55 protein-coding genes (1 of these 55 running past the window's edge) are annotated in these 57,671 nt (G+C 44.6%); 14 read left to right on the top strand and 41 right to left on the bottom strand.

Annotated features, from left to right (window positions below; genetic code table 11):
• Positions 1-488: the 5' portion of a YqgE/AlgH family protein gene (locus AC59JT_RS10600; RefSeq protein ID WP_497398548.1), read on the bottom strand. 76 nt of this gene lie to the left of the window's left edge; 488 of the gene's 564 nt are visible here — the first part of the coding sequence; it begins with the start codon at positions 486-488; its stop codon lies beyond the left edge, outside the window.
• A gap of 118 nt (positions 489-606) precedes the next feature.
• Here AC59JT_RS10600 and pdxH point away from each other — a divergent pair, with 118 nt between their 5' ends.
• The 3 genes from pdxH to AC59JT_RS10615 all read left to right on the top strand — a co-directional run bounded on the left by pdxH (position 607) and on the right by AC59JT_RS10615 (position 3,052).
• Complete coding sequence (gene pdxH, locus AC59JT_RS10605; RefSeq protein WP_497398550.1) at positions 607-1,254, top strand: pyridoxamine 5'-phosphate oxidase; 648 nt, start codon at positions 607-609, stop codon at positions 1,252-1,254.
• A complete protein-coding gene (locus AC59JT_RS10610) occupies positions 1,251-1,751 on the top strand; it encodes an NADH-quinone oxidoreductase subunit C (protein WP_497398552.1) in 501 nt (166 codons plus the stop codon). The genes pdxH and AC59JT_RS10610 overlap by 4 nt, the downstream gene beginning before the upstream one ends.
• 173 nt (positions 1,752-1,924) lie before the next feature.
• A complete protein-coding gene (locus AC59JT_RS10615) occupies positions 1,925-3,052 on the top strand; it encodes an NADH-quinone oxidoreductase subunit D (RefSeq protein WP_497399354.1) in 1,128 nt (375 codons plus the stop codon).
• 420 nt (positions 3,053-3,472) lie between these two features.
• On the opposite strand, the gene AC59JT_RS10620 is transcribed toward AC59JT_RS10615, so the two are convergent.
• Positions 3,473-4,570 (bottom strand): S1 family peptidase, encoded by a 1,098-nt coding sequence (locus AC59JT_RS10620; protein ID WP_497398554.1) that lies wholly within the window; start codon positions 4,568-4,570, stop codon positions 3,473-3,475.
• A gap of 17 nt (positions 4,571-4,587) precedes the next feature.
• Positions 4,588-5,160 carry an RNA polymerase sigma factor gene (locus tag AC59JT_RS10625; RefSeq protein WP_497398556.1) on the bottom strand — a complete coding sequence of 191 codons (573 nt, stop codon included), beginning with the start codon at positions 5,158-5,160 and terminating at the stop codon, positions 4,588-4,590.
• Between the two features lie 191 nt (positions 5,161-5,351).
• Here AC59JT_RS10625 and AC59JT_RS10630 point away from each other — a divergent pair, with 191 nt between their 5' ends.
• Positions 5,352-5,537 (top strand): hypothetical protein, encoded by a 186-nt coding sequence (locus AC59JT_RS10630; protein ID WP_497398558.1) that lies wholly within the window; start codon positions 5,352-5,354, stop codon positions 5,535-5,537.
• 132 nt (positions 5,538-5,669) lie between these two features.
• A complete protein-coding gene (locus AC59JT_RS10635; protein WP_497398560.1) occupies positions 5,670-5,855 on the top strand; it encodes a hypothetical protein in 186 nt (61 codons plus the stop codon).
• A gap of 68 nt (positions 5,856-5,923) precedes the next feature.
• Here AC59JT_RS10635 and AC59JT_RS10640 read toward each other — a convergent pair whose 3' ends face one another.
• Positions 5,924-6,382 carry a PA2169 family four-helix-bundle protein gene (locus AC59JT_RS10640; protein WP_497398562.1) on the bottom strand — a complete coding sequence of 153 codons (459 nt, stop codon included), beginning with the start codon at positions 6,380-6,382 and terminating at the stop codon, positions 5,924-5,926.
• A gap of 97 nt (positions 6,383-6,479) precedes the next feature.
• Positions 6,480-6,641, bottom strand: a complete 162-nt coding sequence (locus AC59JT_RS10645) for a hypothetical protein (RefSeq protein WP_497398563.1) — start codon at positions 6,639-6,641, stop codon at positions 6,480-6,482.
• Positions 6,642-6,780: 139 nt separating this feature from the next.
• On the opposite strand from AC59JT_RS10645, the gene AC59JT_RS10650 reads away from it, so the two are divergent.
• Entirely contained in the window at positions 6,781-8,286 is a 1,506-nt protein-coding gene (locus tag AC59JT_RS10650) for an ATP-binding cassette domain-containing protein (RefSeq protein WP_497398565.1), read from the top strand.
• A 168-nt stretch (positions 8,287-8,454) separates the two neighbouring features.
• A complete protein-coding gene (mqnC, locus tag AC59JT_RS10655) occupies positions 8,455-9,579 on the top strand; it encodes a cyclic dehypoxanthinyl futalosine synthase (protein ID WP_497398567.1) in 1,125 nt (374 codons plus the stop codon).
• Positions 9,580-9,639: 60 nt separating this feature from the next.
• Here the strand turns inward: mqnC and AC59JT_RS10660 are convergent, their stop codons facing one another.
• Positions 9,640-10,506: a ferritin-like domain-containing protein gene (locus tag AC59JT_RS10660; protein WP_497398569.1), complete on the bottom strand. Its 867-nt coding sequence runs from the start codon at positions 10,504-10,506 to the stop codon at positions 9,640-9,642.
• A 12-nt stretch (positions 10,507-10,518) separates the two neighbouring features.
• Complete coding sequence (locus AC59JT_RS10665; protein WP_497398571.1) at positions 10,519-11,217, bottom strand: ferritin-like domain-containing protein; 699 nt, start codon at positions 11,215-11,217, stop codon at positions 10,519-10,521.
• Between the two features lie 225 nt (positions 11,218-11,442).
• Between AC59JT_RS10665 and scpB the strand changes: the two genes are divergently transcribed.
• From scpB to AC59JT_RS10680, 3 genes are all read left to right on the top strand, one after another.
• Positions 11,443-12,003 (top strand): SMC-Scp complex subunit ScpB, encoded by a 561-nt coding sequence (gene scpB, locus AC59JT_RS10670; RefSeq protein WP_497398573.1) that lies wholly within the window; start codon positions 11,443-11,445, stop codon positions 12,001-12,003.
• 130 nt (positions 12,004-12,133) lie between these two features.
• Positions 12,134-12,319, top strand: coding sequence for a hypothetical protein (locus tag AC59JT_RS10675; protein WP_497398575.1), 186 nt, complete (start codon positions 12,134-12,136; stop codon positions 12,317-12,319).
• A gap of 86 nt (positions 12,320-12,405) precedes the next feature.
• Positions 12,406-13,524 carry a GNAT family N-acetyltransferase gene (locus AC59JT_RS10680; protein ID WP_497398577.1) on the top strand — a complete coding sequence of 373 codons (1,119 nt, stop codon included), beginning with the start codon at positions 12,406-12,408 and terminating at the stop codon, positions 13,522-13,524.
• 101 nt (positions 13,525-13,625) lie between these two features.
• Here AC59JT_RS10680 and AC59JT_RS10685 read toward each other — a convergent pair whose 3' ends face one another.
• From AC59JT_RS10685 to AC59JT_RS10745, 13 genes are all read right to left on the bottom strand, one after another.
• Positions 13,626-13,967 carry a helix-turn-helix domain-containing protein gene (locus AC59JT_RS10685; RefSeq protein ID WP_497398579.1) on the bottom strand — a complete coding sequence of 114 codons (342 nt, stop codon included), beginning with the start codon at positions 13,965-13,967 and terminating at the stop codon, positions 13,626-13,628.
• A 73-nt stretch (positions 13,968-14,040) separates the two neighbouring features.
• Positions 14,041-15,399: a UDP-N-acetylmuramate--L-alanine ligase gene (locus tag AC59JT_RS10690; protein WP_497398581.1), complete on the bottom strand. Its 1,359-nt coding sequence runs from the start codon at positions 15,397-15,399 to the stop codon at positions 14,041-14,043.
• 1 nt (position 15,400) lies between these two features.
• Positions 15,401-16,237, bottom strand: a complete 837-nt coding sequence (gene prmA, locus AC59JT_RS10695; protein WP_497398582.1) for a 50S ribosomal protein L11 methyltransferase — start codon at positions 16,235-16,237, stop codon at positions 15,401-15,403.
• A gap of 3 nt (positions 16,238-16,240) precedes the next feature.
• Positions 16,241-16,729, bottom strand: coding sequence for a hypothetical protein (locus AC59JT_RS10700; RefSeq protein ID WP_497398584.1), 489 nt, complete (start codon positions 16,727-16,729; stop codon positions 16,241-16,243).
• 18 nt (positions 16,730-16,747) lie between these two features.
• Complete coding sequence (locus tag AC59JT_RS10705; protein WP_497398586.1) at positions 16,748-17,122, bottom strand: hypothetical protein; 375 nt, start codon at positions 17,120-17,122, stop codon at positions 16,748-16,750.
• A gap of 19 nt (positions 17,123-17,141) precedes the next feature.
• Positions 17,142-17,906 (bottom strand): triose-phosphate isomerase, encoded by a 765-nt coding sequence (tpiA, locus tag AC59JT_RS10710; protein ID WP_497398587.1) that lies wholly within the window; start codon positions 17,904-17,906, stop codon positions 17,142-17,144.
• A 101-nt stretch (positions 17,907-18,007) separates the two neighbouring features.
• Positions 18,008-19,156, bottom strand: coding sequence for a GlmU family protein (locus AC59JT_RS10715; protein ID WP_497398589.1), 1,149 nt, complete (start codon positions 19,154-19,156; stop codon positions 18,008-18,010).
• Between the two features lie 68 nt (positions 19,157-19,224).
• A complete protein-coding gene (locus AC59JT_RS10720; protein WP_497398591.1) occupies positions 19,225-19,473 on the bottom strand; it encodes a type B 50S ribosomal protein L31 in 249 nt (82 codons plus the stop codon).
• Positions 19,474-19,798: 325 nt separating this feature from the next.
• Positions 19,799-21,847: a T9SS type B sorting domain-containing protein gene (locus tag AC59JT_RS10725; protein WP_497398593.1), complete on the bottom strand. Its 2,049-nt coding sequence runs from the start codon at positions 21,845-21,847 to the stop codon at positions 19,799-19,801.
• Positions 21,848-21,984: 137 nt separating this feature from the next.
• Positions 21,985-22,500 (bottom strand): hypothetical protein, encoded by a 516-nt coding sequence (locus AC59JT_RS10730; protein WP_497398595.1) that lies wholly within the window; start codon positions 22,498-22,500, stop codon positions 21,985-21,987.
• On the bottom strand, positions 22,497-22,904 hold the full coding sequence (gene mce / locus AC59JT_RS10735) for a methylmalonyl-CoA epimerase (RefSeq protein WP_497398597.1): 408 nt from the start codon (positions 22,902-22,904) through the stop codon (positions 22,497-22,499). Before mce ends, AC59JT_RS10730 begins: the two co-directional genes overlap by 4 nt.
• Positions 22,905-23,015: 111 nt before the next feature.
• A complete protein-coding gene (locus tag AC59JT_RS10740) occupies positions 23,016-24,041 on the bottom strand; it encodes a serine hydrolase domain-containing protein (RefSeq protein WP_497398599.1) in 1,026 nt (341 codons plus the stop codon).
• A 274-nt stretch (positions 24,042-24,315) separates the two neighbouring features.
• Complete coding sequence (locus AC59JT_RS10745; RefSeq protein WP_497398601.1) at positions 24,316-25,797, bottom strand: TonB-dependent receptor; 1,482 nt, start codon at positions 25,795-25,797, stop codon at positions 24,316-24,318.
• A 257-nt stretch (positions 25,798-26,054) separates the two neighbouring features.
• On the opposite strand from AC59JT_RS10745, the gene AC59JT_RS10750 reads away from it, so the two are divergent.
• The 3 genes from AC59JT_RS10750 to AC59JT_RS10760 all read left to right on the top strand — a co-directional run bounded on the left by AC59JT_RS10750 (position 26,055) and on the right by AC59JT_RS10760 (position 28,283).
• Positions 26,055-27,266, top strand: a complete 1,212-nt coding sequence (locus AC59JT_RS10750) for an IscS subfamily cysteine desulfurase (RefSeq protein WP_497398603.1) — start codon at positions 26,055-26,057, stop codon at positions 27,264-27,266.
• A gap of 145 nt (positions 27,267-27,411) precedes the next feature.
• Positions 27,412-27,825, top strand: coding sequence for a Fe-S cluster assembly scaffold IscU (gene iscU / locus AC59JT_RS10755; protein ID WP_497398605.1), 414 nt, complete (start codon positions 27,412-27,414; stop codon positions 27,823-27,825).
• A gap of 131 nt (positions 27,826-27,956) precedes the next feature.
• Complete coding sequence (locus AC59JT_RS10760; protein ID WP_299358601.1) at positions 27,957-28,283, top strand: HesB/IscA family protein; 327 nt, start codon at positions 27,957-27,959, stop codon at positions 28,281-28,283.
• Positions 28,284-28,592: 309 nt separating this feature from the next.
• On the opposite strand, the gene AC59JT_RS10765 is transcribed toward AC59JT_RS10760, so the two are convergent.
• The 16 genes from AC59JT_RS10765 to fucP all read right to left on the bottom strand — a co-directional run bounded on the left by AC59JT_RS10765 (position 28,593) and on the right by fucP (position 49,501).
• Positions 28,593-29,186 carry a LutC/YkgG family protein gene (locus tag AC59JT_RS10765; protein ID WP_497398607.1) on the bottom strand — a complete coding sequence of 198 codons (594 nt, stop codon included), beginning with the start codon at positions 29,184-29,186 and terminating at the stop codon, positions 28,593-28,595.
• The gene (locus AC59JT_RS10770; protein WP_497399356.1) at positions 29,183-30,562 is read right to left on the bottom strand and encodes a lactate utilization protein B; all 1,380 of its coding nucleotides are present in this window, start codon (positions 30,560-30,562) and stop codon (positions 29,183-29,185) included. The genes AC59JT_RS10765 and AC59JT_RS10770 overlap by 4 nt, the downstream gene beginning before the upstream one ends.
• Complete coding sequence (locus tag AC59JT_RS10775) at positions 30,562-31,290, bottom strand: (Fe-S)-binding protein (protein WP_497399358.1); 729 nt, start codon at positions 31,288-31,290, stop codon at positions 30,562-30,564. The genes AC59JT_RS10770 and AC59JT_RS10775 overlap by 1 nt, the downstream gene beginning before the upstream one ends.
• A gap of 7 nt (positions 31,291-31,297) precedes the next feature.
• A complete protein-coding gene (locus tag AC59JT_RS10780) occupies positions 31,298-32,674 on the bottom strand; it encodes an FGGY-family carbohydrate kinase (RefSeq protein WP_497398609.1) in 1,377 nt (458 codons plus the stop codon).
• Positions 32,675-32,679: 5 nt separating this feature from the next.
• Positions 32,680-33,954, bottom strand: coding sequence for a sugar isomerase (locus AC59JT_RS10785; RefSeq protein ID WP_497398611.1), 1,275 nt, complete (start codon positions 33,952-33,954; stop codon positions 32,680-32,682).
• Between the two features lie 77 nt (positions 33,955-34,031).
• Entirely contained in the window at positions 34,032-36,152 is a 2,121-nt protein-coding gene (locus AC59JT_RS10790) for a bifunctional aldolase/short-chain dehydrogenase (RefSeq protein WP_497398613.1), read from the bottom strand.
• Positions 36,153-36,174: 22 nt separating this feature from the next.
• A complete protein-coding gene (rhaT, locus tag AC59JT_RS10795; RefSeq protein ID WP_497398615.1) occupies positions 36,175-37,263 on the bottom strand; it encodes an L-rhamnose/proton symporter RhaT in 1,089 nt (362 codons plus the stop codon).
• 130 nt (positions 37,264-37,393) lie between these two features.
• Positions 37,394-38,428 (bottom strand): GntR family transcriptional regulator, encoded by a 1,035-nt coding sequence (locus AC59JT_RS10800; protein WP_497398617.1) that lies wholly within the window; start codon positions 38,426-38,428, stop codon positions 37,394-37,396.
• Between the two features lie 20 nt (positions 38,429-38,448).
• Positions 38,449-41,700 carry a glycosyl hydrolase gene (locus AC59JT_RS10805; protein ID WP_497398619.1) on the bottom strand — a complete coding sequence of 1,084 codons (3,252 nt, stop codon included), beginning with the start codon at positions 41,698-41,700 and terminating at the stop codon, positions 38,449-38,451.
• 6 nt (positions 41,701-41,706) lie between these two features.
• A complete protein-coding gene (locus AC59JT_RS10810) occupies positions 41,707-44,370 on the bottom strand; it encodes an alpha-L-rhamnosidase (RefSeq protein WP_497398621.1) in 2,664 nt (887 codons plus the stop codon).
• Positions 44,371-44,518: 148 nt separating this feature from the next.
• Complete coding sequence (locus AC59JT_RS10815; RefSeq protein ID WP_497398623.1) at positions 44,519-45,301, bottom strand: SDR family oxidoreductase; 783 nt, start codon at positions 45,299-45,301, stop codon at positions 44,519-44,521.
• A 32-nt stretch (positions 45,302-45,333) separates the two neighbouring features.
• Positions 45,334-46,164, bottom strand: a complete 831-nt coding sequence (locus AC59JT_RS10820) for an amidohydrolase family protein (RefSeq protein WP_497398625.1) — start codon at positions 46,162-46,164, stop codon at positions 45,334-45,336.
• Positions 46,151-47,008, bottom strand: coding sequence for a fumarylacetoacetate hydrolase family protein (locus AC59JT_RS10825; protein WP_497398627.1), 858 nt, complete (start codon positions 47,006-47,008; stop codon positions 46,151-46,153). The genes AC59JT_RS10820 and AC59JT_RS10825 overlap by 14 nt, the downstream gene beginning before the upstream one ends.
• Positions 47,009-47,138: 130 nt before the next feature.
• Positions 47,139-47,903, bottom strand: a complete 765-nt coding sequence (locus tag AC59JT_RS10830; protein WP_497398629.1) for an SDR family NAD(P)-dependent oxidoreductase — start codon at positions 47,901-47,903, stop codon at positions 47,139-47,141.
• A gap of 3 nt (positions 47,904-47,906) precedes the next feature.
• Positions 47,907-48,236 (bottom strand): L-rhamnose mutarotase, encoded by a 330-nt coding sequence (locus AC59JT_RS10835; RefSeq protein WP_497398631.1) that lies wholly within the window; start codon positions 48,234-48,236, stop codon positions 47,907-47,909.
• Between the two features lie 5 nt (positions 48,237-48,241).
• Positions 48,242-49,501 (bottom strand): L-fucose:H+ symporter permease, encoded by a 1,260-nt coding sequence (gene fucP, locus AC59JT_RS10840; RefSeq protein WP_497398633.1) that lies wholly within the window; start codon positions 49,499-49,501, stop codon positions 48,242-48,244.
• 375 nt (positions 49,502-49,876) lie between these two features.
• On the opposite strand from fucP, the gene AC59JT_RS10845 reads away from it, so the two are divergent.
• Positions 49,877-51,838, top strand: a complete 1,962-nt coding sequence (locus AC59JT_RS10845) for a glycoside hydrolase family 97 protein (protein ID WP_497398635.1) — start codon at positions 49,877-49,879, stop codon at positions 51,836-51,838.
• Between the two features lie 53 nt (positions 51,839-51,891).
• Here AC59JT_RS10845 and AC59JT_RS10850 read toward each other — a convergent pair whose 3' ends face one another.
• The 5 genes from AC59JT_RS10850 to AC59JT_RS10870 form a co-directional block, all read right to left on the bottom strand.
• Positions 51,892-52,257, bottom strand: a complete 366-nt coding sequence (locus AC59JT_RS10850; RefSeq protein WP_497398637.1) for a hypothetical protein — start codon at positions 52,255-52,257, stop codon at positions 51,892-51,894.
• Positions 52,258-52,268: 11 nt separating this feature from the next.
• Positions 52,269-54,569 (bottom strand): hypothetical protein, encoded by a 2,301-nt coding sequence (locus tag AC59JT_RS10855; protein ID WP_497398639.1) that lies wholly within the window; start codon positions 54,567-54,569, stop codon positions 52,269-52,271.
• Between the two features lie 10 nt (positions 54,570-54,579).
• Positions 54,580-55,707, bottom strand: coding sequence for a glycoside hydrolase family 76 protein (locus AC59JT_RS10860; protein ID WP_497398641.1), 1,128 nt, complete (start codon positions 55,705-55,707; stop codon positions 54,580-54,582).
• A 142-nt stretch (positions 55,708-55,849) separates the two neighbouring features.
• Positions 55,850-56,812: a ligand-gated ion channel gene (locus AC59JT_RS10865; protein WP_497398643.1), complete on the bottom strand. Its 963-nt coding sequence runs from the start codon at positions 56,810-56,812 to the stop codon at positions 55,850-55,852.
• A 119-nt stretch (positions 56,813-56,931) separates the two neighbouring features.
• Positions 56,932-57,507, bottom strand: a complete 576-nt coding sequence (locus AC59JT_RS10870; RefSeq protein WP_497398645.1) for a fasciclin domain-containing protein — start codon at positions 57,505-57,507, stop codon at positions 56,932-56,934.
• Positions 57,508-57,671: the final 164 nt, after the last annotated feature.

Consider the following 57,671-nt stretch of genomic DNA (forward strand, 5'->3'; position numbering starts at 1 on the left):
CACATGTTTTGTTCTGAAACGGAGAAGATGGTTGAGGCGCTACACTTCTCGGCAATTATCCATGAGTTTTCTTTGATCTCATCATCCAGTTGGCTTGGTGTCCAGCCGGAATAGCCCATAAAAAACTTGATCTCGCTTTCGTTGAGTTGATAGGCTGATACCAGCTCTTTAACCTGCTCAAAATCGCCTCCCCAATAAATACCATTACAAATCTCAATACCACCTTCAACTTTATCAGGAGCGCAATGTATAAAATGCAGCGTGTTAGCGGCAACCGGACCGCCAACAAATACCGGGATCTCGGAATAGGAAACATCGGGCAAAACATCGCCCAGCAAATATTCACTTTGATGATTTAGGATAAACCCCATAGCACCGGCATCCGCATACTCGGTAAGCAGAATAACCGAACGCTTAAAGTTCGGGTCCATCATAAACGGCTCGGAAATTAATAAACGTCCTGCCGCTGCTTCAATAGAATTTAACATACAATTAGCTTTCTGTATAGACTGGTTTAACAAGCCAAAGTAAAATATGTTCAACCTGCTAAATTTCAAATACAATATTAAGTATTTACGGTATAATTAATTTGTAAGTTTGCAGTACATGAATAAAGAAGATTTACAAAACCTGCGACAGGATTACAGCACTGCTACGTTACTAGAAAACAACACCAAAGCCGACCCTATTAAACAATTTGAAGCCTGGTTTGACGAAGCTGTAGCGGCCGAAATACATGAGCCCAATGCCATGACCTTAGCCACGGCTACGCACGACGGCAGGCCTTCTGCCCGTATCGTTTTGTTAAAAGGTGTAACCAGGGATGGTTTTGCTTTTTACACCAATTACCTTAGCCGTAAGGGTAAGGAAATAACCAAGAACCCACTAGGCGCCATCACCTTCTTCTGGGGCGAATTAGAGCGCCAGGTGCGTATAGAAGGCACGATAGAGAAGTTGAGCAAAGAGCAGTCGGAAGAATACTTCCATTCGCGCCCCCGCCTTAGCCAAATTGGTGCTTTGGCATCTGCACAAAGCCAGGAAATTGCCGACCGCAGCATATTGGAAGATAAAATGGCTAAACTGGAAGCCGAGTATGGCGACAAAGAAATACCCAAACCATCATACTGGGGTGGCTATATTTTAAAGCCACGCTATGTTGAATTTTGGCAGGGCCGTCGCAGTCGCCTGCACGACCGTATAGTTTACAAGAAGATAGATAACAAAAGCTGGAAAAAAGTACGCCTTGCCCCATGAGTTTTGAGGATATTAAACTTTTATTGGTTGATAAATTTGGCGCCGAAGTAATTGTTGGCGCAGAAACCGGCGGTTTACAGCCTGCCCTGCTTATAGCGCCTGATAGTATTGTTGACGTTTGCCTTGAGCTACGCAATAACCCGAAAACCTACTTCGACTTCCTATCATGCCTTACCGGTATTGATTACGGTGTAGAGGCTAACCGCTTCGGTGTGGTTTACCATTTAACCTCTATCCCTTACAAATTACAGCTAACGCTTAAAATAAGCGCTGAGCATAACCGCGATAGCATTAATCTTCCAACTTTTAAAAGCATAACATCCGTTTACAAAACTGCCGACTGGCACGAACGCGAAGCTTATGACCTGGTAGGGATATTTTTTGAAGAGCATCCGGATTTGAGACGTATACTGCTTCCTGACGATTGGGAAGGCTATCCCCTCCGCAAGGACTATAAAACAGCAGAATACTATAAAGGAATTAAAATTGATTTTTGATAAAACCATGTCATTGCGAGCGTAGCGTGGCAATCGCACGGAGAAAAGTATACGATATGCATAGTTCGCGATTGCTTCGTCGTTCCTCCTCGCAATGACAAAATAACATATCTAAAGTGACCGAAGCATTAAAGGCATATCAAGATAAAATCGCAGCCGCCAGCGTTGAGGACATGGTACTCAACATGGGGCCGCAGCATCCGTCAACCCACGGGGTTTTGAGGTTGGAGCTGATTACCGATGGCGAGATCGTTAAAGAGGTTATCCCCCATATGGGTTACCTGCACCGCTGTTTTGAGAAACATGCTGAACACCTTACCTATCAGCAAACTATTCCGTTTACCGATAGGTTGGACTACCTGGCTTCCATGAACAACAGCCACGCCTGGGTTATGGGTGTGGAACGTATGCTGGGTATTGATCAGGATATCCCAAAACGTGTGGAGTACATCCGCGTATTGGTTTGCGAAATGAACCGTATCGCCTCGCACCTGATAGCCATTGGCACTTATGGTATTGACATTGGCGCCTTTACCCCTTTCCTGTGGTGTTTCCGCGACCGCGAACATATTATGGGGATGCTGGAATGGGCTTCAGGCTCGCGCATGTTGTATAACTACATATGGGTAGGCGGCTTGTTTTACGATTTACCGGTTGGTTTTGAAGAACGCTGCCGCGAGTTTGTTGATTACTTTAAACCTAAGATGGTAGAGCTTAACCAGCTGCTTACCGACAACCAGATATTTATTAGCCGTACTGCCAACGTGGGCGTGTTACCGCGCGATGTGGCCATTAATTACGGCTGCTCGGGCCCTATGCTGCGTGGCTCGGGACTGAAATGGGATCTGCGCCGTATTGATAACTACTCGGTTTACCCGGAGTTGGATTTTGATATACCGGTTGGCCAGGGCCTGATGGGCACCGTAGGCGATTGTTGGGACCGCTACAAGGTGCGTGTGGACGAGATAGAGCAATCTGTAAAAATAATTGAACAATGCCTTGACAGGCTTCAAAATGAGCTTAAACGCACGCCTGAGTTTGACCCACGCGCCAGACTTCCGCGCAAGCTAACACCCAAAGTGCAGGATTACTACGTACGCTGCGAGGGCGCTAAAGGCGAACTGGGCTTTTACTTCATGCACACCGATGCACGAGCCGAAGTACCCTTCCGCGCTAAAGTACGCGCGCCTAGCTTTAATAACCTATCGGTACTGCCCGAGATTGCTAAGGGAGTTATGATAGCTGATCTGATCGCTATTGTGGGTAGTATTGACTTTGTATTGGGGGAAGTGGACAGATAGAAATTCGTCAATTTGCAACTGTTTAAACCCAACAGGGTGCGCCACTTTAAAAGTGGCGCAAATGGCGCAGCAAAATTTCATAAAATACTCACAATCAAAAAATTACGCGAAAAAGCGGCGCAAAGCGGCGCACCCTCTTAATTTTATAATCTCGTGTTTATCAATTATTTAATTTTTAACATCTGATGCCCTTTTTAAAAGTGGCGCACCCCGATGTAATATGTAGCTAAGCAATATTTTGCGTCTCCTTACGAATCAGTCATTCCTGTCCTCACGAGCGAGCTACGAGCGTGGTGATCCCCTTTAGAAAGTTCGCGCGGCTACTTAGCGCAAGGGGATTACTACGTAATGACGAACTGGTGGGACAAAAAAAGGCGCCCCGATACCGGGGCGCCTTTTATATTTCAGAAAAATTTATCTTCAGTTATAAACCTTAACCATAAACACGTAGTTTTTGGCTTTCTCCATTTTGCGGGCATCGTTCATACCGCTAAGGGTGTTTTTTTTGTTTAGCACCACTTTTTTGGTTAGCGAGTCGGATGGGATGTTTTTAATAGCTTCTAACAGGTATTTTGATTTGATGGCAAAGTGTTCACCTTCAACCTGCGATTGCTTGGCATCGGTTATACCTATCAGGTTGCCTTTGCTGTCCCAAAGCGGGCCGCCGCTGTTACCCGGGTTAATAGGGATAGTGATCTTGTAATGAACGCTATCGCCATTTACACCTGTTTTAGCTGATAAAAAGCCAGGATTGTAGGCCGCGTTACCATCAGGGAAACCGTAGGTTGATATTTGCTCGGCAATATCGCTTTCGCTCTTTTTAAAGGTGTAAGGGATGCTGGCCAGGTTGGTAAACGATGGATCAACGATACGCAGGATAGCGATATCGTGCTGTGGTTCGGTGTAAATTACACGGGCTTTAAACGATTGGCCTTCGGCATTTTGCACGTAAACCGAATCAGAACCTTGTATAACGTGATAATTGGTTGCCAGCAAGCCGTCGGTAGTGATGGCAAAGCTGGTACCGCGACCGCTGTATTGATCTTTAATAACCGGGGCCGATTTTTTTATGCCGCGTATAGATGCTCTTAAGTTTCTGTTTGATTGATCAAGTTGATCAACCTTTTGGCTCAAGGCAACAATTTTAGGATCGGTATTGTTATTCAGGTTACCGGTAATGTATAATACAGATAATACCGCAAATATGGCTACCGATGCAGCGACGGATATTTTTGAATGGTGATTGCGCCATAACTGAACGATCCATGACGGGTGCGCCATCAAATTCTCTTTCAGCGTATCAACATCCAATTCGGCATGTATGGCATTTAAACGGTTCTCCAGTTCAATACGCTCGCTGTACTGTTTTAATAAACCTAAAAATTGCTGATGCTCAATAACCTTAGCATTAACTTCGGCATCCGCTTTACGCAGGGCCTCAAACTTTTTACGCTCGTCGGCTTTCATTTCGCCGTTAAGGTAACGTTCAATTACATCTAAAAGTTGATTCTCGCTCATAGCTCTTAACTCCTTCTTTACTGTTGCTGAAAAAACAACTTCTTCAGCCTTTGCAGGCATTTATATTTTTGTGTTTTGGCATTATCGGCATTGGTATACCCAAAACGCTCACAGATCTCCTGCATAGATCTGTTATTGATATAAAAATCTTCCATAATGGTTTTACAAGGTTCGCCTAAAAGCTGGAGTGCGCTCTCCATTTTTTTAAACTGTATATCCTTATCATTATGTAGCTCTACGTCCTCATCTTCAACCGGCAAAAAATCCTGGAAATCTTTAATATCCCCGCCGTACCGGTTTATATGGCTAAGCCTTTTTAACCAAAGCCGGCGGCATATAGAGTATATGTAAGTTTTAAGCTTACTGCTTAACTCAAAATCGCCGGCCTTAACTTTATTATAAAGAACGATGATAGCTTCCTGGTAAATATCTTTTGCATCATCCTCATCGCCGCTATTGTTTAGTATCAGTTGTAAAACCATCGGAAAGTAGGCAGTGTAAAGGCGCCGTAATGCACTTTCTGAATTGTTTAGTATACCAAGAATAACTTCGCTATCTGTAGGTGTTGCGTCTTTAAGTTCCTTATTCACTATCCTTTATTCAATACTTAATACTATTAATACCAAATTGTAACCCATCAATGGCAACAAAAATTCTAAATTAAATAAATATGACAAAACGGGCCCGAAATATTTTTTTAAAAGATTTTTAAAAAGGTGGGTTACCTTTTTACTTTTGCAGTATTAACACCTGAATATTCACACTAAAAATTTAAAAAAACATGAAAAATTTCAAAATTGCTGCTCTTGCTCTAGTTATCGCTGCTTCTTTCGCTGCTTGTAAAGGTAAAACTGAAGAAGCTGCTACTGACACTACTGCAACTGACACTACTGTAGTTGATACTACTGTTAAAGTTGACACTACTGTTGTTGATACTACTAAAGTTGACACTACTAAAAAAATGTAATTAGCATTTTTTTAAGCTAGTTATTAGCTTATTAGCAAAAGGTAACCTGTTATTTTATAAATATTGGGTTACCTTTTGTTGTTTATGGTATTAATTAGCAAAACTATATAGTCACTTTTAAAAAATTAAAACATGAAAAATTTCAAAATTGCTGCTCTTGCTCTAGTTATCGCTGCTTCTTTCGCTGCTTGTAAAGGTAAAACTGAAGAAGCTGCTACTGACACTACTGCAACTGACACTACAGTAGTTGATACTACTAAAGTTGACACCGCTGTTGTTGATACTACTGCAGCTGCTGACACTACTAAAAAAATGTAATTGATTACGTTTTTAAACAAAAAAGCCTCCCGAAATTCGGGAGGCTTTTTTGTTAGGTAGTGTTTTGTTTACCTTTCTACCGCTGCATCACGCAGGGCTTTAATTTCATCGTGCGATGCCTGTATAACCACTTGCTGATCATTCAGTATATCCCTGATGTAAGCCGGCAGATGTTCTTCGGCCAAAGCGCTTTTGTAGGCTTTAAGGATGGCGTCTTCGCCAAACTCGCAATCTTCCAAAACTGTTTTAGGGCTGCCACCGGCAAATTTAGCTTTTACATCCAACCAGGTACGGTGTATGGCACCGCTTATGCTGCTGCCCGTTTCGGCATCCTGGCCCAATACCTGTACTTCTTTTGAAAGATCCGAACGCAGTTTTTGGCTCTCGGTTATTTTTTCGGCAAATATACTTTTCAGTTCGGCATCATCTTCAACGTCTTTCAACGCGTTTTCAAATCCTTTAATACGGTCGTTATTGATCTCTATCAGATCGTTTAAAATTGACACTGTTTCTTTGTTGCTTTCCATGGTTTTTGTTATTTTTTATCTTCACTATAACCTATAAAAAGCTTGCCAACTTTAATTAAAATTCAAATTAATTTCAAAAAAGTAAAATCGACAGCATTTAGCTCCTAAACTTAGAGATAATCCAAATGATGAGGGCTATTACTATAAATACCGCAATGATGCCGGTGTAAGCGCCCGCTTTAAATATATCGCCAATAACAGAACAGCTGCTCAATGTCATTACAGCTAAAAGGAATACAAATAGGTTTAATTTTTTCATGTTGTTTTGTTTAGATAGATTAATTAAGCCCTTAACAGCGCGCAGTAAAAAATTGTTTGTGTTGTATAGCAATACCTACACCCAATAAAGTTTTTATTTTTTATAGGGCGATATATTGCAGATGGTTACTTTTACCGCCATGGCAGTTACCCTATTCTACATTCAACAGGCAACAGTACGTTCATTAAACAAAACCATTTTCAGCAATCTGAATTTTGAAGTTGAAAAAGGCCAGCATTGGGCCATTGTTGGCGAGAGCGGAAGCGGCAAAAGCGCTTTGCTACATACCATAGCCGGTAACTTAAATGCCAGCGGCGGCGAAGTACGTTATCATTTTTTTGAGGAATACCTTAAACAACAGCCGCAACATACCGATCACCTCACCCATCACAAACTTATAGCGATGGTTGAGCCTAAGCATCATTTCCGTAACCTGTCAAACACCACAGAATTTTACTATCAGCAACGCTATAACTCATCCGACTCTGAAGACGCGCTTACGGTGGAGCAATACCTGCATACTATTAAGCCATTGCCTCAGCTTAACATTTTCTGGGCTTTTGACAAGATCATCGCTACGCTTAAGTTAAACGAGCTTAGCCATAAGCAGCTCATCAAACTATCCAACGGCGAAAGCAAGCGTTTGCGAATTGCAGCGGCACTGATCAAAAATCCGGTTTTATTGTTGCTGGATAGCCCGCTAACAGGGCTTGATGTACAATCCCGCCAGGAGTTTAACGTCATTATTAACGAAGTGATTACATCCGGGATAACCATTGTGATGGCTACTTCGCCCTATGAAATACCGGATGCGATAACGCACATAGCCGTTTTAAAAGATGGAAAAATAACAGCAACTATGTTGCGCGCTGATTTTAAACCCGAAATGGTGACCGGCATTGACAATGACACCATTGATAAAGAAGAATTAAAAGCTTTACTGAATAGCAATACCGCTAAAGATAACTTTCAGCACATCATCAGCATGAATAAGGTTACTATACGTTATGGCAGCAATACGGTGCTCAACAATATAAACTGGCAGGTTGCCCCTGGCGATAAGTGGGCGCTGCTTGGTCACAACGGCGCGGGCAAATCAACCTTGTTAAGTTTAATTAATGGCGATAATCCGCAGGCGTATGCTAATGACATTGTATTGTTCGATCGCAAACGTGGCAGCGGCGAAAGCATTTGGGATATTAAAAGCAAAATAGGATTTGTATCCCCCGAGTTGCACCAGTATTTTCCTACCGATAACAGTTGTTTACAGGTGATAGAATCGGGATACTATGATACGCTGGGTCTTTTTCGCCAAAGTAGTAAGGAGAAATCCGCCATTGCCCTGCGCTGGATGAAGGCCCTGGAGATTGACCAGTACGCCCGCGTATTGCTAAAAAACATCCCTGCCAGCGCCCAGCGCTTATGTTTATTGGCCCGCGCCCTCATCAAAAACCCACCACTGCTTATTTTCGACGAACCCTGCCAGGGCATGGACACGCATCAACAGCAGCATTTTAAAAAACTGGTGGATACCATTTGTAGTTTGAGCAAGGTTACGCTAATATACGTTACCCATTACCAGCATGAAATACCGGATAGTGTGGATAAGGTTTTGAAGTTGGAGAAGGGGGAAGTGGTTGGCTAGTTTTTGTCATCCTGAGCATAGCGAAGGATCTTCTGAGCGCGACAGGTTTTCTTGAAGAAGATTCTTCGCTATGCTCAGAATGGCAAAAAAAAATAATATTGTTGTAAAGTTACCTATGAATATTTTTCACCTCTCTGCTTTAACCTACCAACTCCGTATATTTGCCCTATGAATACTGCCGATCTGTTACAGCGTGCTTCGCGGTTTGAATTTTTGAGTATTGAGGAAGGGGTTTACCTGTACCATAACGCGCCCACGGCCGAATTGATGTATGTAGCCAACGAACTGCGCAAAAAGCAGGTGCCGCATGGCAAAGTAACCTGGCAGATTGACCGCAACGTTAATACTACCAACGTTTGCATAGCCAATTGCAAGTTCTGCAACTTCTTCCGCAGGCCGGGGCATGAGGATAGTTACATTACGGATATTGATACCTATAAACAAAAGATAGAAGAAACCTTCCGCCTGGGCGGCGACCAGCTTTTATTGCAAGGCGGCCATCACCCTGATCTGGGTTTGAAATTTTATACCGACTTATTCAGCGAGCTGAAGAAATTATATCCGACACTGAAACTGCACTCTTTAGGTCCGCCGGAAATTGCGCACGTGGCTAAGTTGGAGGGCATGAGCCATTATGATGTGTTAAAGGCCATGAAAGAATCGGGCCTCGACTCATTACCCGGTGCCGGTGCCGAAATTTTGAACGACCGTGTGCGTCGCCTGATATCAAAAGGCAAATGCGGTGGTAAAGAATGGCTGGATGTAATGCGCGCTGCCCACCAGCTAAACCTGCCCACATCAGCTACGATGATGTTCGGACACGTAGAAACGCTGGAAGAACGCTTTGAGCACCTGGTATGGATCCGCGAGGTACAGTCAGAAAAACCGGAAGGTCATCATGGTTTTATCGCCTTTATCCCCTGGCCTTTCCAGGATGACGGTACCTTGCTGCGCAAAGTGCGCGGCATAACCAATAATGTAACCGGCGACGAATACATCCGCATGATAGCGCTGAGCCGCATTATGCTGCCAAACGTTAAAAACATACAAGCTTCATGGCTTACTGTAGGTAAACAGGTTGCACAGATATGCCTTAACGCTGGCGCTAACGATTTTGGTTCGATCATGATCGAAGAGAACGTGGTATCTGCCGCAGGCGCACCGCACCGCTTTACGGCCAAAGGTATACAGGATTCCATCATCGCCGCCGGCTTTGAGCCACAGTTGCGTAACCAAAAATACGAATGGCGCGATACGCCTGCCCAACTGGAAGAACAGGTTATTACCTACTAACATAAAAAAACGCCTCACCGAAAACCGGGAGGCGTTTTTGTTATCAGGACAATTTTAAACTTATTTAACACCAAATATGGTTACCAGTGGTACCACTTGTGCCGGGGTTAATGGTTCGTCAAAGCTTTCGGTAGCTGCGTTAGAGCCAATACCGCCTAAACCGGTAATAGTTACACCGCCTTGAGTTACATTATCTTCGCCTGCATAGTTAGCATTTATTGCTGCTATGTTGGTATCGTTAGCGCCGGTTATCCATGGTTTGGTTGATGCACCACGAGCTCTGCGTACCTGGCGGATAGCCGAAGCATGACGCGCCTCTACCGAGTGAATATTTAAAGCTGCTGTTAAAACCACCTGGCTTTGTGGCAAATTCATTAAACTTGGGGCCGCGCCTTTATAAGCACGTACACCGGTATCTTCTAAAGCCTGGGCCACAGCGAAAAAGGTATCGGTATTGGTAAATACTCCTGCAAACGGGCCTGTGCCGGTAACGCCTAAAGTTGCGCTATAACCGCCCGAAAAATCATAAGCACCATTGGTACCCTGGCTTGTTTGGGCTACCGCCGATGCACCCAATACTCCTTTCAGGAAAGTTACGTGTGCATTTTCATGCGCCTGGATGCTGGTTACGTAAGCTCTTTCGGATGTTGAAAGCGTAAGACCTGCTGCGGCCGCACCTTGATTATAAAAAGCTGCTTCCAGGTACTCTAATTTTAGAGCGTAGTTTAACGTATCAACCACAGCAGTAGGTAATGACTGCCCGTAAGCTTTTTTAAATAAGGTAGTGAACGCAAAAGGTAAGGCCGCTACCGCTACTTTACTGCCGAAGCTGGTAATGTTTCTTATAGCCGCACGGCGAGGGCTGATCCTTTCAGCAAAGTCCGGATCTGCTTTATCAATTTCTTCTATTATGTTTAGTAAATTCATGACTGTGCTGTTTTAAAATGATACGTAACCATAGTTTGATGCATTCACTTTTGTTTTCAAAAAAGTGTTTGCAATTGCCAATGCTTCGGGGATGGTTTTTTGTTTATCCATTCCGCTGCCATCCAAAATTGTATTGTCGGCAAAGCTTCCCGGGCTAACCAGGTTGCGTATATAAGCCGCGTGGCGCGCCTCTACCGAAACAATTTTACCGGCAATGGTCAGGTAATCTGCGCTTTTAATTAAATAACCAGCACCGTTATAAGCTTGTACGCCGGTATCTTCAAAAGCCTGCGCTACGCCTAAAACTTTGGCACGGTTGGTAAAGTCGATAGAACTAAAATCAACTTCCAGATCCTGGATGGCATTAGTACCTAAGGCCTTTTTGAAAAACTCGCGGTGACCAACTTCATGGTCGCGGATATCAGTCATTAGGGCTATTTCAGCTGTGCTTGCGCCGCTGTACATGCTGGCAACCACTTTTACGTAAAAAGCGGCTTCTAACTGCTCCAACGCGTAAGCGTAGTTTAAAATGGCGAAGTCGCCGGTTGCGCCGATATCAATGCCTGTCATTGGCATATTGTTATTGTTTTTACGGCAAGAGCTGGCTGCGGCCATAACGCCCAAACCCGCAACGCCCACCCCGGCATAACGTAAAAACGACCGGCGGGCCATGTTTACATCACCTGTTTCAATTTGTGGTTCTGTTTTCATAAGTAAACAATTAAAAATTAAGTTTATTAGTAGTAGTTTCTTGTACGTACGCAATTCATCAGCCACAGTTTTCAATTGTCATGTAAAAGTCAACCCTTACAGGAATGTTAATTTAACTTTAAGTATAAAACATTCCTAAAATGGTTAATTTTTGATAGTCATATTTAAAAACCGGTTTACATTTTACAGTTGCATCGCCCTCAAAAAAGACTAATTTTACTAAATATGGTACAGCCCGAACTTTATATAGAAGCCCTGGTATTCGCTTCCGAACAAAGCATTCGTATTGAAGAGATATTGTATTGCCTGCAAGCCGCCTTTGAGCGCGATTTTACAATTGAGGAAGTAAACGAAAGCATTGCCCAGATAAAAACAAAATACGCTGCCGATAATATTGCTATTGAACTGGTGCAGATTAACAACGGGTACCAGTTTTTAACTAAAAAAGCTTATCATCCGGTTATTAGCCTGCTACAGTTACAACGCTCGAAAAAGAAACTGAGCCAGGCCGCTTTAGAAACCCTTGCCGTTATAGCCTACAAACAACCGGTAACCAAAACCGATGTTGAACAAATACGCGGAGTTAACTGCGATTACTCGGTACAAAAGCTGTTGGAAAAAGAATTAATTGCCATTGTGGGCAAGAGCGAAAGCATTGGCAAGCCTATTTTATATGGCACCAGTCCGCTATTTATGGATTATTTTGGGATAAACAGCCTGCAAGAATTACCTCATATAAAAGAACTTACAAGTGCCGAAAACGCCATTGGCGAGGAGCAGGAATAATTTTTAAATGTTTTTTCATTAAAAATGATTTTTAGTTATTTTTACTATTAATAAGATAGAGCTTATCAACAAGCCGCTATCAAATTAAAAAGAGCTTATAACCAGATACACTTACAAAAACAACAACGCAATGGGAACGCCAAAAAAAATTGACAATAAAAAAATTCCTAAAAGCACCGAGGAAGATGATGATGATGACGATTCACTAGAATCAACACCGAAAAAGAAAGTTGTTGACGAAGATGAAGATTTTGACGGCAACCTGGATGATCTGGGCATAGAAAGCTATGACGATGATGACGACGACGATTATTAATTAATATTAAATACAGTATTTTTAAAGCATTCAAGGCCCCGGCCCTGGATGCTTTTTTTATATTTACCTATAACAAACATCCACCTATGAACATTATTGAAGTTAATGATAAAGCTACCCGAAAGGCATTTTTAGATACCGCGCGCGTTATCTACAAAGATGACCAAAATTGGGTTTGCCCCCTTGATAATGATGTAGAGGCGGTATTTGACCCGGCTAAAAACAATTTTCATAGTCACGGTAAATGTATACGCTGGGTAATGAAAGATGATAGCGGTAACCTTATTGGACGGATTGCCGCGTTTATTAATGATGAAAAGGCTTACCATTATGACAAGCCTACCGGCGGCATTGGCTTTTTTGAGTGTATAGAAGACGAAGAAGCCGCTTTTAAACTATTTGATACCGCCAAAGCCTGGTTGCAGCAAAACAGAATGCAAGCCATGGATGGCCCTATTAACTTCGGCGAAAACGATACTTTTTGGGGCTTACTGGTTGAGGGATTTAATCCGCCATCATACGGCATGAATTATAACCCACCCTATTACAAGGCTTTTTTTGAGCACTACGGGTTTACCAAGCTGTATGAGCAGATAACCAACAAGATTGATGTTTTAAAACCCTTCCCCGAGCGTTTTAGCAAGATAGCCAAATGGGTGAGCCAAAAACCAGGCTATGAATTTAAGCACCTTAAAGTAAGCCAGATAGACCAGTTTGCCGCCGACTTTATGGAGATATATAACGATGCCTGGGTTGGCTTTGAAAACTTTGTACCTATTAACCACGAAACCATCATCCAAAGCTTTAATAAAATGAAGCAGATAATGGATGAGAACCTGATATGGTTTGCCTATGTAAACGGCGAGCCGGCATCATTCAACATCATACTGCCCGATGCTAATCAAATGCTTAAACCCCTTAACGGTAAGCTTAACCTGATAGGCAAACTGAAGTTTTTATATTACCGCTGGAAAGGCGTTAGCCGTATGCGTGCTGTGGTAATGGGCACTAAGCAAAAGTTTCAAAACCATGGTTTGGAGTCGGCACTATTTATTAAGGTGGGCGAATATGTATTGCCGTTAAATCAATACAAAGAATTGGAACTATCCTGGGTGGGCGATTTTAATGAGAAAATGATAGCTATACACCAGGCAACTGGCGCCACCTTTGCTAATAAGCATTTAACAATGCGTTTGTATTTCTAGCTAACAAAAAAAAGCGAAAAGGTAAGCACAAAGCTTTTTGGAACAGGGGTATTTACACTGTAAGCCTGGCGCTTACGCTTTCAACTATAAATCTGGTTTAACTAAGCTGTCGCTTTGTTATGCCTAAGCTCTTCAAACAGCTCAATAACCTTTTTCTGCAGATCGATAATCTCAATCTCCCTGTCAGTCAGCTTTTTATTAACAACGTCAAGCTCGTTCACAAATTTTTGTTCTTGCTCTAAATCATTAAATGTAAGCAGTTGCACTACAGACATATCAAACAAAGTAGATATTTGCTCCAGGCGCGACAGGTTAATATCAGTTATACCGGTTTCAATTTTCGAAAACGCGGGAATTGATATATCTAACCTCTTTGCCACATCCTCCTGGCTCCATCCTTTTTGATGACGTAATAGTCTGATTTTTTTTCCTAATGATTTCATTTTATGTTACAAAATAAGGGTAAGGGTTTCGCAATAGTTAATAAAGTTACTGCTTTTTATTTTATTTCAAATATTATAACAATAATTTATTTTTCAAACCAACCAAATCAATGCCGCCAAAGTTGCCCGAACTCATCATTAACAGGTTGGCATTTTCTAATTTAACCGACTCTAACTCACCCAATAAGGTGGCTGGATCATTAAAAAAGGTCAAATCGTCCTTAGCAAATGCTACTTGCACCACTTCGGTCGGATAGGGCTCCATCTTTTTTTGCTCAAAAGTTTTCTTATCAATAAAAACTATGGCAACGTCGGCTTCGTCCATGGTGCCGGCATATTCGGCTAAAAAGTCTTTATTCAGGCTGCTAAAGGTGTGCAGCTCCATGCAGGCTATTAATTTCCTGTCGGGAAACTGTGCTTTCACGGCGTGGATAGTGGCCGTAAGTTTTGATGGCGAATGCGCAAAATCTTTATAAATGGTTGCCACATCGTTTTTACCAACTAACTCCAACCTGCGGGCCGCGCCTTTAAACGAAGTGATGTGCCGGTAAAAGTCGGCAGTATTAATACCAAGGCTTTCGCACACCAAACGCGCGGCCTGCATATTTAACAGGTTATGATCGCCAAATACCTGTAAAGGGTATTTTTCTCCTTCGGCGATGATGGTGGTTACTCCGTTCTCAATCACATACTCGGGCAAAGTATAAGGCGTTTTTTGCGTAGCCGATGTATCTTCGGCCACTACTTTAGCCAGCACCTCATCATCCACACTGTAAAACAGTTTACCGTTAGGCTGGATGGTATCAATAAAAATTTTAAACTGGTCGATATAGCTTTGAAAGGTTGGGAATACGTTGATATGATCCCAGGCTATGCCGCTGATAACGCCAATGTTGGCTTTATACAAGTGAAACTTAGGCCGCCTGTCAATCGGCGATGCCAAATATTCATCACCTTCAATAACAATGATTGGCGCCTCTTGGGTTAGCTTAACCATGGTTTCGAAGCCTTCCAGTTGCGCACCTACCATATAGTCAAAATCTTTACCGGCAGCCTGTAGCACGTGCAATATCATGGAAGTGATGGTAGTTTTACCATGGCTGCCTCCTATTACTACGCGTTGCTTGTCTTTTGATTGTTCGTAGATGTATTCGGGATACGAGTATACTTTAATACCTAGCTCCTGTGCTTTTAACAGTTCAGGATTATCAATACGGGCGTGCATCCCCAGGATGATGGCATCCAGATCAGTCGTTATCTTTTCAGGGAACCAGCCATTTTCGGCAGGTAAAATACCGTGCTTTTGTAAGCGCGATGCCGATGGCTCAAACAACACATCGTCTGATCCGGTAACTTCAAATCCTTTTTTATGCAGCGCTATGGCCAGGTTGTGCATGGCGGCGCCGCCAGTAGCTATAAAGTGAACCCTCATATTATTTTACAAATTTTGCTGCCACCCAGTCTTTATCAGTTTTATGAGTGATGTATTTTAAACCGTATTTACCTGCTTCGTCTTTGATGATATCCAGGTCGGGCGTTTCATAAAACCCGCTGAAATAGATCTCGCCCCCCGGCTTAAGCGCCTGGTTGTAGCGTTCCATCTGGTCAATCAAAATATTACGGTTGATATTAGCCAGTATGGTATCATACTGCTCATCAGGGATGGCTTCTTTTGAGCCGCAAAGCGCGGTAATATTGCTGATATTATTCAGTTGCGAATTTTCGATAGTGCTTTCATAACAAACCGGATCGTAGTCAATTGCCACCAATTCGGCTGCGCCTAACTGTGCCGCCATAATAGCCAAAATAGCTGTACCGCAGCCCATATCCAACACCTTCTTACCTTCCCACTCGTTCTCCAATATCAACTTCAGCATCATCGCCGTAGTTTGATGATGGCCCGTGCCGAATGACATTTTAGGATCGATAATAATCTCGTACTTAAACTCTGGTCTGGGTTCATGGAAAGTAGCACGAACGAAAACCTCATCGCCAATGCTGATCGGTTCAAAATTACTTTCCCAAACCTCGTTCCAGTTTTTTTGCGGGATAAGTGTGGCTTCATAAGCAAAAGAGAACATTTCCCTGTAAGGAGATAATGCTTCTTCTATCGCTTCGGTATTATAATCCCCTTCGGGAATATAGGCTTTAAAGCCGCTGTCAATATCTTCAAAAGTATCAAAACCAACCTGGCTCAACGCATCTATCAGCAGGTCTTGCTGGTAGTCTTCGCTAGTTTGGGTGGTGAAGTGTAATTCGTAGTAATTCATTGTTTATTCTTCAGTTTCCTTATCGTCCGCCACGGCATTGGGTTGACGCTTGAATCTCTTACGGTCCAAAAGGTATAACAACGCAAAATTTATCACCCAGTAAAACACCTGTACGCCCGCCATAAACAGGAACGTGTGCATTAAATGCTGGTAGCCGGTTATTGGGTCCCATATAATATAGGAGATACCAAAAGCTGCCAGCAGGCACACCAAAAGCATTAATCCAAAAATAAGTATGGCGCGTTTGGGTTTGGCTAGTATACTTCCCCACAATGGCATCACAATTATCCATTGGGTAAGTACGGCGATAAGCATTTGTACCGGAGCAAATGTTTTGTAATAGGAAATGAGGCCCTTAACCGAGTCCTCGCCCATAGCATCGGTACCTACTTTACCAAAAAAAAGGGTAAATTTAATAAAAAGGGCAAACACCCAAAAAGCCAATAAAGGGAATAGTATATTTCTGAAAAAACCTTTCGCAAACCTACCCATTCCCTTTGAATCAAATTTTTAGTTGGATGCTTTAATAATTGTTAAACCTATAGGCACAATCAAACTCAGCATAAGCGGAACCACAAATGTAACTACATCTAACCAATTTTGCTTTCTACCCTCCTCTTCGTCATACAATGACAATCTGTTATAGGTCGGCTCCATGGCATACTTTTTCAAATATAAATATCTAAAGAAAGCATAGCTTGTAACATATACAAAAGCAGACGTAAATACTGCGGCTTCCGGTGTTTGTATGTATAACCCCAAGACACCAAAAATAAAAGTAACGATAGATAATATTCGTAGTCTTTCGCTACTTCTTAATTTTTTGTAAGAAACAAGCATAAATAGAATAAACACAGGCACTAAGCCAATATAAACGTATGTCATTCTATCGATGCCAGTTTATTTAGTTAAACGCTTTAACAATATCGGTAAAATCGCGCGATTTTAGTGACGCGCCACCTATCAAACCACCGTCAATATCTGCTTGCGCGAATAGTTCGGCAGCGTTTTTAGGGTTGCAGCTACCGCCGTATAAAATGGTAGTGGCATCGGCAATTACCTGGCTGTATTTAGCAGCAATTTCCTGGCGAATAAACGCGTGGATCTCCTGAGCTTGATCAGATGTTGCAGTTACGCCTGTACCAATGGCCCAAACCGGTTCGTAAGCAATTACCAACTTGGCAAACTGGGTTTCATCCAAATGGAAAACACCTTCAACCAATTGGCTTTTGATAACATCAAAGTGGGTACCGGCTTCGCGCTCGGCTAATGTTTCGCCAATGCAGAATATGGGTTTAAGGTCATTAGCCAGTACGGTATCGGTTTTTTTAGCCAACAGCTCATTGCTCTCGCCAAAATACTGGCGACGCTCTGAGTGTCCCAAAATTACGTAAGTTGCACCTACAGATTTGATCTGCCTAGCAGAGATCTCGCCTGTGTAAGCACCAGACTCGGCCTGGTGTGCGTTTTGCGCGCCGATAGAAATTTTTGCATAGCCTTTACCTAAAGCTGCCAGGCTATGCAAATGTATAAACGGACTGCAAACTACTACTTCCTGCGTACCGGTAGCTTCGTCTTTTACCATATTGATAACTTCGGTAAACAAGGTAAGGCCCTCGTTGTAGTCCATATTCATTTTCCAGTTACCGGCAACAATTTTTTTTCTCATGATTGGTTTTTTTAGTCGATGGACCATAGTCGATAGTCCATAGTTGTTAATGTTTATTGTTTTATTGAATCATGGATTATTGGCCATGATCTATGATCTATTTAAAAATCCTCTCTATACTCTTCCGTCAGTTTAAATACTTCTTTCAGGATGTTACGCTCTTTGTCGTCAAATACCCGGTCGCGGCGTACATATACTTTCTCGGCCGTGTCGAACATTTTTTTGATGGAATAGGTTTCGTAACCACCGGCACCGCCCCAGGCGTAATCGGGTATAAAGTTCAGCGGCATGCCTGATCCGAATACGTTGGCGCTTACGCCCACTACCGTACCGGTGTTAAACATGGTATTGATGCCGCATTTAGAGTGGTCGCCCATGATTAAACCGCAAAACTGCAAACCTGTTTTACGATAATGCTGCGTGGCGTAATCCCACAGCTTTACTTCGGCGTAATTGTTTTTTAGGTTAGAATTATTGCTATCTGCGCCAATGTTACACCACTCGCCCATTACCGAGTTACCCAGGAAACCATCATGGCCCTTTGACGAGTAACCCCATATAACAGCATTACTGATCTCGCCCCCTACGCGCGAATGTGGGCCAACAGTGGTGGCTCCATATATTTTACCACCCATTTTAACCTGCGAATGTTCGCACAGCGCAAACGGGCCACGGATGTGAGTACCTTCCCAAACTTCGGTATGGGCTGCAAGGTATATGGGGCCGTTGTTGGTGTTAAAGGTTGAACACTCGGCAACGGCGCCTTCCTCGGCGAAAAAATCATTACCCAGGATAACGTTGGTTGAGCTTATAGTTGCGCTGGTGCGGCCTTTGGTTAATAGTTTGAAATCCTTGCGCAGCTCAATATCGTTTTTGCTGAATATATCTTCGGGGTGTTTGATGGCTATGACGAAAGGCTCATATTCGATCTCGGTTTCAACCGGATTGCGGCTGGCTATTAAAACCTCGCCTTGTTTAAGAGCCTCGCCATCCTGCAGGTTACGCACGGCTTCCAGCAGGCTTTCATCCGGGCATATGGAGCCATTGATGTACAGATCATTCTCCCCGGTTACTTTCGGGAACTTTTCCTGCAAATACGGTTGGGTTTGGAACGAAAATTCGGCACCAAGATGTTTGGCCCATTTTTCGGCGATGGTTAAAATACCGATGCGCAGATCGGCAACCGGGCGGGTAAAGGTAAGCGGCTGTAAGGTACGATGCGCGTTATCGTCGAATAGGATAATTGCCATACCGCAAAAATAAAAAAAGTCCCGACTGCTAGGCCGGGACTTGTAAATATTTTATTAACACCAGAAAATTATTTCTTGGCGTAACGGCTGCGGAATTTATCGATACGACCTGCAGTGTCAACCAGTTTCATTTTACCGGTATAGAACGGGTGCGAGGTGTGCGAGATCTCTAATTTGATTAATGGATACTCGTTACCGTCTTCCCATTTAATGGTTTCGCGAGTGTCAATGCATGATTTAGTCATGAAAGCATAGTCGTTTGACATGTCTTTGAAAACAACTAATCTATAGTTTGAAGGATGCAGATCTTTTTTCATCGTTATTGTTATTTCTTTATCAGGTCGAAACTTTCAATAACCTACATTGGCTAATTGGTTTCGTTACTTCTCTTCTTGTAAAAGAGGTGCAAATCTATTAAAATAAGTTAAAAGTAAAAAGCCAAAATTAAAAAAAATTATCGGGCCGCTTTTGCGGGGCTCCGATAAGGGCGCAGTGTAGCGGTTTATGCGTAGCGCTACAGGTGCTACACTTTTTAACCCGCACCTACTACACTAAGCAAAGTTTTGATTAACAATAATTTATATAAAAAATTAGTGTACTGGTTAACTCATACAGTAGTACACGTATTGTGGTGACGCATGATCACCTCAATATCGTCACATAACCGGAAATGGGTTTCTCCTTATCATTAACAATGATCATGTAGTAATACGTACCTGTCGGGATATCTTTATTTTTTGATTTTCCATCCCAGGGGTGCGGATACGCTTTTGAATTAAACACTACAGCGCCGTAGCGGTTATAAACAGTTACGCTGCCGGTTATAGTTAGCTTAGGCATATCCCAGGTATCATTAATACCATCGCCGTTGGGGGTAAAAGTATTGGGCACCAGCGCAGCTGATGGTGGTGGCTGGGCCGTACCATCGGGCAGTACGGTTATGGTGAAGGTTGTGGGCGTGCTGCCACATGGCAAGGTAGTTACGGGTGTTACCGTAATTTTAGCCAAAATGGCTTTATTGGTTTTGTTTATAGTTGTAAAAGCGGCAATATCACCGGTACCGGTAGCCGGCAGGCCAATGCCCGGCGCACTGTTTGTCCAGGTAAAACCATCGGCTACGCCGGTAAATGCTACGGCCGTAGTTGCTTCTCCCCCTTTTACATTTTGCGAAGCGACCGGATTTACATTGGCCGATTGATTGACCGTGGCCGATACCGCGTATTTATCGGTCATGTCTTTTGATGTAAATACAACGTCGCCGGTAATATTACCCACCGTGGCCGTACTGGTGGTACGGATGAAAAGCGTAGTAGGCTTTACCATATACTTTGTGGGGATCAGGGTTATGCTTCCGGCATAGTCCTTATCAAATGACCGGGATATTTCAAAACCCGGCGGCGCGGTAATCGTAAGATCGCCTTTTTGATAAAGCCCTTCTACCGACATTTCTAACACAGCGGAAGAGGGCTTGCCCGAACAGGTGGTGATACTACCTAACAGATACCTTACTTTAACCCGCGGTGCCGGATAAATCGTTATTGTCCATGGCACGGCGTAGCAGGTTTGTCCATCAATAACAAAATTACCCGCCGCTGTTGGTGCATCCTGTACTTCTACCAGGGCAATTTCTTTGTTAGTGCGTGTATTAACAACCGATACATTATTACTTGCCGTGTTGGGTATATAAACGCTTTGCCCATCAACACTAAGGCCTATGCCCCGCGACCCCGAACCACTTAAATTAACACGGACGGTATTTTTTGTAACCAGCTCGGTAGCTAAAAGCTGATGCGTGGTTTCATCCAACGTATAAAGTATGCTGTTACTGGCGTTTAAAGCAAGCCCATGTGGCCTGTTACCTACCGGGATGGTTTCAAGTACCGTATTGTTGATAGTATTAATAACCGAGACCGAATTTGACCCGGAATTAACTACATAAACATTCCCACTTCGCCCTATGGTTATACTCTCGGGTTGTACGCCAACGGGTATTTGTGTTATTATGCTATTGGTTTGTGTATTGATAACCGTTACCGTTGATGGCGCGCTACTATTTGGATTGTTATTACTAACATAAAGGCGGTTACCGTCGGCGCTGATGCAGATGTCATAGGCACCTGCAATGCCGGGGATGGTTGTTATAGCATTGGTAGTTGTATTAACAGCCGATACGCTATTATCCAGGTAATTAGGAATATAAAGGCTTGTGCCGGCTCTGTTAACGCAAACACTAACGGCGTAATGCCCAATGGGAATAGTTTTTTCTACTTTCCGTAATAAGGTGTTTATAACCGAAACAGACCTGGACCCTGAATTTATCACAAATAACTTGCTGCCGTCAAAGCTGAGCGCCATCCCGACAGGTTCTATCCCTACAGGTATCTCAGTACCATCGGGTTTATTGGTAATAACATCGATAATACTTACACTATTAGAAAGCCTGTTACACACAAAAGCAAAACCCGAAGGACCGGGAAGGTGCGTTGTGTGAGCCACTATCGGCTCGTCGCCTTTATTTACGGCCCAGTAGCGCGTTTCATTAAACTCTCCAAATTCGGGCAAACCAATTTCGGGTTTATCGTTTACAAAGTGTGTATACAGGCAACCGGTACCCGATCGGCGGATTCCAACTTCGACTAACAGATCACCGTCCCAATGCACTACCTGAGCCACTGCTTTATCAAAAAACAAGCAGCTAAATAAACAAATAAGGGCCAAGGCATTTTTCATTAAAAGACAATATAAGAAATAGTACGATAATGTAATAACCGGCGAGAACCGAAAACCTGCTTTTAGCAGCATGTCAGGTTTGGCTTTGTGATTGTATACTATCGCCTAGGATAATTACTTTCTCCTAAATAAACATCCTTAATTCTGCGCCTTAACAGGTCATGAAGTTGCTGCGTTTTTCCAGAAAGCTTGTTCCAATCGCAAACTGATGAATATTCTATTTTCTGTGATTGCTGCCCATAATTGATCATCACTTCCAGATCGCCGATAAATTCGGTACAAAATTTCGTCGTTTCTACGCGATGCTCGACAATATCTTTAGCTAAATAGTAAATACTATCACGCTCTAATGCAGTAAAGTTTGTTTTTATAGTATCTACTTTTATTGGCCCGGGCGGAGGAGGAGAAAAGATGCTGCCTGCGTGATAAACTTTTACGGTAGCTGTATCATTATAACTCCGGATGGTTATGAGCACCCGGTTTTCTGACTGAATAGTTATGTGATGCCATAGTTCCAGCGATTGCGCCTGCTTAGCTGAATTATTTTTGCAGTTGCAAGCGACGCCGATCATCAGCGATACCAACAGCAACACCCAGTTGAAACATATCTTCATATTTTGATTACCTCCTGCACCAACTCCACCAACACCCCGCCCACGCTTTTAGGATGCACAAAGCAAACCAGTTTATTATCTGCGCCAGGTTTAGGCTCATCGCTTAACAAAACAAAGCCTTCGCTTTTTAGTCGGGCCATTTCGGCTTTAATATCAAAAACTTCAAAGGCTAAGTGATGGATACCCTCCCCTTTTTTGGCAATGAATTTGGCTATGGGGCTATCGGGGTTTGCGGCTTGCAGCAGTTCTATTTTATTCGGGCCGCTCTGCAGGAAGGCGGTGGTAACACCTTCGGTGGGTACTTCTTCGGTCTTATAAATGGTGGTGTTCAATAGTTTTTCATACAGGCTGCCGGCGGCTTGTAAATCGCTTACGGCGATGCCGATATGTTCTATTTTGTTCATGTACAAATATGGGGAATAAAATATGGAGTTTTCGTTTAGCGGATTGCAAATCCGCGGTTCTTGGGTCCGGGATTAAAAATCCGGACCAACGTAGAATAATAGCACAGCCCGCTATTTCAACACCTTAGCTATATCCTTCTCCAAATCGGCAATACCATCGTTTTGGGTATTAGTAAGTAGTATTACAGCCTGGTTAACCTGCGTGCGCCTGCTTATAAAAGCGGTATATCCAACTATATTTCCTTTATGGTAATAGGTGTCCATAATCCCTCCACGTTCGCGCACAAACCAGCCGTAACCATACTTATCGTTTATCTGAGGTTTAAACATCAGTGCTTTGGCCTTCGGCGAAAGTAAACTATCGCCATTCAAAGCCTCGTGCAGGCGATAAAGATCGCCGGTGGTTGAATATATGGACCCTGCTCCGTTTACATTCTCAAAAGCAAAATCAACCACCACAGGTTTGGTTTGCTCAATAGCTGTATAGCCAATAAAATATTTACCTACCTGGGCGCTTGTAGCTACGCCGGTTTGTGTTAAATGTGCCGGGATCATTATCTCTTCTTTAACCAGGCTGGCATAAGTCTTCCCGGTAACAGCTTCCGCAATTTTGGCTAATGTTACATAACCCGAATTAGAATACTCAAAATCACTCCCCGGTGTAAATTCTATGGGGGCTTTGTTTAGCGAATCGACAATATTAAAACCCCGCTGCTTACCTATTACCTCGTTAATGCCCGATGAATGGGTTAATAGCTGATGAATGGTGATTTTACCGACATCGGCTTTGCTTATATTTAAATATTTATTGATAGGATCGTGCAGGCCAAGCAATCCCTTGTCTGCCAGCCGAAGAATAATGATAGCGGTTACGGGTTTTGATAATGAGCCGACCAAAAACCTGGTAGTATCATTATTTTGAACATCGCCCGCCGCGTTATTTTTACCGAAACTCTTTTTATAAATAACCCGTCCGCTATCGGCCACCAGCACGTTGCCGACAAATTTTTTATTTTGATAGGCCTGATCCATAATGTAGGCTATTTTTTCGGTGTTGGTTTTACCGGGGTTATTGTTGCAGGCCGTCAAAATAATGCCTAAGCTTGCTATACCAAGAGTTATTGTTTTGATTTTCATTGTGTTTTGGGTTATGATGGTGAAAATTAATTATCAGCCAACAAAACATGGCAAGGAAGCCGGGGAATGCGGCTAATTATTCGGTAAGTGGCGGGATTGCAGGGGCTAAAAAGGGGCAATAAATAAAAATGCCATTTCGACCAATGGGAGAAATCTATACACTAGCCGAGCCGCGTGCTTAACGTGTGTATAGATCTCTCACTATCGTTCGAGATGACATCCTAATTTAATTCATCAACCATGATTCATCAACTATGAACCATGAACTACAAACTCAATTATTACTCCGCTCCGATATCTCCTTATCCTTCTCCAAAAGCTCCAACGGCACATCGCAAGGGTAACCAAACAGGCAGCGCTCTTTAATAATAGCGGCAACCTCGGCGGGTACGTATTCTTCCCAGCCGGTGGCGCCTTGCTTTATCAGGGCCAGTACGTTGTCGGTTTCTACGTTCAGGTTGTTTTCGTTAAAGTGGCGTATGTCCTCAATTTTGTTGTTGGCAATGAGGTAGCGGTATAAGTCTATGAGGTGTGCCGGCGGATGGAAGCGCAGGCAGTTCCATATCACACCATTACGTAGGGTTGGGTAAATAAACAGTTTCACTTTACGACTAAACAGCGTAGCAAAAGATTCCAAAATACCTCCCGGCAGGTTTTGATAATGCTCTTCAGAGAAAATATATTCCAGGTTGGGATAGCCCAGCACCACGCCCAGTTTTAACTTGGTAATTTTAGATAGATAGGCTACCAGTTTATAATATTCGTGGAAATTGGATATTAGCACGGTTTGGCCTAATGAGCAAAGGATATCTACCCTATCCAGGAAATCTTTTTCGTCAATTTCGCTGGTTGGGTCGGCATCGCGCTCTTGTAACGATTGCAGGGTTAATTCGGTAACTACCTTAACATTTTTCTTATCAACATCGGCCTCCTGCATAAATTGTTTCACACCGGTTTTGAGCATGTCCATATGTACGTTAATGAGCGGGCGGAAACGACCCCTGATCACCACAATATGCTTTTTATACAGCGCATCGGTAGGTTGCAGGTTCTTACCATCCGGACCAAACACCGCGGCGTCCGAAAATCCGTATTTCACCAGGTGCAGGCTCATCAGGCGGTTATCCACCTTGGCAAAGCTTGGCCCTTCAAAACGGATCATATCTATCTGCACGCTGTCTTTTGATAGGTTATCCATCAGCGACAGCAAAAACAGCGGCGGGTATTCATTATAGTAAAAGCAGGCATAAATAAGGTTCACCCCTAAAATACCTACGGCCTGCTGCTGCAGGTTATTATCATTATCAAGCAGTTTAATGTGTATTACTACATCGTTAAACGGTCCGTTAGGTTCCAGCTGGAAGCGTACGCCCATCCAGCCGTGGCCCTCGTTGGTTTTATTGTAGTTAAGCGCGGCTACGGTATCGCTAAACGCGAAGAAGGTAGTGGCATCGCCACGTTGTTTGGAGAGGCGCTCCTGTAACAGGCCATACTCATGGTTAAGCATGGAGATCAGGCGTTCTTCGGTTACATAGCGGCGGCTTTTTTGTACGCCGTAAATAGCGTCGGAAAAAGCCATATCATAGGCCGACATGGTTTTGGCTACAGTGCCCGATGCGCCACCTGCTTTAAAAAAATTTGCTGCAACGTCCTGTCCGGCCCCTATTTCGGCAAACGAACCATAAACTCGGGGGTCGAGATTGAGCGCTAAGGCTTTTTGTTTGGTACCGATATCTTTGTTATGAATGATGCTCATACCCGGTGTAGATTAAGAAGATATTGTTACCATAATAGCAGTAACAACGGCGCAAAAATACGAATTTAAAAACAATAAGGCGCAGGCACTTACCGAAAAAGCAAAAACATGATTTTGCGCAAACATTGGCATCATTTACAAAGCCTTACCAACGGCTTTGCGAAAATTATTAGTTTAATATGACTATTTAGGTTATACTTTTAGATACGTTTCCGCAAAACTTACTTATCTTTGTATTATATTATATTTTTTAAAAGATGAATCTTCCAATCTATCTGGATAATAACGCTACTACCCCAATGGACCCACGCGTGCTGGAGGCCATGATACCTTACTTTACTACTAAGTTTGGTAATGCCGCAAGCCGTAACCACCCATTTGGCTGGGTAGCCGAAGAAGGCGTTGATTATGCCCGCGAGCAAGTGGCCAAATTAATTGGCGCAAGCGAAAAAGAGATCATATTCACCTCTGGCGCAACCGAATCAGACAACCTTGCTATTAAAGGTGTGTTTGAAATGTATAAAGAAAAAGGCAACCACATTATCACTACCGTTACCGAGCATAAAGCTGTTTTAGACGCTTGCAAACACGTTGAAAAACTAGGTGGCCGTGTTACTTACCTGCCAGTGAAAGAAGACGGTTTGCTTGACCTTGCGGTTTTGGAAGCTGCTATGACACCTGAAACTATCCTGGTATCGGTTATGTACGGTAACAACGAGATCGGTGTTATACAACCTATAAAAGAAATATCAGACATTGCACACAAACATGGTGCTTTGTTTATGACCGATGCTGTACAGGCTGTTGGTAAAATACCTGTTGACGTTAACCGCGACGGTATTGACCTGCTTGCCTTATCGGCACATAAATTTTACGGTCCTAAAGGTGTAGGTGCTTTATACGTACGCCGTAAAGGACCACGTGTTAAAGTTACTGCTCAAATGGACGGTGGCGGCCACGAACGCGGTATGCGTTCAGGCACGCTTAATGTACCGGGTATTGTTGGCCTGGGTAAAGCTGCCGAACTGGCTAACGCCGAAATGGCAAGCGAAGCCATCCGTCTATCAGCTTTGCGCGATAAATTGCAAAACGCGTTAACCGTATTAGAGGAAAGCTATGTTAACGGTAACGTTGAGCACCGCTTACCACACGTAGCCAACATCAGCTTTAAATATGTGGAGGGGGAAGGTTTGATGATGGCGATGAAAGATCTGGCCGTATCATCAGGTTCGGCTTGTACTTCAGCTTCGCTGGAACCGTCATACGTGCTGAAAAGCTTAGGCTTGTCAGACGACCTGGCTCACTCATCTATCCGTTTCGGCTTAGGTCGTTTCACCACCGAAGAGGAAGTTGATTATGCAATAGAAGTAACCAAAACAGCGGTTACCAACCTGCGCAACATGTCGCCGCTTTGGGAAATGTTCAAAGAAGGTATCGACCTTGACTCGATTGAGTGGGCGGAACACTAAGAAGATTTGAGATGTGAGATATGAGATTTGAGACTCCTATTTTACAGATCAACTAGATAAACAGAAATAAAAATCACCCGATTTGGGAAGCCGGATTTGAGAACATCTCATATCTCACGTCTCAAATCTCATATCTAAAAATAAAATGGCATATTCAGATAAAGTAATTGATCATTACACTAACCCACGCAACGTTGGTACTTTAGACAAAAGCAGTCATAAAGTAGGTACCGGCCTGGTTGGTGCCCCTGAGTGCGGCGACGTTATGCGCCTGCAAATTGAGGTTGGCGAAGATAACGTGATCACCGACGCTAAGTTTAAAACTTTCGGCTGTGGTTCGGCTATCGCTTCATCATCATTAGCTACCGAATGGCTGAAAGGTAAAACTATTGACGACGCAATGAACATAGACAATATGGACATCGTGGAAGAACTGGCCCTGCCACCGGTAAAAATTCACTGCTCGGTTTTAGCCGAGGATGCTATTAAAGCTGCCATTAACGATTACCGCGTTAAAAACGGCATGGAAGCTATCGAGCTGGAAAAATCACATCATTAATATCAGAAGCAAGAATCAAGAGCCAGGAGTCAAGATTGAATACTTGATAGTCTTAACTCTTGACTCCTGATCTTATAAAAAACAACTGAATACTCATAGTCTTGGTTCTTGACTCTTGATTCTAAAAAGAAATGGTAACTGTAACTGATAAAGCAAAAAGTAAAGTAGAAGATCTGATGCGCGATTCGGGGCTTGATGCTTCGTATTTTCTGCGGGTATCTGTACAGGGTGGTGGTTGCTCAGGCTTATCATACAACCTTGATTTTGATAACGAAGAGAAAAAAGGCGACCAGTTTTTTGAGGATAAAGGCGTACGCATGGCACTTGACATGAAATCATTCCTTTACCTGGCCGGCACCGAGCTTGACTTTAGCGACGGCCTAAATGGCAAAGGCTTTAACTTTCATAACCCTAACGCAAGCCGTACCTGTGGCTGTGGCGAGAGTTTCTCTGTTTAATTAAGATTACACAGATTTTGATATTGATTACACCGATCCTGGATACAGGGTCGGTGTTTTTGTTTGCGATGCTTCTGTTTCTTTGGTAAGCCCAAATGCGCCGTAGGTGCAAAAGCCCGGTAGAAAAACCAGATAACGAAATAAATGCATGCCGTAGGTATGCAACTTAAGTTACGTACCGACGGCACGTTTAGGTGGAGATATACTATTTGCTACCAAGCTTAAACCCCTACGGGGGTTGGGTCAGTGTCAACTAATCGGTGAAATCTAACCCTATCTGTAACATCAACCCTCAATCGGTGAAATCAATCAAAAATCAGTTGAATCTAAAACAAACACCGTCATGCTCCTCGGCCCATGCGCTCCTATTACTAACGATTGCTCGATATCCGCCGTTTTGGATGGCCCGGCGATGAAAGACGCGAAGCCGTACGCCGGGATTTGTGCTATCCTATCATAAGCCTCGTTCATGCTGGGCACAATATCTGTAGCTTTTATAACTACGGCCAGGTGTTGGGTGATAAATGGCAACACACGTATACCCATCAAATCTTCGGTAACCCAAACCGCGCCGTTCTCGGCTACGCCGAAGTGAGCTTTGATCACGGCTAGTTCTACATCGTAAAGGGTATGTGGGTCGATATCTTTTTGCAGGTGTTCGAAACCATTTAATTCCTCAACAGGCGATACCATACGCTTGCCGGTGTATTGGCTGGCGCAGATGTTTGTTATTTCATCCCAGCTTTTTACCTTAATTAACTTACCGCCTATGTTGGTGAGCGTTTGTACAAACTGCTCATAAGCGCCGGCATCACCATATTGAAACCTGCCCAGATCAGGCAAGGCCGAGTTTGCGGGTTGGTTGGCTTTTACCGCCGCTAATATGTTATCCCTGCTGCTCATTTCTTACCTCGGTTTTGCTGGTACCATTCGCGGAAGGATTGCTCGGGCGGGGCCGGAAGATCACGCTGTTTGTACCAGGGGTTTAGTTTATTATTTACAGCAAATGGCATGTATTTTAGCGTAAGCCTCCCCGCTTTGCCGGCCATACGGTACAGGGTTGGCGATGATAACGTAGTGCTCATGATTTCCATACTGAGCGTCTTGACTTTTGGAGCGAGGCCTTTTTTAACTAATACCTGTCGCCATTTATAGAGTTGATCGTGAATATCTATCTTAACCGGGCACACATTGGTGCACGATCCGCAAAGGGTTGAGGCAAATGGCAGGTCTTTAAATTTCTTCATATCCAGGTTTGGCGCCAGTATAGACCCTATCGGCCCCGCTACGGCATTATGATAGCTGTGCCCACCACTACGCCTGTAAACCGGGCAGGTGTTCATACAAGCCCCGCAACGGATGCATTTTAAAGAGTTTCGGAAATCTTCTCTTCCTAATTGTACCGTCCGTCCGTTATCCACCAACACAATGTGCATTTGCCGCCCGGGACGGGGACTTTTAAAATGACTGCTATACGTAGTTATAGGCTGCCCCGTAGCGCTTCGCGTTAGCAAACGTAGGAAAATACTCAAATGCTTTTTCTGCGGGATCAGTTTCTCGATTCCCATGCTGGCGATATGAATATCGGCCAAATGCGCGCCCATATCGGCGTTGCCTTCGTTGGTGCAAACTACAAATTCGCCGGTTTCCGCTATTGCGAAGTTTACACCGGTTAGCGCGGCACGGCGGGTGATGAATACTTCGCGCAGGTGCTGGCGGGCGGCTTCGGTTAGTACCTGTGGGTCACTTTCATGGGCTGGTGTGCCTAAATGCTCGTGAAACAGGTCGCCTATCTCCTCTTTCTTTTTGTGGATGCAGGGTAGAACGATATGGCTTGGTGGTTCTTTAGCCAATTGAACAATACGTTCGCCCAGGTCAGAATCTATTACTTCTATACCGTGCTCCTGCAGATAATCATTCAGGTGACATTCTTCAGTTAACATGGATTTGCTTTTTACCATGCGGGTGATACCGTGCAATTTAAGCAGGCTATGAACAATTTGGTTATGCTCTTCGGCATTGGCGGCCCAATGTACGGTGACGCCGTTGGCTGTGGCTTGCGCTTCAAATTGCTCCAGGTATTTGTGCAGGTTACCCAGCACATTATGTTTAATGGCCGATGCCGCGTTTCGGAGATCCTCCCACTCGGGGAGGGTTTGTACAATGCGGTCGCGTTTTTGGCGTACCCACCAAAGGGTTTCGTCGTGCCAGTTTACGCGGTCTTCGTCGCGGTTAAAATCGTCGGCCAGTTGGGCGTGTTCTTTCGTTGTAGGCTCCATCATTCCGCGTTTAAAATTTCGGCAATATGTATCACTTTTACCGGGCTACCCTGGCGCTTAAGGATGCCTTCCATATGCATCAGGCATGACATATCGGCCCCGGTAATGTATTCCGCACCGTGCAGCTCGTGATCAGCAACTCTATCTTTCCCCATCTTAACCGATACAGCTTCCTCGGTTACACAAAACGTGCCGCCGAAGCCGCAGCATTCGTCTACACGTTTCAGGTCTATCATTTCTATGTCCTTCACCATATTCAGTAAACTGCCCGGTTTGGAAAACGATGGTGCCACCAGTTCGCTCATCGAACTTAAATGCAAACCACGCTGTCCGTGACAGCTTTGGTGCATGCCCACTTTGTGCGGGAAACTGGCGTTCAAATTCTCCACTTTTAACACATCCGTTAAAAACGAGGTTAGCTCATATACTTTATGGCCCATATATTCGGGACTATGATGATCTTCACTCAAATGCTCCTGCAAATACAGCACACAGCTGCCTGCCGGCGATACGATATAATCCAGCCCCTGAAAGTTTTTGATAAACAGATCGCTGCAACCTTTAGCTAAATGCTGAAAGCCCGAGTTGGCCATGGGCTGCCCGCAACAGGTTTGGTTTTGGGGGTACACTACTTCCACACCCAATTTCTCGAGCAATTGCAGGGTAGCGATAGCCACCTGCGGATAAAACTGATCTACATAACAAGGCACAAATAACCCTACGCGCATCATAAATTTAATATCGTTGTGGTATATACGAGTGGAACGCGAAGTAATCGAGTTCCACTAAATTGGTTGGCATGGCTTTTCTGTTCCAGTGTTTATGCATCGCTATTGCAGCGCCCAGCGCGGTGGCCTGCGGCATGGATGACGCAAAGATCTCCATATCCGGGAAAGCCACGGCCAGCAAATTCATGTACACCTGGTTTTTACCAAAGCCGCCGTCAACAAAAATACGTTTAACAGCTGTGTTTTTAAGGACTAAGTTGGATGATTTTACCTGCTGGCGCACTAAATCGTAAACCAAATGGTGATAAGCCTCTTCATCATAATCGTACCAGGCCAGATCAACATCGGCAAAAGGTAGCAAATCGCCATTTTTTACTTTACGAGGATCGGATTTTAGCGTACTGATGGTCTCCGGGTTAAACTCCACCCATTTGTATTTACTCACGTGATGGCCGTAATGCGCGGCCAGCCGCTTTGTTTGATCCTCGTGCTGTTGGCCCGCAAATAAGCGCGATGCTTTAATAGGATTCCCCTTATAATCCATATAGCACAGGCAATCCTGTTGTAATTCATCAGCCGTTAGCGGTGTGTTGTTGAACGGATTTAAGCTGATGCACCAGGTACCGGTTGATAACAGCATAAAAGGCTCCTTAAAATTAGCCAGGTAAGGTATCAGCGCTGATGAACTATCATGTAGCCCGTAACCTACCGCTACTTCTTTATCATGGTAAGTTGTTTGTATCGCGTCCTCATTATCAATTACCGGGGCCAGCTTTTCGGCTATGCCTTCCTGTTGAACCCATTCATGATATTGATTTTGATCAAAATCCCACAGGTTAGTATGGCAACCGATGCTGGTAATATCGCTGGCGGCCTTGTGAGCCACCACATAGCTCATGTATTGCGGCAAGTGCAGGGCGTATTTGGTTTGAGCGAAAATATCAGGCTGCTCGTGCTTGATACGATAAACCTGCATCCCCGAATTCAAGTTCCCCAGCACCGGCGACGCGGTTTTACGTGCGAAGGTTTCCTCGCCGCCGTGATCAGCATAAAATTTGGCTTTCAGTTCTTCGGCTAAAGGCTTGAGGTAATTATACAGTGGCGTTAATGGCTTGCCTTCTTCATCTATATAAACAAAACTGGCACCGTAAGTAGCGAAGTTTATGGCACGCACATCATACTGCTCCATAGCAAAAGCCTCATTCAACGAACTTACTAGCGAGCTTTCCAGCGCCTCCAGATTATCGCAGGCAAAACCGTCCTCATCCTCGATCTCGTTGAACTTGGCCGAACGCTCGAACACAATTTTATAATCCTCATTGAACAGGAAGAGCTTTTTGTTGGTTTTCCCAACATCAAATATGGCAGCAACCGGTATTTTCATCAGTATTACAAACCGGTGGCTACAGTTTTAGAGCCTCTTTCTTTTATCAGGTTATCGCGTACCGCTAAATTGCGATAAGCATTTATAGGCTGCAAAGCACCGCCTGTACGTAATCTTGCCTCAGCAACCAGCGGACGAACATCCGTCCGGTAAGCTTGCTGCAATACCTCTTGTGCTTTGGTTACATCGTTACTTAACTGCGCTTGCACCAGTGCCGCCCTATCAATCAATAATGATTGCGCGTACGCTATCTTGATGGCTTCTACCGATTGCAGCAAATCCTCTATCGGATCTTTCACGTTGTGTGACGCGTCTATCATCCAACCCAGATCGCGGGCATGGTTCATATTACGGTTGTCCATACCTTCTACCAGTTCGTTAAATATCAGAAACAGCTGGTATGGGTTAATGCTGCCCACAGTCAGATCGTCATCACCGTATTTTGAATCGTTAAAGTGGAAACCGGCCAGCTTACCTTCCGCCAGTACTAAGGCTACAATTTGCTCAATATTGGTGTTAGGCAGGTGGTGACCTAGGTCAACCAGTGTTTTAGCTTTATCGCCCAGTTTGTTGGCCAACAGGAATGATTGTCCCCAATCGCCGATGGTGGTCGAATAAAAATTAGGCTCGTAGGGCTTGTATTCTATCCAAACCTTCCAGTCATCCGGCATGGCGGCGTAAACGGCTTGCAAGCTCTCTAAGGTATTGTTAAACGCGTTGCGGAAGTTTAATTGACCAGGAAAATTTGAACCATCCGACAACCAAACCGAAAGCGCGTTGCTACCCAGTTCAACACCGTATTTGATAACCTCTATGTTATGTTCAACGGCCTGATCGCGCACCGCTTTATCTACATGGTGTAGCGAGCCGTATTTATAGCTATGTTTTTGCTCCGGCTGATCCTGAAAAGTATTTGAATTAACCGCGTCAAAACGTAAACCTAATTGTGAAGCCAAAGCTTTGATCTCTGAAGCGTTTTTTGGGATATCCCAGGGGATATGCAGGGAAATAGAATCGCTCGATCTATTCAGAGCATGGATAACACCTACATCCTCTATCTTCTCCACCAAACTACGTGGCTCGCCACCGCCCGAAAAACGACCGAAGCGTGTACCGCCGGTGCCCAGGGCCCAGCTTGGTATGGTTACGTTAAAGGCAGCTAATTTGGTTAAAACCTCGTCAAGGTTTTGCACATCGGCAGCTACATATTCAAAAGCACGGGTATGATTCTTCAGTTGCTGATGGTTCAGTTCATCAACTTTATATTTTTCTATCTGCATAATTTATAGGTTATAACGTACCTGCCCAACAATTTAGGGAAAATTGGGCAGGTACGGGTAGATTTTTTTGTTAGCTATTAGCGCACGAAGCCGGCAGCAACCCCACCGTCAACATTGATCACATTACCGGTTGATTTGTTGAGCAAGCCACCTGTTAAGGCGAAACAAGCATTAGCAATATCCTCAGGCAAAATTACCTGGTTCAGTAAAGTGCGTTTGGCGTAATAGGCTGGCAATTCTTCCACGGTAATACCGTAAGCCTTAGCACGGCCTTCGGCCCATCCGCCGGCCCAAATGTTGCTGTCGCTAATTACCGCGTCGGGGTTCACTACGTTAACACGGATATTATCTGCACCCAGTTCGGCAGCGTTCAAACGACTCAGGTGCAGTTGCGCGGCTTTGGCACTACCATAACCTGCGTTATTCGGGCCGCTAACCAAAGCGTTCTTGCTTACAATATTAATAATATCGCCCCCGGTGCCTTGTTTTTGCATCACCGCCGTTGCCGCCTGCGTAACCAAAAACTGCCCCTTCACCAATACATCATACAGCAGGTTCCAATCCTTTTCGGTATGGTCGGCTATGGTTTTGGAAATAGACAGGCCCGCGTTGTTTACGATCAGATCCACACCGCCAAAAGTTAAAGCCGCTTTATCCATGGCCGCTTTTATCTGTTCGGCATTAGTAACATCCAACACTGCGGTGGTGCTTACATCTTTACCGTATAGTTTGATAAATTCTTCGGATGCACCTTGCAGGCGCTCCTCGTTCATGTCGTTCAAAATAACAACCGCGCCTTCGTCAACAAATTTCTTCGCGATAGCTTTACCTATACCTCCCGCGCTGCCGGTTACCAGGGCTATACGGCCCGATAGGGCTTTAGGCTTCGGCATACGCTGTAATTTTGCTTCCTCCAACAACCAATATTCAATATCAAAAGCCTCCTGGCGTGGCAGCGAGGTATAGCTTGATATCGCTTCGGCACCTTTCATTACGTTGATGGCGTTGGTGTAAAACTCGGCGGCTACACGGGCGGTTTGTTTGTCCTTAGCAAACGTAAACATACCCACACCCGGATATAGTATCACTACGGGGTTAGCATCGCGCACAGCAGGGCTGTTGGCGTGTTTGCAGGTGTTGTAGTAGTCGGTATACATTTGGCGATACGCCTCAAATGCCGGAGCCAGTTGTGCTTTTAAAGCCGTAACATCGCTCAGGTCAGCATCAGGTGCTAAGTCTAATACCAGCGGACTGATCTTCGTCCGCAAAAAGTGATCGGGGCAACTGGTGCCCATCGGCGCCAAACGCTCCAAGTCATTTGAGTTGATATACTCCAACACACGCGCGTCATCCGTAAAATGCCCTATCATTTTAGTTTGACTGGAACAAAATCCGCGCAGTACAGGCGCCAAGGCGGCAGCCTGACTGTTGCGGTTGTCCAAATCTAAACTGGTTATCTTTTGACCGCCAAAAACGGGGCCCTTTTTGCCATAATTTTGCTCCAGGTATTCGGCGCATTTTTCAATTACCTCCAGGGTATTGATATAGCTTTCGTAAGCCGTATCGCCCCAGGTAAATAAGCCGTGCGAACCCAGCATTATACCACGGATACCGGGGTTAGCGTCAAGGCAGGCTTTTAACTGCAGGCCCAGGTCAAAGCCCGGGCGCTGCCAATTAACCCAACCTATTGTGCCGCCAAATAACTGGCGGGTAATTTCTTCACCGTCTTTTGCTGCCGCGATAGCAATTGCGGCGTCGGGGTGCAGGTGGTCTATGTGTTTAAATGGTAGGAAACCGTGTAGCGGCGTATCTATAGAAGGCGCTTTTGAAGCCAGGTCGAAAATACTATGGTTAAACAGTTCCACCATTTCGTCTTCGTGCTCAATACCACGGTAAACGTTTTTAAGGCTGCGCAAACGGTCAACGTAAAGTGCTGCCAATCCGCTTTTTTTCAGGGTGCCAATATCACCGCCCGATCCTTTGATCCACATTACTTCCACATCGTTACCTGTCAGCGGGTCTTTATCAATAACCTTGCATGAGGTGTTGCCGCCGCCGTAGTTGGTGAGGCGCAGATCGGCTCCTAAAAGGTTGGAGCGGTATATTAAAAGGGCCACTTCATCACCGGCCAGTTCGGCGGCTTTGGCATCATCCCATAAATAGCTTACGTGCTTAAATTGTTGCGTTTGAGTAGACATTGTATTGTTATTTATTATTGTATTATCCTTTTATTGAGTTGCCATATCCTACGATAACGACCGATAGGATGATGGTTAATATTCCTACTATTACTGTTGTAAAGGCTTTTTTGCTTACGCCTTTCCACTCTTTTAAAACCAGTCCCCACATGTTGGCAATCAAAATAATGAAGGCCATGTGCAGTATCCACGAGCTGGCGCCGTTGCCCAGCTTACTTTCGCCCATACCATAAAAAAAGAACTGCAAGAACCACGTTGTACCCGCCAGCGCCGAGAAGATATAATTCTTCAGCAGCGGCGTTTTACTATCAGTATAGTTGCCAAATGTTTTGTTACGCGCATTTAAAATCATGCACCATATAAAATTGGTGGTTAAACCACCCCAAAGTATAACAATGTAGGTAACGTTGTTTTTGTACAGAAAATTAACGCCATCAGCGGCAATGCCTTCCTTCGCTTTCCAAGCCACGTTTGCAGCCTCGGCCATCGATGCACCGGCATCAATCCCGAAGGCGAAACAAGCGCTTAACACACCCGATATAATGGCCACGGTTATACCCAAACCAAAACGGTAATCCTTATTCTCTACCGGGTGACCGGCCTTCGCCAGATCTTTCTCTTTCAAAGTACCTGCCCTACCGCATATAATAATGCCTATTACGCACACCGCGATACCCAGCAGCACCATTTGCCCCCAATGCGTAGTGGCCAAAGTAGTGAGGCTGTCCTTACCATCCTGCGGGGCAAAATTGTAATACACCGCCGGCACCAGCGCGCCAAACACCGAGCAAAGGCCCAGTATGATGGTACTGCCTAATGATACGCCGAGGTATCGCACCCCGAGGCCGTAGGTTAAACCACCAATTCCCCAAAGCAAGCCAAATATGTAAGTGATGGCCAGGGTGCCACCTGCGGTGCTTTTAATAATGTCGGCAAAACCGGGCACCGTTAGCCATGCGGCTATGGGCGGTACTATGAGCCATGAAAACAGGCCGCCAACTATCCAAAAACTTTCCCAGGCCCATCCCTTTACTTTTTTGTAGGGGATATAAAAACTACCCGAGGCAAATCCCCCAATAAAGTGGAAGATCACTCCAAAAATTGCTTGCATAAAATAGGTTTATAATGGTGGTTTAATAACACAACTAAGCTACACACTAAGGCCGCGGCTACTGTCATGCACTGTCTTGTTAAAACGATTTATTTTTGTCCCTGCTGGGATAATTAACTGGCTTATAATGTTATAAAGATGCCCTATGGATGTAATGAAACGGGATCTCGATATGCTGCCGCGAATCCTGCAGCACCAATTGGGCGGCGGTTGTACCCATGGCCCTGAAATCGGTGGATATGGTGGTGATGCCGTTGAGCAGAATTTTTTTCAGCGGCGTTTCGTTGTAGGATATTACGCCCACATCCTTACCAATTTTTAGTTTAAGGGAGGTGATGCGTTCCAGTAACGTTACCAGGTCATCCTCCATTAAATTAATAAACACCTCGCCTTTGTTAATGGGCTCGTTGGCAATATCGCTCACGATGTGATGATTGAAGGCGTACTGCCTGCAAAAGGTTTGAAAGCCTTTTACTATCTCTACCGGATAATAGCCCGGCTGCGGGAAAATAATTTTGATAGTATGGTAATTACTCAGCTGCTCGCGGGCCTCGCTCAGGGCGTTGTAAATATCGCGCTCAAAGTTTTCGTAAGCAGCGCTGTAGTCGCCGCTAAGGCCGGTCACTTTTTTATCCAGGAGGATGAGTTTATCCTTGGGGATGGTGTCCAGAATTTCTAAAGCGTTCTCTTCACCTTCCACAAAATGCGGGATGATGACGTAGTGCGAATAATCGGTATTGGCATTGCTGATGAGCTTTTTAAAAAGCCTGATATCATTGTTGTAGATGTACAGATCAATCGCCACATCATCACCCAAAGCCGCCGCGAAGGCATCATAAACCAGTTTTTTATGCGCGCTGAGTTTATTGAACAGCAGAAAAATGCGCAGTTTCTGGCGGAAATCGGTATTGGTGATATAATAACCTTTACCCGGCACCGAGGTAATAACGCCTATTTTTTTAAGGTGCTTATAACTTTTCTCAGCCGTATCGCGCGATATATCCAGGTGATAGCTTAGCTCGTTGATGGACGGCAGCAGGTAATTTTTGCTAAGCTTGCCCAGTTCCACCGCGTTCAATACCTTATTGGTGAGTTGCAGGTACTTGGGCGTAGCTGCATACTCATCAATAGTAATGATATCAAAAAATGAAACCGGCTTCGTCATCGCTTAACAAATATAAACAACTAATACTTTATCACATTCAGCTTCACCGGACCAATTAAACCCGATGGCTCCAACCTGCTATTAGGGCGATACGGATTAATAGTAAGCGAAGTTTTACGCTCGGCTTCGGGTAGTTTGCTGTCGCCGATGAGGCGGTTAACCCAGGTATTGGTCACGCGGATCTCGATATCGTTCTTGCCTTGCTTCAGCGCTTTGGTGATATTGAGGGTGTAAGGATAGGTCCACACGCCGCCAACCTGTATACCGTTTACGGTTACTTTGGCTAAGGCAGTTACGGTGCCGAGGTCAAGGATTACCTGTTCGCCGTTTGCCGGTTTATCAATATTGAACGAGTTATTGTAAAGCGCCGTGCCTGAATAATACTTGATAGCATCATTCTCATTCACTGACCAATCGGTTAAAGTTTTAAACTCCACAGGTGCCGCGGGGCCGCGCATCTGGCTGTCAAAGTTCACCGTCCACGGCTTATCAATAGTTACACTGCTCAAAGCCTCCGGAAAATTAGGCTTGTAGATCATGGTGCGGAACTGCGGCGCGGTTTCCCTGAAGATGATAAACGTACTACCGGTAGATTCCAGTTGCAAAGGCACTTTGGTGATGCTGGCCGTTGTGGTATAAGTAGGCAGACTGCGGGTTTCGCCGGTTAGCGGATCCCATAACTCAGGTACCTTGTTACCTACACGAAAGGTGGCTTCAAACTTAACGGGATGATCTTTTTGGTTTGACAGGAAATAGATCTCGCCATTACCAACATTGCGGTGAATGTAAAGTATGGAATCGCCGGGTGTTTTGAAATCGGGTTTTACTTTGATCAGGTCCAATAGTTCCGTCAAGCTCATGCCGCTGGCTACCATCCCCTTGCCTATGCGGTTGGTTTTTATGGTGCTGCCATTAATTTTACCCCACAGCTGTGCGGCTAAAGTTTGAACTTGTTTATCTGCTGTCGCGAAGTTTTGTAAGCTTGGCGAGCGTGATGGTTTCGGCCCAAGTGCTACCGCGCCTGCTTCAACCAAAGCTTTAATTTTCGCCAGCATTTCCGGGCGGATGGTTTCCAATTTTGGGAGCACCAGTACGCCGTAGCTTAAACCGTCGGGTAAGATTAAGCGGCCATTTTGTACGGTAACGCGGGTTTTTAAAACCTCACCGTTAATGTAATCGAAGGAATACCCTTTTGGCATTTCAGGGTCTTGCACACCGGTCATTTTGGGAGCATCCTCACCTATAAAGTAGGCCACATCAGCTACGTACCTGCCTTGCTGCAACATCATATTGCAACGTTTAATGTATTGCACAAACACATCCATCTCCGGGAACCAGGTGTTGTTGCGGTTAAACTCGTTACCGAACCAGGTGTTCAGGCCCGGCAATTTATTAACATCAGGCTGGTGGATGTAAACGTGTAGCAAAGTGTTGTTAATACCTTCCGTAAAGAACCTGTCGGCACGCTGTTTCATTTTGGCGGGGTAGCGCGAAAAAGCCGGATCACCGCTGGTAAAAGATTCTGCCGACACTTTTGTCTTCCCATAAATATGCGCGCTTGATGAAGCCGCACGATTTTCAATATTCCCCAAATCGCCTACGCTCCAAAACTCGCCGCCTATCTCATCGCTTTGCCCGCCATACTGCAAAAATTCCCCTGGGAAACCCCAGTGACCGTAGTTCTCCAACCAGGTTTTTAAACCATTTTTATGGCTGATATCGCGCAGGCCGCCTACATAATCATAAGCCACTTTATCAGCTATCATACGGCGCAAATCCCACAAAAAGCGGTCGGATTGATCGGCGCTGCCAACTACTTTGCCTTGCAGTACGGGTAGGTATGGGGTTGGATCGTAGCCGTAGTTTAGTTTAAATTTATCAAACAGGCCGTCGGTCCAGTTTTGGCCGCCGGTTTCGTAGCTGTCCTGCACTACCATTTTCCAGGTTTTTCGGTCAGCAGCGGGTATGCGTTTTACTATCTGACCCATAAAAGCGTTAAAATGCGCTTCTATATGGGCTTTGCTCATTTTATCGGTCTCCAAACCTGTACCCTCCGGTGCCGCAGGACCATTTTGTACGTTGGTTGGCGCCATGCCGGTGCGCTCAATGATCCAATTGCCGGTCGGTGCATTCCATTTCAGGGTGCCATCGGCGGTCATGTATTTACTGATATCTACAACCTTAGCCGGGTCGATAACCAGGCTTTTATCCTTAACCACCGGCTGCGCGGGCCACAGGTAAGCATCCCAGTAAGGCAGCGGGGTTTGCCAGGTTTTGGCCAGCGTTTTCTCAATATAATTCTCCACCGCCGGGGTGCTTGATATCTTAATTTCGGCTACGCCGGAATTTTGCTGCGTGTTGTTAAATACGATGCGGAAGGTTTTCGAGCGAATATTTGGTATACTAATAACCGCCGGGCCATAAGGCGTAAAGCCCACATTCAAATTGCTGTTACTGCGATCAATATTAAACTTTTTTATGGTAGCATAGCCTTCTATTCCTTTTACCTGTATCTGGCCTTCCAGCTTCATGGCTTGTTTTAGCGGGGTGATGGTAACGCTATTGGCTGTATAAATGTCGTTAACCTCCACATCAAACACGTACTTTTCGCCGCGTTTAAATTTGATGCCGGTGTTATCGTTATGGTCTATTATTGAGTTTAAATCATCCCAAACCGGTGTTGAAGTAAATTTGGTTTTCAGGTCAAAAATATCCTTCGCAAAATCATCAGCAACCGGGTAGGCAATAACTTTTACATCCTGAAAATCTTTAGCTGGCACAAGTAAAACTTTGCTAACTGCCATGGGCCCTTTCACCATCACTTCCGAAGACGTTAAGTAACGCATAGACTGCCCCGGCTTTACCCAAGGCCCGCCCGACTGGCTCCAACCCGGGCCATTAAATATGCCTATCTCAATATTCAATCGTGTAGCGGTTTTTAAGGCGGTGTGCAATACCTCCCACCATTCATCGCTGAACATTTTTACCTTGCCGTAGGGTTCGCCTAAGCCTATGTTGCCTATAAAAGCGCGGTTAATGCCTACGCGTTTCATGGCTTCCAGGTCGGCTACTACGCCTTCTTTGGATATGTTATCATTTATCCAATACCAGTACACGCTGGTTTGAATATCCTTTGGTGCGGTGATGAAACCGGTTTCAATGGCTTTCATAGGCGTTGAGGTGGCTTGCTTTGCACTTTGCGCAAAAGGCTTAGCCGCCTCTAATAGCAACAGCGCTGTACCTATCAATTTAGGCAGATGTGATCTGATCATGGCTGTTTATCTTATTTGATACACATAAGTACCCGCCACCTGTTTAAATGATGACGGCGAAGCAACAAGTTTTCCATCTGCATAAACCTTTTTACCAACCTGTGGCAGGCGTATGGTTGCTGTAGAGTTAGCCGGGATGGTCACCGTATAATCCACACCATCGGCAACGCGCTTCCAGTTAGATACGATCTTGCCGTAGGGGCCAACATGTGATGATTCAAAATGATCTAAGCCGCTAACAAAGTTTGGTTGCAGTATCACATTTTTAAAGCCCGGTGCTTCAGCATCAGCTTTAATGCCGCCAACGCCTTTGTACAACCAGGCACCAATATCACCAAACATGATATGGTTTAGTGACAGATCAGATTTAGCTTCGATGTTCCAGTTTTCATACAATGAAGTAGCGCCGTTTACTATCCACCAGCCCCATGATGGGTAGGTTTCCTGTGCGGCAATTTTGTAAGCTACATCAGCATAGCCGTTATCGCTTAAAGCGGTTAATATGGCTTTGGCACCTAATATACCGGCATCCAAATGGAAGTTATCTTTGCGCACCTGGTCGGCCAGGTTGGCGGCTACTTTGGCTTTGGCGTTTTCGGGAACAATATTCCAGAACAGTGGTACGCTTAGCTCGGTTTGATAACCTTTATCATACATGCCGGTTTGGGCGTTTAAATATTTAGCGTTGAAAGCGTTTTTAATTTTTAAAGCCAGTGCACTGTATTTAGCTGCATCGGCTTTGTTGCCGAAAAGTGCTGCTGCCTTAGCCAGCACGGTAACATCAGCAAAGTAATAAACTGTAGATGTAAACTCCACCGGTGATTTTGATTTTACCGGCACCCAGTCGCCCAGGCCCCAGGTGGTGAGGCCGGTTGGGTATAGCTCGTCAATATGATCAACGTAGCGTTTTATGGCACCGTAGTTATCGTTCAGCGTTTTGCTATCGCCATAAAATAGATACAGATTCCACGGAATAATAGCTACTGTACTCGTCCAATCCGGGCCATTACCCCACTCATAGCCCCAGCCATCGGTCGGGATGATAGAAGGCAGCACACCATTTGGCTGCTGTTCGTCGCGGTGATCGGCCATCCATTTTTCGTAAATGGTGATGCCGTCAAAACCATACAAACCTGTTTCACTGGCTATGATGGCGTCGCCTGTCCAGCCATTTTTTTCGCGTTGCGGACAGTCGGTTGGGTAACCAAAAAAGTTGCTCAGGTAAGATACATTGGTAGCCGCCCAAATTTTATCGATAGTGTTGTTTGATGATGATACCTGCCCTATCGGCTCCACATCGCTATGCATAAAATAGCCGGTAATACTTTGCTGATTGATCGTGATGGGCTTATTACTGATTACCTCCACATATTGAAACCCTTTGTAGTTAAACCTCGGCGAAAACGATTCTTCACCTTTCCCCGCCAGGGTAAAAATATCCACCTGGAAAGGGTCGGTATCATCAGTAGGGCGATAGTGCACATCAATATTACTCATATCAGCTTTGCCGTTTTTATCCAGTTTCTCTACATGTTTTAGGCGGATAACGGTACCTTTTTCACCGCTAACGGTAATTCGGCTTACGCCCGATATATTTCTGCCCAAATCAAACAGGTAAACATTCTCACCTTGTTTGATCATGCTTTTTGCAGGGATAGTTTCGACAGCACGCACCGGCTGCATGGCTTGCGAAACAATGTTGTTAGACGGTGCCGAACGCGGGATGGCCCTGCCCCATTTCTTCTCATCAAAATCAACGGTATTCCAGCCGGGTTGCTCCAGTTGGGCATCGTAGTGCTCGGCTGTATAAATACTGTTGAATACAATAGGACTTAACGAAGTGCGCCAGTCGGTGCCTGATTTAATGGTTTCGGTTGTACCATCGGTGTAAGTTACGCGCAGATCTAAACAAAATGTAGGGCGGTTACGCCATGGAGCCCTGTCAAACCACCACACTGCTGTGCTTTGGTGATTGTACCAGCCATTACCTAATAAAACGCCAATGGCGTTTTTGCCGTCTTTCAGCTGTGCGGTAACATCGTGCGTTAAATACAAAGTACGCCTGTCGAAACGGGTATACATCGGATCCATACGGTGGTTACCTATCTTTTCGCCATTGATATATAATTCATACAATCCGCCTACAGCAATATAAGCGCGGGCGCTTTTTATTTTTTTTGCGGCGCTGAAAACATGCCTGAAGTACGGGGCAGGTTTAACGGCAATACCTTTATTATCACTTATCCATGCGCCTTTCCAGTTACGCTGATCCATCATACCGGTTTCAAAGTTATTAATGGGCGATGCGATCATTTTACCGGCAGCATTCCATACCATTACTTTCCAGTAGTATTTGGTGAAGGGCTGCAATGCTTTACCATGGTAAGTAACCAAACTAACTGCAGAAGCCATTTTAGCGCCCTGGTAACTATCGGCTTTGCCTGTGCTTAAAGCCGACGAATCGGTAGCCACCAATAATTGGTAAGCGGCTTGTCGCGCGCCGCGGCTATCATCAACCAATACCCAGCTTAGGCGGGGATGTTTGGCATCGATACCCAAAGGGTTTACAAGGTATTCGCATTTAAACGATGTAACCATAGGCATGCCCGCGCTAAAGGCATTTAACGATAGTAATGCGGCTGCCGCAAACAGCGAAACACGTTTGATCATAATGGTAGTTTAAGATAAGGAGATGAGTACATCCCCCCATAAATATATTCGGAAATATTGGTTAGTACAGGGTTTACAGGGCAAATTTATTGTTAGCCTGCATTTAAGCATCATGTACTGTCATGGTTAGCAATTAGTGTGGGGATACTTACCTGATCATCCTGTCCAAATGGGTATAGCCACCATCCACATATATCAACTGGCCGGTTGTATGGCTTGATGCCTGCGAAAGCAGGAATACTACTGTATTAGCAATCTCAAACGTAGTGGTCATTCGTTTCCCTAGCGGGATGTTTTGTTCTATTTCTCTCTTTTTTTCTTGCGGGTCGGGCAACGTATCAAGAAACGACTCATAAAGAGGCGTCCAGCATTCGGCTACAATTACAGCGTTAACGCGGATGTTATAAGGCAGCAATTCAACCGCCCATTCGCGGGTCAGGGCGTTGCGCGCACCGTTTGACGCGGCGTAGGCCGATGTATTCCCCTGCCCGGTATCAGCCACTTTAGAGCCAATGTTGACTATGGCACCTTGTGTTTTCTTTAACTCGGGCAAGGCGCATTGGGCCATCAGGTAGTAATGCACCACGTTACGATGCAGGCTATGCATAAAATCCTCGTAGTTTCCATTTTCAAGGCTAACGCTGTCATTCATGCCGGCATTGTTCACCAGGCCTTCTATCCTGCCGTATTTAACTATTACTTTCGCTACGGCTTTATGGCATTCGTCGGGGTTGGTTAATTCAGCTTCTACCTGAAAAGCCTCGTGGCCTCGTGCCTGCAGATCGTTCAACAGGATAAGGTTATCCTCCTTTTTGCGCCCAATGATAACAGGTATCGCACCTTCATGCGCCAGCAAACGCACAATACCTTCGCCAATACCTTTAGCACCACCTGTTACTATAACTACTTTATTTTTTAATTGCAGATCCATTCTTCTCTTCTCATTATTTTTTTACCGATACTTTATAGCTTATAAAACCTCACCGCGTTATCGCCCCAAACAGCTGCCTGTTCATTGGCATTGAGTTTGGAAACGTACCTTTCGGGTATGCTCAGCGTTTCGCTATAAGTGGCGGCTACGCGGCATACCGGCCAGTCTGAGCCGTACATTACCCGGTTGATGCCAAAAGCTTCGAAAACAACATCCATATAAGGCACAAAGTCCTCGTATTGATGGTTTTTCCAGTCGCCCTCGGTAACCATACCCGATAGTTTACAGCTTAGGTTTTGATGTTGGGCAAGGTTTTTAATTTCCTTAGCCCAGTTGTTAATATGCCCGTTTTTGATGTCCGGCTTCGCCAAATGATCCAACACAAAAGGCTGATCGGGAAAGGCGGCTACAAACTCGTTGGCATAATTGATCTGATCGGCAAATATTAATAGGTCATAGGTATAACCATACTGTTGTAGTTTGGCTATACCATTCTTAAAGTCATTATTGAGCATGTAAGCTCTGTCGGCTTCGCCTTGTAATATGTGGCGGAAACCTTTTATACTTTTAAACTGTTGGTAGTAGGCCAACCGGTTTTCTATATTCTTCGCTTTAAAATCAACCCAGCCTACTACGCCTTTTATAAAATTGTTATTTAATGCCTGCTCTATCAGGAAATGATTCTCGGTTTCGGTTTGATCAGCCTGCACAGCTATGCAACCTTGAAAACCGTATTCGTGCAATATGGGTTCCAGATCGTCGGGCAAAAAATCCTGCCGGATGATCTCCATATCATCATTGATCCAAGCATGCCTTACCGGGTCATAATTCCAGAAGTGATTATGCGAATCAATTCTTAGCATAAGCTTTTACAACTTGTTTCGCTTCGCCCAGGCCATCAATGCCTAATTCCATCACATCGCCCGGATTCAAATAAATGGGTGGCTTAAAGCCCAGACCAACACCCGCCGGCGTACCGGTTGATATTACATCGCCAGGTAGCAAGGTCATGAACCTGCTTAGGTAAGCGATCACTTCGGGCACTTTAAATATGAAATTGGAAGTGTTACCGTCCTGCATCATTTTACCGTTTACTTTTAGCCAAAGGCGCAGGTTATCTACATCCGCCAGTTCATCCGACGTAGCCATAAATGGGCCCATCGGCGCGAAGGTGTCGCAGCCTTTACCTTTATCCCATGTACCGCCGCGCTCCAGTTGAAATTCACGTTCTGAAACATCATTATGTAATACATACCCGGCCACGTAATTCAAAGCATCGGCTTCATCTACATAACTCGCTTTTTTGCCGATAACTACGGCCAGTTCCACTTCCCAATCCGTTTTCACCGAATCACGCGGGATCACCACATCATCATTCGGACCAATCAACGCGGTGGTAGATTTCATAAACACCACCGGCTCGGCAGGCGGCGTAGCGCCTGTTTCCTTTGCATGATCAGCGTAATTTAAGCCGATGCAGATGATCTTTGATGGGCGGGCAAATGGACTGCCTAAACGCTCATCGTCGCTTACCTGTGGTAGTTTGCCTTCGTTAGCTTTCAAAAACTCTTGCAACCTGTCCAGTCCGCCGGTTTCGAAGAATTTTTGGTTGTAATCTTCGCCGAAGGCTGATGTATCGTAGCGGGTATTGTTAATGATGATGCCCGTTTTTTCGTTTCCGGCAGCGCCGTATCGTATTAATTTCATATTATCATATTTAGTTCCCCTCTTGAGAGGGGCGCGATGGCCGGTGCAGCTGCACGGGGTGTGTTCGTCTCGCGAAAGCCCCCCTTCCCCCTCTCAAAAGGGGAATCGCACAAGCCCGGTGCACTTAATTCTAACTATTCAATTTCACAAATCCCCCATCCAAAGCATAGTCGCAGCCTGTTACAAATCCGGCTTCATCGCTGCATAAATACAGCGCTAATGATGCCACTTCGTCCGGCGTGCCCATGCGGCCTATCGGCTGGCTTTTGCTTAGTTTATCAAATATTTCTTCTTCCCGGCCGGCATAGTTTTTGGCAATAAAGCCGTCCACAAAAGGGGTGTGTACCCTGGCTGGAGATATGCTGTTGCAACGAATATTTTGGTCGATATAATCCCGCGCCACAGATAAGGTCATGGCCGCTACGGCACCTTTGCTCATAGAGTAGGCAAACCTGCTGCTCAAGCCAACAATAGCAGCTATGGAAGCCATGTTAAGGACAACGCCCTTACCCTGCTTCTTCATCAATGGGATGGCGGCAAACAGCGAATTATAAACGCCTTTAACATTTACGTTGAATACACGCGTAAAATCCTCTTCGCTGGTGTTGTCAGCTTCGCCTATGTGGGCTATGCCTGCATTATTAACCAATATATCAACCACACCAATAGCATTATATATGGCCACCACATCTTCCTGGCTGCTTACATTACAGCTGTGTGCTTGTGCCAAACCGCCGGTGTTCATGATCTCGTCCACAGTTTCCTGCGCTGCAGTAGCGTTTAGTTCGATGATGTGCACCACCGCACCTTGCTTAGCAAACAGCAGGGATATGGCCCTGCCTATGCCGCTGCCGCCGCCGGTTATTACCGCTGTTTTATCTTTTAAACTAAACATATCTTATAGTTCGAATATCTTGTTCATCAGCACCCATTTTTCGCCTGGCTTTGCGCCGGGTAGGGCCTGCTGGTATTTCCACATTAATTCTTCCCATTCCTGCACTTTGAGGTCGGCAGCATCCATAGCGCCTTTTTTATCGAAGCTGAAACTATCGTCAACCTCCATGATCATAAACAGGCGGTTAAACACGCGGTATATTTCCAACGTTTTAATACCTGCGGCGGTGATGCTTTCAACTATCTCGGGCCAAACGGCTTCGTGATGCTTTTCATATTCAGCAATCGATTGCAAATCTTCTTTCAGATCAAGGGCCAGGCAATAGCGTGTCATCGTCATTATGCTCTTTTAACTTTGTGACCTTTAACGGCGAAGTAGAATATTACCGCTAAACAGAACATAGGCACTACGTAAGCCGTTTGCATGCTTCCGGTTTTGTCTGATATCATGGCCATCAGCAAAGGCCAGATACCACCGCCGATGATAGACATTACCAGGAATGATGATGCGATCTTGGTCTCTTCGCCCAGGCCTTTTATGCCCAAAGCAAATATGGTAGGGAAACCTATGGACAGGAAGAACGGCACGGCCATTAACGAATATAAAGCTACATAACCGCCGGTTGTTACCGCAACAAGCAATAAAACCATAGCAGTAGCTGCGTATATACTCAGCAATTTGGCCGGTGCTATATAACGCATAAAAAAGGTACCGCTAAAACGGCCGACCATAAAGCCGCCCATAGCTATCAGGCCCAGGTAAATGCCTGCTTGTTTCTCGCCTATCTCAGCCACCTCTTTCGCGAAGCGGATGAAGTAACTCTTTACGCATACCTCGCCGCCTACGTAGCAAAACTCGGCTAATACGGCCCAGGCCAAATGTGTATGTCTGAAAACTTTTAAGGAAAAATTGGTGCCTGGTGTATGCGTGTCAACCGCGCTATCGTCTTCTTTAACGTCGGGGATATTGTTAAACACAAACAACAGTATCAACAAAACCACGCCACCGCCTATTACAATGTAAGGCAGTTTAACGGTATCAGCCTCCGACTGTAAATAAGTAGCCAGTTGCGTGGCCGACATGTTCTTCAACTCCTGAGGCGTATGCTCAACTCCCGACAGGATAGCCAAACTGCCTATAGTTGGGGCCAATAAAGCGCCCAGGCCGTTAAACGATTGCGCCAGGTTTAAGCGTTGCTCTGAACTCTCTTTATCGCCCAATAAAGTGATATATGGATTGGCTACCGTTTCTAAAAACGTTGCACCACTGGCGCTGATGAACAGAGCCACCAGGAAAAACTCATAGCTATGCGCACCCGCTGCCGGCACAAACAGGAATGCCCCCGCCGCGTACAATATCAAACCTAAAATAATGCCTTTTTTGTACGAGTATTTGTGCACAAACAAACCCGCCGGTATGGCTACCAGGAAATAAGCAAGATAAACCGCCGAATCAATAAACGACGACTGCGTATCGCTTAACTGGCAGGCTTTTTTTAAGTGCGGTATCAACACGGGGTTGATATTGTGCAAAAAGGCCCACAAAAAAAACAACGACGTTACCAGTATTAAAGGCAACAAGTATTTATTTTTCGACATACGTTAAGGTTGGTTTATGTTTGGCAAGGCCAAAGTAATACAAAATATCTAGTTACTGAAATCGATTGCATAAAATATTTTCACCATTATTTTATGGCAGATCATAAACGGTTATCCCGTAAACTTAACAACAATGCGCTCCAAAACAAAATTTGGTTGTAACTCACTCGATTGCATAAAATAAAATATGATGTTTAGCTAAATGCTGTTATACTTGCAGGCGTTAACCAATTTAACAAGCCATCTGCGTATTGTAACATATTAGCCTAAATAAAAATTTAGCGCGGTTTATGCTTTTAGGCGATGTTTAATAGATTGATATTAACTATTTTAGGAAACAATTTATAACCAATAAACCAACCAATTAATACAAATATGAATTTCATTAACAAAATGATGAGCTGCCTGCTGGTGTTGCTGCTATTATCTGCAACTACATTTGCGCAAGGCAAACTCGATCTGTCTTCGCCTAATGGCGAGATCAAGGTATCTGTAAGCCTTGGCGACAAAATTTACTACACCGTTTCAAGCGGTGGCAAGGAGCTGTTAACCAAAAACCACCTGGGCTTAACCCTGCGCGACGGCGAACTGGGTGCAAATCCAAAACTGGCTTCATCAAAAAAAGCTACTGTCAACGAGGTGATCAAACCTTATATCGCCCTGAAATTTGCTTCTGTAAAAAATAACTACAACTCTTTACTGCTAACTTTTAAAGGTAATTACGCAGTTGAATTTCGCGCGTTTGATGATGGTGTGGCTTACCGTTTCATTACCAGCAAAAAAGGTAATGTTGAGGTTTTGAGCGAGGATGTTGCTATAAACTTCCCTTCAGATTACTTGCTGCACTTGCAACAGACCGGCGGCTTCAAAACTTCATCAGAAGAGGCTTATACGCACGTGGCTTCTACCACATTCAAATCTACCGACAAAATGTCGACCATGCCGGTATTGATAGATACTAAATCAAACTATAAGATATTGGTAAGCGAATCGGACCTGATCGACTACCCGGGAACTTTCCTGAAAGGTAACGGCGAAAACGGACTTACCGGCACCGCGCCTAAAACTCCGCTTGAGTTTGGCCCGGATGGCGACCGTAGCGTTAAAATTTTAAAAGAGGCTGATTACATTGCCAAAACCCAAGGAACCCGTAACTTTCCTTGGCGCTATTTTGTGATCACTAAAGATGACAAGCAGATCATTGAGAATACCATGACCCTGAAACTGGCCGCCAAAAGCGTTATTGCCGATCCGTCATGGATCAAGCCAGGTCAGGTAAGCTGGGAATGGTGGAACGATGCCGCGCCTTACGGTCCGGATGTAAACTTTGTATCAGGTTACAACCTGGATACCTACAAATACTACATCGACTTTGCTTCAAAATTCGGCATCAAATACATTATAATGGACGAAGGTTGGGCAAAAAGCACCACCGACCCATACACCCCAAATCCTAAAGTTGATTTGAAAGAGCTGATCCGCTACGGCAAAACTAAAAACGTTGATATTGTACTTTGGTTAACATGGTTAACTGTTGACAAGAATATGGATCTGTTTAAAACCTTTGCCGACTGGGGTATTAAAGGTGTTAAAATTGACTTTATGGACCGCAGCGACCAGTGGATGGTTAATTACTACGAACGTGTAGTTGTTGAAGCGGCTAAACATAAACTGTTTGTTGATTTCCACGGCGCGTTTAAACCATCGGGTATGGAATATAAACACCCTAACCTGATATCGTACGAAGGTGTGCGTGGTATGGAGCAGATGGGTGGTTGTACGCCTGATAACAGTATCTACTTCCCATTCATGCGTAACGCAGTTGGCCCTATGGATTACACCCCGGGCGCCATGATCAGCATGCAGCCTAACGCTTACCGTGCAGCACGCCCTAACGCGGCCAGCATTGGTACACGTGCTTACCAATTGGCGCTGTTTGTAGTGTTTGAAAGCGGCCTGCAAATGCTTGCAGATAACCCTACCCTATACTACCGCAACCTGGATTGTACCGAGTTTATGACCCAGGTGCCTACCACATGGGACGAAACCAAAGCCCTTGCCGCTACCGCCGGAGAAGTTGCTGTAGTAGCTAAACGTAAAGGTGCTAAATGGTTCATCGGTGGTATGACCAACGGTAAAGAAACTACCCGCGCTGTAGATATCAATTTTGATTTCCTGGAGAAAGGTAAAACCTATACCATGACTTATTTTGAGGATGGTATTAATGCCGGTCGCCAGGCGATGGATTACCGTAAGAAAACCTTGCAGGTAAAAGCGGGCGATAAGTTTACTATAAATATGGTGCGCAACGGCGGTTTTGCTGCTGTTTTGAATTAGGCTTTACTACTTAAATAAAAAGCCCGGTCTGTTTTTCAGGCCGGGCTTTTTTGTCATTGCTTATATCGTAAAGTATCTGTTGCTTGGACATACAACGTTCCATCTTCACTTTTACGAACTATTCCTGTGATGGAAACATTTCTGCCAACCAACTTACTAACCCAGGTTTTCCCTTTCCCAAACCAGTACAGGTCTCCACTAACGATCACTTTAAATTCTTTATGCGTAGAATCACGACCGATGTCATAACTGGCAAAACCTGCGTAACTTGAAGTTCCCACTGATATCAGTTTCCCAGTAACTATCACTTGTTTATTAAGATAATTCTTTACGTTTTTTTTATTCGTCTTTAATACAGGCGACTGTGCGAATGCCGTTGTAGTCGTGATAAAAAATATAAAAGCTACCCAGATTTTCATTGGTCTAATATCTACCATTCCATCACCACCTTCACCCCTTCCGGGCTATTGTCAAAATTCAACAGGCTGGTTTTGGTTACTTCGTCCCATTCTGTTCTTACCCATTTCAAATCCGAGCCATCGGCGCCTGTCACTTTTATATTTTTAGGCTCAACGGGCAATAACACGCGCATGGCATTAACCGTATTTAGCGGGCTTTTAGCTATAAACGAATAACCTTTGGCACTTACCTGTTCATCGTACACACGGGCGGCTGTGGCTATAACCTGCGGTTTTTGCGGGTTTGGTGCTTTTGCTACGTTGTATAAATAGCTTTGTTCTCCCGGGTTTACTTTCTTTTCGGTAACAACCGGCAGCGTAGGGTCAAACAGGTCTATAAACTTGCCTTTAATGGTATAGGGTTGGTTGTTTACACCTTCGTCCAGTACAGAAATGATCTCGAACGGGCCACGGTTTAAATAGAAACTGTTTTTATAAACCACTTTTTTACCATAGGCTTGCTGGTAAAGCGCCTCCACCTTTTGGCGCAGTATACCGTCGCGGTCGCTTTCCATTACGTACTCTTTCGGGTCCTGGCGGATGATGCAGATCTTGCCTTTGCCTACGGTGTAAGTGCCCGCTTTGGGGTTTCTGCCGATGCCCAGTTTCTCAAACAGGTCGTCAGCCGGGCATTTATAGGTTTTGCCATCTTTGTTCCACCATTCCTGTACGGTTTGGAATGGATCATCATCCCTTCCCGAATACACAATAATACCACCGTTACGCACCCATTTAGCCAGATCCTTATGCGGTGCTTCGCTTAAGGGCTTCATGTTAGCGTATGACATGAGCAGGATGCGCGTGTCGGCCAGTGCCTTGGCATATCCGGTGTTTTCCAGGTGTACGATATCTACCGGCACACCTCTTTTCAGGAAAGGCATCGCCTCGCCAAAGAAGTTTGACAACAGCGGATCCATCAACTTATTGTTGGTTGGATACCTGTGGAACATCCCCGAACTCTCATAAAAATTTGAGAAATACGGGTTTGCCCAAGCCTTGCCATCATCATGCGTTGGCAGGCGCTGAAACATCATGCTGTTACCCATCAACACACTAATACCTTGCGTACCTGATACTTTGTTAGGCGACGTTTTGATATCGTTCAAAGAATTGATCATCACCAGTAACTGCGTTGAGTATGTTTTAGGCATACCGGCACGCTCGTTACTGGTGCGACTGGTAAAATACCGGCCATCAAACACCCTGTCCGGCCACGGCATTACCTCATAGTTATCAATATCCGAGTATAGCAGTTCGGCGGTGAACGTGGTTTGGTAATTATGTTTATAATCGGCCCAATCGCGCCGGGTATCTTCTACCGGGTCGTTCTCAAAAAACAGTTTGCGGTTGGTGGGAACGGTCATGCTGCGCATGCATCCGTATTCTAAAAAGGCGGTCTCAAAACTGCGTTCTTTGGCTATGCCGTTAAAGTAATTGGGTTCGCGGGCCGTACCTGTCCATGACTGTACAATGTAGCCATCCACACAATCCAGCGAAGCCAACGAAGCCTCAGGACTTACAATTTCCCACATGGAATAATTGATGAGCGAGTGCGTAGGCACATAGCAGCGCACGTTGATGCCTTTGCTTTTACCATACTCCTTAGCATAGGTAAAGGCCTCCTTCAAAGCCCGGTAATACAGGTGGTATTTTAATTTGTTGGAGAGATAAGTGTTCTCTGCCGACTCATGCTGAGGCCGCCAATCAAATCCATAATAATCCTTCCACTCCTTTTTAAATGCGGCACTATAACCTGCACGCGCCCAGTATTCGGGTTCCTCCAAATAAATAGCGTCGATGCCGTTATCAATCACTTTGGTTATGATCTTCTCTTTAAAATATTTCAGGAAGTTCATGGTAGGCACTATGTAGGGCGTGGTTTTGCCGTTGCCATGCCAGATCGTATCGCCGGTCATTTCAACCTGCGCTTCGTCAAAATGGGGTTTACCATCCCATCTGCCTAAAAAATAGTCCTGGTAACCGCCCCAGGCGATGCCCGTCATGAAAGCGGCCTTGTAACCCTTATCGCGCCAGGAATTTACCCGTTGCTCAAAAGTTTGCCCGCGCCCGTCATTAGCGCCATAAACAATGGCTACGTCGGAGCGGAAATCAGTCGTAGGTCGCCATGCAGCGCTGGTTTGGAAAGTTGTTTTCTCTTTACCACTGTTAGGTACCGGTTTTTTAACCTGGGCCTTACTTAAAGCAGGCGCCAAACAAAAAATGACCAGCCCTAAACGGCTGATCATTTTAAATGTATAGTTGCTGTTGAACATCTATGTAATATTATTTCAGATCATATTTCTTTTCCATCCAGGCGTAGCGGGCCAGTATCTCTAACATACCGCCTTGCTCCACCAGGTTTTGCGCACCTTTTTTATCTTTAAATACGCCCATTTCGTTCTTCTCGTTGGCGATGGCATAATCCAGGCATTTTTTGAAACCTTTAATGTACTTGGTGTCTTTATTCACATTCAGCAAATGTTGGTAAGCACGCAACAATACCGCATTGAACCAATAACCGTCACGGAATTTCTCGCCGCCGTAGAAGAACTGCAATGAGCTATCGGCAATCGCGTTAGCTTCATCCAGGTATTTTTTGTCTTTGGTGATCTCGTACAGGTAAACATATGATTCAAGCATCGTACCTGTGTTGTAGGAGAAGGTTGCTTTACCAATACGGTTATCGCCTTTGGTGCGGATATTATCCCAGTACAACTTATCAGGGCGTTGTAGTTTGGAGTTTGTCCAGTTTACAATTTTGATAGCGGTATCTAAATAAGCTTTCTTTTTAGTAGCCAGGTACATTTGCAGGGCTACCAAAGCGCCCGGACCATTTGAACAGGTATTCTTTGAACCTGTGTCGCCTTCTTTCCAGTAGATGCCGCCGCCTAGAACCTGGTCATAACCGGTCATCATAAAATCGTACATCATTTTGCCTAATGTGTAGTGGCTATTTTTTCCTGTCCGCGCAAAAGCGTCGAGCGAGGTAATGCCTATCCATTGGTTATCATCATAATAACGTTCGCCGGGTTTAAGTTTCATAATGTAGTCTGAAAATCCGGGTGCAGGTTTTGCGGGGTCGTAATAGTTATAGATATTTCTATGCAAAGGCCCCATCATATCAACCTTTGGATCCAACTTCTCGATCTCGTTAGCCGCCTGGTACATGGCACAAAGCGACCACAGGTAACTATAGGCACGCAGGTAGCCATTTTTCACTTCGCGCTGCGCGGAATCAAGCACTACAAAATAGTAACCCGATTTTTTATCGTAGAAGTTTTTTTGTATAGCGGCTTGCAGCGATTTACGTTCCTGGTTATAAAAGCCATCGCCTTTGCCCTGTGCCATTGCCGAAAACGACATTACAGCCAAAGCCAGCACCACCAATATGCGTTTGGTATTAAATATCATAAGTATTGTATTTAAAATTGGTTATTAATCTATCGCTAAAACTGCAAATTATTTCGCAATTTTTATGTTTTGTATCGTTATTGTTGTGCAATCGATACCGTTACCGATATATCATTTTAATGGTGGGACGGTTTTTAGAAAACTATAGCAAAGTCCCCTTACTGGCGTGGTAAATAAAGTAAGCGTTCAGGATCGCGTAAAGCCCTAACAACACCTGCGCTGCAATGAAATCAAAGCGGCGGGCGCGCTCGATTTGTTCGCGCTTGATTAACCTGAGGGATATAGCTGTAGAGATAATAACCAGCATAATAAACAGCAAGGTAAGCCCGTGTAAAGTATCAACCAAAGTAAAGGCCGTCGACTCAGGTAATGCCGAATCTATGATATACTTATTACCAATAACCGCGAACAAGGCGCCCACGCTCAAGCCGAAACGAGAATCAATACTATCGGTGTGGATATAAAAGCACATGTAGGCGATAATAAAAGCCACGTACATGCCCAAAAACATTTTCCAGAAAAGGCCCATGGCATCCCTGTCAATCTGCAGGCGCATTTTAAAGTTGCTGTATTCTACATGCGGTTTGGTAAGGCTTTCGTCTCCGAAGGTAGTTTCGTAAGCCTTAACACCAGTAGAAATATTAAGACTATCGATATACCATCCACGCAGGGTAAAGCGCGGGTCGAAATGTTTGCCGGGCGTATCGGCTTTAAAAACTAAAGCGTCTTTATCAAATTGTGAGTTTTCTATGGAGAAGCGCAGTTTCTGCCTGTCGAACGGAAAGTTATCTATCGCCCATGAATCTTTCATTACGCAATCCAGCTTCATCAGCATATAAATTTTACCGCCTGTGGAGTCGACAGTAGAAAAGGATTGCGTTACCGTTTTGGCCTGCGGTATTTCCAGGTTATGCAGAAAGTCGAAATCTTTGTTTTTGTACTTAAGCCACAGCCATAGGTTTATGGTGTATTCCTTGTCTTTAAAATTGATGTCGTGTATACTGGTAATATAAACGCCGGTAGTAACCGTATCCGGTGCCTGTGCCGATGCAGTTTTAAGGGTACACAGCATCACTAATAAAAGCAAAACAAGGTTGAGTTTCACGCAGTAAAATTTACAAATTATTAAGCATAACTCAAAAGCTGTAAATATGTTTGATTTTGCTTGAACGTAAAAAAGCCGGCGCAATGGCCGGCTTTTATGGATTTAAAAATTAAGCTACCTTACTTAGGCAGCAATATGCCATTTATACCGTTTACAATGCCATTGGCACCCACCAGGTCGTACAAAACAACCTCGGCAGTGTTGCCAGCCGCATCGGCTATTTGCAGCGTTTTTTTAGGGCTTACAGATAAAGTTAATTGCTGACCTGTAAGCGTTGTAACCGTGGCCTTGCCTTTACCGGCGCTTAGGGCTTTAATAATATCGGCTTTGCCGTATTTACCATTAACAACATGGCCTTTTAAAATGATGGCCAGTTTTTCGGGATCTTTCATCAAACTATCCAGTTTACCGGCTGGCAGGTTACCAAAAGTATTATTATGCGGCGCGAAGATGGTATAAGGGCCGCCTGTTTTTAAGGTAGCTTCCAGGTTGGCTGCTTTTACGGCCTGTGCGGCCGATGAATAGTCGGCGTTGCTGTTTAGCGCGCCAACTACATCAGTGGCAGCGGTGGCGGTATCGGCGGTTGAGGGTTTTGTTGTGGTTGTTGCTTTTTTGGTCGTATCGGTTTGTGCAAACGACTGGCTTGCAGTTAAACCTAGCAGGGTTACAGCTATAACTAAAATTGACTTCTTCATTTTACTTTGTTAAATAAATTACTCTATTAATTAAGTATAGCTATGTCTTATATCTGCTCCGTTTCTGTTAAGTTTTAATTGATGTGTTATGTATTAAACTACAATAATGGGGCCATTATTGTTTGGGGGAAGGCGGTTTTTGGTGCTTTAGTGGCTTAAAAACG

It is taken from the genome of Mucilaginibacter sp. A3364 (genome assembly GCF_059690715.1).

Coding starts and splice junctions, on each gene's coding strand:
- AC59JT_RS10760 (WP_299358601.1), top strand. CDS start 27,957: ATGGTAACTGTAACTGATAAAGCAAAAAGTAAAGTAGAAGATCTGATG.
- AC59JT_RS10815 (WP_497398623.1), bottom strand. CDS start 45,301: ATGGATCTGCAATTAAAAAATAAAGTAGTTATAGTAACAGGTGGTGCT.
- mqnC (WP_497398567.1), top strand. CDS start 8,455: ATGAATACTGCCGATCTGTTACAGCGTGCTTCGCGGTTTGAATTTTTG.
- AC59JT_RS10855 (WP_497398639.1), bottom strand. CDS start 54,569: ATGTTCAACAGCAACTATACATTTAAAATGATCAGCCGTTTAGGGCTG.
- fucP (WP_497398633.1), bottom strand. CDS start 49,501: ATGTCGAAAAATAAATACTTGTTGCCTTTAATACTGGTAACGTCGTTG.
- AC59JT_RS10780 (WP_497398609.1), bottom strand. CDS start 32,674: ATGAAAATACCGGTTGCTGCCATATTTGATGTTGGGAAAACCAACAAA.
- AC59JT_RS10610 (WP_497398552.1), top strand. CDS start 1,251: ATGAGTTTTGAGGATATTAAACTTTTATTGGTTGATAAATTTGGCGCC.
- AC59JT_RS10810 (WP_497398621.1), bottom strand. CDS start 44,370: ATGATCAAACGTGTTTCGCTGTTTGCGGCAGCCGCATTACTATCGTTA.
- AC59JT_RS10835 (WP_497398631.1), bottom strand. CDS start 48,236: ATGACACGCTATTGCCTGGCCCTTGATCTGAAAGAAGATTTGCAATCG.
- AC59JT_RS10715 (WP_497398589.1), bottom strand. CDS start 19,156: ATGGCAATTATCCTATTCGACGATAACGCGCATCGTACCTTACAGCCG.
- AC59JT_RS10720 (WP_497398591.1), bottom strand. CDS start 19,473: ATGAAAAAAGATCTGCATCCTTCAAACTATAGATTAGTTGTTTTCAAA.
- AC59JT_RS10675 (WP_497398575.1), top strand. CDS start 12,134: ATGGGAACGCCAAAAAAAATTGACAATAAAAAAATTCCTAAAAGCACC.
- AC59JT_RS10770 (WP_497399356.1), bottom strand. CDS start 30,562: ATGGAGCCTACAACGAAAGAACACGCCCAACTGGCCGACGATTTTAAC.
- AC59JT_RS10800 (WP_497398617.1), bottom strand. CDS start 38,428: ATGACGAAGCCGGTTTCATTTTTTGATATCATTACTATTGATGAGTAT.
- rhaT (WP_497398615.1), bottom strand. CDS start 37,263: ATGCAAGCAATTTTTGGAGTGATCTTCCACTTTATTGGGGGATTTGCC.
- AC59JT_RS10830 (WP_497398629.1), bottom strand. CDS start 47,903: ATGTTTAGTTTAAAAGATAAAACAGCGGTAATAACCGGCGGCGGCAGC.
- AC59JT_RS10630 (WP_497398558.1), top strand. CDS start 5,352: ATGAAAAATTTCAAAATTGCTGCTCTTGCTCTAGTTATCGCTGCTTCT.
- AC59JT_RS10765 (WP_497398607.1), bottom strand. CDS start 29,186: ATGAGCAGCAGGGATAACATATTAGCGGCGGTAAAAGCCAACCAACCC.
- AC59JT_RS10790 (WP_497398613.1), bottom strand. CDS start 36,152: ATGTCTACTCAAACGCAACAATTTAAGCACGTAAGCTATTTATGGGAT.
- mce (WP_497398597.1), bottom strand. CDS start 22,904: ATGAACAAAATAGAACATATCGGCATCGCCGTAAGCGATTTACAAGCC.
- AC59JT_RS10650 (WP_497398565.1), top strand. CDS start 6,781: ATGGCAGTTACCCTATTCTACATTCAACAGGCAACAGTACGTTCATTA.
- AC59JT_RS10870 (WP_497398645.1), bottom strand. CDS start 57,507: ATGAAGAAGTCAATTTTAGTTATAGCTGTAACCCTGCTAGGTTTAACT.
- AC59JT_RS10705 (WP_497398586.1), bottom strand. CDS start 17,122: ATGACATACGTTTATATTGGCTTAGTGCCTGTGTTTATTCTATTTATG.
- AC59JT_RS10850 (WP_497398637.1), bottom strand. CDS start 52,257: ATGAAAATCTGGGTAGCTTTTATATTTTTTATCACGACTACAACGGCA.
- AC59JT_RS10680 (WP_497398577.1), top strand. CDS start 12,406: ATGAACATTATTGAAGTTAATGATAAAGCTACCCGAAAGGCATTTTTA.
- AC59JT_RS10635 (WP_497398560.1), top strand. CDS start 5,670: ATGAAAAATTTCAAAATTGCTGCTCTTGCTCTAGTTATCGCTGCTTCT.
- AC59JT_RS10620 (WP_497398554.1), bottom strand. CDS start 4,570: ATGAGCGAGAATCAACTTTTAGATGTAATTGAACGTTACCTTAACGGC.
- AC59JT_RS10685 (WP_497398579.1), bottom strand. CDS start 13,967: ATGAAATCATTAGGAAAAAAAATCAGACTATTACGTCATCAAAAAGGA.
- iscU (WP_497398605.1), top strand. CDS start 27,412: ATGGCATATTCAGATAAAGTAATTGATCATTACACTAACCCACGCAAC.
- AC59JT_RS10660 (WP_497398569.1), bottom strand. CDS start 10,506: ATGAATTTACTAAACATAATAGAAGAAATTGATAAAGCAGATCCGGAC.
- AC59JT_RS10750 (WP_497398603.1), top strand. CDS start 26,055: ATGAATCTTCCAATCTATCTGGATAATAACGCTACTACCCCAATGGAC.
- AC59JT_RS10730 (WP_497398595.1), bottom strand. CDS start 22,500: ATGAAGATATGTTTCAACTGGGTGTTGCTGTTGGTATCGCTGATGATC.
- AC59JT_RS10645 (WP_497398563.1), bottom strand. CDS start 6,641: ATGAAAAAATTAAACCTATTTGTATTCCTTTTAGCTGTAATGACATTG.
- AC59JT_RS10775 (WP_497399358.1), bottom strand. CDS start 31,290: ATGCGCGTAGGGTTATTTGTGCCTTGTTATGTAGATCAGTTTTATCCG.
- scpB (WP_497398573.1), top strand. CDS start 11,443: ATGGTACAGCCCGAACTTTATATAGAAGCCCTGGTATTCGCTTCCGAA.
- tpiA (WP_497398587.1), bottom strand. CDS start 17,906: ATGAGAAAAAAAATTGTTGCCGGTAACTGGAAAATGAATATGGACTAC.
- AC59JT_RS10785 (WP_497398611.1), bottom strand. CDS start 33,954: ATGCAGATAGAAAAATATAAAGTTGATGAACTGAACCATCAGCAACTG.
- AC59JT_RS10740 (WP_497398599.1), bottom strand. CDS start 24,041: ATGAAAATCAAAACAATAACTCTTGGTATAGCAAGCTTAGGCATTATT.
- AC59JT_RS10640 (WP_497398562.1), bottom strand. CDS start 6,382: ATGGAAAGCAACAAAGAAACAGTGTCAATTTTAAACGATCTGATAGAG.
- AC59JT_RS10845 (WP_497398635.1), top strand. CDS start 49,877: ATGAATTTCATTAACAAAATGATGAGCTGCCTGCTGGTGTTGCTGCTA.
- AC59JT_RS10665 (WP_497398571.1), bottom strand. CDS start 11,217: ATGAAAACAGAACCACAAATTGAAACAGGTGATGTAAACATGGCCCGC.
- pdxH (WP_497398550.1), top strand. CDS start 607: ATGAATAAAGAAGATTTACAAAACCTGCGACAGGATTACAGCACTGCT.
- AC59JT_RS10805 (WP_497398619.1), bottom strand. CDS start 41,700: ATGATCAGATCACATCTGCCTAAATTGATAGGTACAGCGCTGTTGCTA.
- AC59JT_RS10700 (WP_497398584.1), bottom strand. CDS start 16,729: ATGGGTAGGTTTGCGAAAGGTTTTTTCAGAAATATACTATTCCCTTTA.
- AC59JT_RS10860 (WP_497398641.1), bottom strand. CDS start 55,707: ATGATATTTAATACCAAACGCATATTGGTGGTGCTGGCTTTGGCTGTA.
- AC59JT_RS10825 (WP_497398627.1), bottom strand. CDS start 47,008: ATGAAATTAATACGATACGGCGCTGCCGGAAACGAAAAAACGGGCATC.
- AC59JT_RS10820 (WP_497398625.1), bottom strand. CDS start 46,164: ATGCTAAGAATTGATTCGCATAATCACTTCTGGAATTATGACCCGGTA.
- prmA (WP_497398582.1), bottom strand. CDS start 16,237: ATGAATTACTACGAATTACACTTCACCACCCAAACTAGCGAAGACTAC.
- AC59JT_RS10615 (WP_497399354.1), top strand. CDS start 1,925: ATGGTACTCAACATGGGGCCGCAGCATCCGTCAACCCACGGGGTTTTG.
- AC59JT_RS10745 (WP_497398601.1), bottom strand. CDS start 25,797: ATGAGCATCATTCATAACAAAGATATCGGTACCAAACAAAAAGCCTTA.
- AC59JT_RS10690 (WP_497398581.1), bottom strand. CDS start 15,399: ATGAGGGTTCACTTTATAGCTACTGGCGGCGCCGCCATGCACAACCTG.